Consider the following 57,671-nt stretch of genomic DNA (forward strand, 5'->3'; position numbering starts at 1 on the left):
ATGGAGGTCGGGCAACTTGGATTGACCCCAAGTTTTCAACAGATGAAACAGTAATTCCGCTCGAAGTTCAAAAGGAAGATGCTAGCAGTATGTTTAGGCATTATCAGGAAACTATAAAGTTGCGTAATACAGATTCTGTGCTTGCTTTGGGAGGCTTGGAATTGTTGGATGAAAACTACCCCAAGGCACTAATGGCCTATGAACGGGTACTGGATGGAGAGAGAAGAATCGTTTTCCATAATCTTGGTATGGAGAGACTGGAACTTACCTATACCACTGAAGGCGGCGAGGTAGTTTACAGCTATAATGGAGCAACTATGGATGGCAAACGCCTGGTTTTTCCTCCCCAATCTTCACTAGTAGTGAAGTAAACTAAAACCCGCTATAGATAAGGATTAGATGATTTCTGAAAACGATGGGATATCCCGAATCAGGAGTGAGTTGGACAGAAATTGATTTTGTTTGAGCAAGATTAGAGATGTGTTGCTAAATAGTTAGAAGAGCTTGAAGCATACGTGCGTTTAATCAGGAAGCTTTGACAATTGCAACCAAAATTCTTCGATTTTTAGAATAGCATCTAAAAACTCATCGATATCAATAGGCTTGGTAATAAAACTGTTGCTGTGGTTTTCGTAGGCTAGGTGGATATCTTTTCGGTTGGATGAGGTGGTAAGCATAATTACGGGGATTTTTTTTAGGATGGGATCCTCTTTGATTTGCCTCAATACTTCGTGACCATTGAATATGGGTATATTTATATCCAAGATGATTAAATCCGGCTTTTGGGCAGAAGAAAATTCAGCTCTTTGGAATAAAAAATTCAAAGCTTCCTGGCCGTTTTTAACCACACTTATGTCGGTTTTGATTTTGCTTTCCTCAAAGGCCTCAAGAGTCAAAATTATATCTCCTTCGTTATCTTCTACTAATAATATATGTGCTCGTTCCATAGCGGTATTTAATTGTTTGAAGGCTTTGTGTTATTTGGAATGGTAAAATAAAAGACGGATCCCACTCCGGGTTGTGATTTCATCGATATTTTCCCTCCCCAGGATTCTACGTGTTTTTTTGCTATTGCCAGTCCTATTCCGGTGCCACTGTATTGGCTTCTGTTATGCAGTCGCTGAAAGATAATGAAAATTTTCTCAAAGAAGCGGTTGTCAATCCCAATTCCATTATCTTCTATCGAAATGCACCAATGATTCCCCGTGTCCTCCACCTTTAATTCAATCTGGGGAGCTACATTGTCTTTCGAGTACTTGATTGCGTTGTCCAATATGCAGTGAAGGGTTTGTATAAGCGGGGCCTTAGGGGCGGTAATGATCGGAAGCCGACCAGTCCTGATAGTTGCTGCTTTTTCTTTAATTATTCTTCTCCGTAAGAGTGAATAATCCTCAAGCAATTGATTTAGGTTTACTTTTTCAATGTCAATTTCGGCTTTGCCTGCTCTGGAATATTCCAGTAGATCAAGAATAATCTGTTTCATCCGTTTGGCACCGTCTGTTGCATAATAAATATATTGTAGGCCTTTTTCGTCTAGCAGATTTCCATATTTCCTTTTGAGCTGCTCAAGGAAGCTCGATATCATCCGCAAAGGTTCCTGCAAATCATGTGAAGCGATAAAAGCAAATTGTTCTAATTGCTCATTCGTTATTTCCAATTCATGTGCGTAATTTTGCAGCGTTTGATTAAGCTCCTTTAGCTTATCCTCATGGTGCTTTCTTTCGGATATATCTGTCATAGCACCGACCATCCGGACCGCTTTTCCGGCCAAATCCCTGATAATAACCCCTCTGTCAACTACGTGGACAATTTCGCTGTTTTTTTTGATTATCCTGTATTCCATCTCCCAGCGAGTCTGCTTAGGATTTGATATAGCAACATTTATACTCTTTTTCAAATCGGCAAGAATTTCCGGATCAAAGTTGTCTGTCCAAAAATCTTTTTCCTTTATTTGTCGATTTACCTGATCTCCAAAAAACTTCTCTATTCCTTTTCCCCTAAAAAACGTTTTGTTTTTTATATCCCAATCCCAAATAGCATCATTGGTAGCTTCTGATACTTTTTCGAAGCGCTCGTTGGCAGCCAATATCTCTTGTTCGGAGCGTTTCCGTTCAGAAATATTCCTAAGGAAAATAGTTAGTCCTGTTTCAGACGGAAAGGCAGTTACTTCTAGGAATTTATCTCTATAAATATCTTCAAACGCCACCGTTTCCCCCGTTTCCAGTGCCTTGTAAAACAGCGTGAATGAGGGTAATTTTTTTGCGTATGGAATGACTTTCCAAAAATTCTGTCCTAGAATTTCTTCCCGGTTGATATATACAAGCTCCTCCGCTTTCTTATTCCAGTAGGTAACGGTAAAATCTCGATTCAAAGTGAAAAAAGCATCTCCGATACTTTCCAGAATCAGTGTTTTTTCTTCAGCTGCTTTTCTGAGCGTTTCCGCGGTCTTTCTCCGTTCTTCGATATTTCGAAAATAGGATGATACTCCTCCACCGAAAGGATAAGCATTGATTTCATACCATTTACCATCCCCTGGAAAAAAATATTCAAACGATTCAGGCTTTCCGGATGCAGCCACTCTTTTGTATATTTCCTCTAGTGGGGTACCAGTTGCCGCTGGAAACTCCTCCCAAATAGAATTGCCAAGAAGCTCAGATTCTTTTCGTTTAAGGAGATTCTCAGCTTCTTTGTTAAAAAAGGTAAAATTCCAATCCCTATCCATCGCATAAAATGCGTCTGAAATACTGCCCAGTATTTCACTAATTTGAATTTCCAACGTTTTAGAAGCATGTATATCCTGAAAACTTCCAAAAATCTTCACACATTTACCATTTATACTTTCCCCAGTCCCAATGCAACGAATCCAACGCTCTTTACCAGTGGAGGTAATTAATAGAAGGTCTTCGTCAAAGTCAATTCCCTCCGAAACCAATTTTTCTACAGCCTGTTGAATGTGCTTTTTACTTTTCACCGAATAAAATTCAAAACCTCCAGTTAAGGTCGGATTATAGTCCTCATCCACTTCTAGGATTTTTCTGGTCATTGGTGACCAATACATTTCATTGTTATCCTTACTAACTAAGTCTAATTCCCAACTGCCTATTTTGGCAAGTGAGGATGCCTGATCATTAAGCTTCCCTAATTTTTTTTCTTTTGTGATATTTTTTGCGGTTGCGTAGATGATTCCTTCCTCAATGCCGGTATTACAGGTCCAACCTAACCATAGAATTTTTCCTTTTTTGGTGATACAGCGGTTTTCAAATTGAGTAACCGAATCGTTGGAACTGAGCGTTGAAAGCATTTTGAGAGTCAAACTTAAGTCTTCAGGATGCACATGTTCATGAAAAGACTTTAAAAGGATTTCTTCCTCCATATACCCCAAAAGCTTGCATCCAGCGGGGTTAATTCTTAAAATCCGGCCAGAGGTGTCGGTCAAACACATGATATCAGGAAGCGCATCAAAGAGGTGGCTTAAATCGGACTCAATTTTTTTTCGGCTGAACTCTGACCCGATAAATCCTCCAAGTTTACTGAAAATGTTTTTAAATCGTGACAGCTTATCCATTGGTTTGGCGGATCCAATGACAAGAATTCCTACAACCTCTTCATTATATAAAAAAGGAAAACCCATGATGGATGTGACCCCCGCACTAGTAGCAGCCAATTTCCTTGGAAAGGTTTCCATGCTTTGAAGTTTATCCCAAAAAACGGTCTTTCCTTTTCTCCAAACTAATCCTGGGAGATCTTCATCCATTTCAAAGCTGTTGATACCGTGGCCGAAATGATAAAATAGGTCACCAATTTCGGTCTTTTTACAGCAGTCAATTAATCGGATTTGATTATTTGCCTTATTTGGGAGCCAAATCTCAACAAAATCAAAACTACCAAACTCAGCGAAAATGGAACACAACTTTCTAGTGGTAACTTTAAGGTTTTTTTCATCGTTAAAAATTAAACTAATTTGGCTGATTAGAATGTTTTCAAGTTCCTTGTTTTTTTGGCCGGTGACATCCCTTTCAACCGCGATATAATGGGTGGTTTTACCATCCTCTTGGGTTATAGGACTAATTGCTAGATTTACCCAATACTCTTCTCCATATTTGTTATAGTTCAGGAGAATTGATTCCCAAGCTTCCCGTCGCTGAAGTGCATTGCCCAATCTGTCAATTTCATCCCAATCTGAATCAGGACCCTGTAGCATCTTAGGGCTTTTTCCTATTGCCTCCTGAGCCGAATATCCGGTCATTTTCGTAAAAGCTTCATTTACATAGATGATCCTTTTGGTCGGGTCGTTACAAGTTCCCACATCCGTGATAATTACAGCATCAGTAGTATTCGTAACGACACTTTCTAATAGCTTTAGTTGTTGCTGTTCTTCCTTATGAACAGTTATGTCCTGGACAGTCCCCTCATAGGCAATGATATCGCCATTCGCATCATTTAGCTTTCGACCTAAATGATGCACCCATCGTGTCACATTTCCTGAAAGCATGATTCTGTGGGAGAAATCAAACACTTTTTCGTGGGAAAATGAATCTTCCTTAGCAAGTAAAAAGGCTTGCCTATCATCTGGGTGGATGGTTTGCAGGAAAGATTTAAAGTCGAGCTTTGAATTAGTTTTATTTAACCCCCATATATCATACACCTCGTCCGACAAAGAAAGGGTGAGTTCATCCCGTTCCAACCGCCAATAGCCAAGTTTCGCAATTGCGGAAGCTGTTTTGAGCCTTTTCTCCGAAATGCGGAGCTCTTGTACTTGTCTTTCTTTCTCCGTGACATCCTGGCAAACGACCATAACACAGGCCCTTCCCTGAAAATCCACCTTATGACCATTGATATCCATTCGAATCAATTCCCCATTCTTTTTTTGATGGGTAAACACTCCAAAGTAGATATTTCCTTCCCGTTGATCAATGTCTGCATGAGCTGCCAAAACCATGGGAATATCAGTTTTGGGCCGCAAATCGATAATAGTTAGGTTTAAAAACTCCGCTTTTGTATACCCGTAATGCTCCATAGCGGACTGATTGGCATCGAGGATTTCATAAGTATTCCTATCATACACCCAATTGGGTAATGGATTGAACTGGAATAGGGTATTGTAATCTGGCTTTTGTTTTTGCATGTTGAAAGAAACCCTTACTCATCTATGAGCTTGTTATCAAAAAGAATCTAAAAACTCAATTATCTTGTGTTATGTTGCCCTGATCTATTTAAATATTCGATAGGAATATATATGGTAAGAACGGGAGCAACCGGAAAGTTACTAATTTATGGGGTTAAAATCACAACTAGTAATTGCTTAAGTTGAATTAAAAGTATTGGTCCCAAAGAAAATACCAATATGTTTTTTATAGACTTTCGATGTAAAGACTACTTTCACATCACTTTCGTACGAAATAGCCGTTATATTTTTACCTTTGATCCAAACAGAGCAATGGAAATGGTCCGGAATAAGTATTTTGCTTTATTCGTATTGACATCCTTGGCATGTATGTCTTTTCATGGATTTCTGATGGGGCAGCGGATTTCTGGGTCGGCTACGCTACGTCTGCACGACGATTGGGAAGAACGCATCTATTCCATTTCCCAACTGGAGATTTTTGAGGACACGACAAATTGCCTTGTTTTAGAAGATATTATTCAACCGAGATTTCAGCAGCAGTTTAAGATTAGGCCAGGCTCCAGCAAAAAAAATTTCAATACGGATTACACGTATTGGGTTAAATTGTCAATACAAAAATTCCCCGATAGTCAACGAGATTGGTACATGGAATTCTATGATCAAAGTATCGATCATATTGAAGCCTATACACCTTTAAAATCAGGTAGTTACTTTCTGACAATAATGGGGGATGGGCTGCCATTTAAAAACCGTCTTTTTGCGCACAAAAATTTTCATGTAAAAATCGACAATAAGCAGGAAGGGATTTCCAATTATTATTTTAAGGTCAATTCTTCCCAAAAAGCTGATATCCGAATTGCTGTACGGTCTGTAAACCGATTTGTGCATTATGCTCTTAGCGAATATTTCCTTTATGGTGTTTTTTATGGAATGATACTTATCATTTCCTTATACAATCTGCTGGTTTTTCTGGCTGTGCGGGAAATGAAATTTCTCTACTACATTTTTTATCTATTAAGCGTGGGACTTTATGCCACGAGCGTTGACGGAATAGGCTTTCAATATCTTTGGCCCGACTATCCAACTATTAACGGTTGGGTCAATGGTGTCTTTAGTTTTTCAATTGTGTTCTGGGCAGTATTATTCACCTTTAGATTTTTAAACACTAAGCGAAAAGCACCCATTTTTCATAAATTATTAGGACTTTCCTTGGTAGTGAAGTTGTGTATGTTTCTTGCAGGCATCCTAATAGATGAGCATTATTATGACCTTTCTTATGTAGACACAGTGCCGTTCTTATTAATCTTCGGAACTGGGATCTATTTGCTTGCAAAGGGTAATAAAGCTGCCAGATTTTTTGTTTTGGCGTACGGAGCCCTTTTCTTAGGAGCCGTAATTAAGGTGTTGGTCAATACCGCTTGGGTAGAACACAGTACATTGGGATACTACAGTTTGCATCTCGCGTTTTTGGTGGAAATGGTTCTTTTGTCATTTGCACTGGGGGACCGCATTAAAATAATGAAGGATGTAAGAGATAAGGCATTGAAAAGATCCTTAGAGCAATACAAGGTAAATATCTCGCTCAAAGAGAAGGTAAATCAAGAATTGGAATCCAAAGTGATGGAAAGAACCTCTGAACTGGAGAAAAAAAACCGGATATTGGTTCAATACAACGAACAGTTGATTGAAAAAGACAGGGAAATTAAGCGCATCAATTCCTTGTTGGATAAGGACAACTGGAAGTTAAAAAGTGCTGTTAAGGATTCTTTGCGCGCCAGATTAGTCAATACAAACCTAACTTTTAACGAATTTAAAATTATTTTTCCTGATAAGTCTGCCTGTTCCAGGTATATCGAATCAATGAAGTGGGAGGATCAGTTCACATGTAGGCAATGCGGAAAGCATAAATGCAGTGATGGCCCTAAAATTTTCTCGAAAAGATGTACAAAATGTGGATATATTGAATCAGTAACTGCGGGTACTATTTTTCATGGCGTCAGATTTCCTTTGGAAAAGGCTTTTTATATAGCTTATTCAAGTGTTTCAGAGGGTAAACCCTACACCTTGGAAGAAATAGGAGATCTTCTTGACCTCAATAAAAACACAGTATGGGCTTTTCGCAAAAAAGTGACTGATCTGATTCAAAAAAAGGGGCTTATACATCCAAAATGGGAAGATATAATATTGGAAGAACAACTTGAGATAAAAAATTAATTGAACCTGCGCAAATGGGGTCCAGCTATTAATCCGCTATTTTGGGGTCAAATCATGTTGCATTCAAACAAATTTTCCACGACTTCAGTTTTTTGATATTAAAGCATAATTCGCAAAGGTAAAAAGGCTGTTCAATCATTTTTAAACAAATAAGTCTTGTTATCCAACTGGGAAATCAAGGTAATGGAAGTGCTCAGATTCCCGCTTCAATTTTTATTAAATACGGCTCAATTGATAGAAATCACTAAGCGAATTTCTACATTTATATCAGGATTGGAACTTGGAATTATTTCTTTATTCCAATGCTTTTTTACAATCAATAAACTAAACCAATATTTACTATGAATAATAGATACCAAAATGGTAAGGGAAAGGGATATTTTAAGGGCCTTTTCCAGTTCCAAAAGTTTACGCCGATTTTACTGACATTATGTTGCATCGTGTATAGCGGGTTTAGTCAGGAGGCCAGCGTTACCGGTAACGTTACTGATCCAACTGGAGAATCTGTTCCCGGAGTCAATATACTGGAGAAAGGAACAAGCAACGGTACGGTTACCGATATGGATGGAAATTTTCAAATTAACCTGACAAGTGCGGAAGCGACACTGGTTTTTTCATTTATAGGTTTTGAAACTCAAGAAATTCAGGTAAACGGAAGATCTACCATAGACGTGGTATTCGCTGAGGGCGCAACGAGCTTGGATGAAGTCGTTGTAGTGGGGTATGGAACGCTACGCGAAAGGGATCTTACCTCTGCTATTACTACTATAAGATCAGATGATATTATCAAAACTCCCAATGCACAAGCCATGCAAGCACTACAGGGTAGGGTTGCCGGCGTCCAAATTGTGAGTAACGGCGCTCCTGGTGCCGCACCCACTGTTCGGGTAAGGGGAGTGGGTTCCTTTGAGGGAGGAGCAGCGCCACTATATGTAGTGGATGGAATGTTTTTTGATAATATTGACTTTCTTAACCCCAATGATATAGAAACTATCTCGGTGCTGAAGGATGCATCTGCTTCAGCTATCTATGGAGTAAGGGCGGCAAATGGCGTAGTTGTTATTGAAACAAGATCAGGAAGTTACGACCAAGAGCCGGAAATAATCTACGATGGCTACTATGGGATTCAAAATCCACAGAATGTAATCAAAATGGCCAACTCTCAGCAGTTTGTTCAGTATATTAACGAAACGGGAAGTCCAGCCGACATGGCCTTTGTGCAAAATGCCATGCAGCGATTTGGACGTAGTCGCCTTGACCCAAGTATTCCTGATGTAAATACAGACTGGTATTCGGAGGTCATGAGTCCCTCTACCATTCAGAATCACTCCCTCACCTTCAATGGAGGAAATGAAAGAACCAGGTATTCTTTAGGTGGAAGTTATTTCGATCAGAAGGGGCTTATGAATGATACCCGCAACGATTATCAGCGGCTAAATTTCAGGGTAAAATTGGATTCCGATCTCAGGGACTGGATTACAGTAGGCACCAATCTCAATGTGAGTACGGCTGACCAGTTTGTAGGCGAGGATGGAGCCTGGTTCAGGTCTTACTTCGCAGTACCGATATTGCCTGTATTTGATGAACTTAATACCCAGGCGGATCCATTTCCACTATCCAATGCCCAACAAATCGGATACAGGGGAAATCAAAACCCGTTCTACGATCTACTTTATTCAGACAACAGAAACAAAATCACAAAAATCAATGGGAATTTGTATGCGGATATTGAAATCCTTCCAAGTAGGCTTTCATTCAGAACTGCTTATAATTATGGAATAGAAAGTTTCAATCAAAGAAATGTAAGGATGGCTTTTAGCGATGGAATAACCAACAGGTTGTCTTCGTTAAATCGAAGTTCATTAAACCGTTTCAATCAGATTTGGGACAATTTCATAACCTACCAAGATAATTACGGAGATCATAACCTAACGGTTGTCGTTGGCCAATCCTACAGAAGTGAAATGTTTGAGAGCTTTAATGCCAGCGGCGAAAACCTAAATCCGAATCCTCTTAGGGACAGGGAACAATTTTGGTATCTATCCAATGCCACAGACTTTGATTTAAATAGTATTGGTGATAACGGCAGCAGGCTTTTTTTCCAATCCTATTTCTCACGAGTTGCATATAATTATGATGACAGATACCTTTTATATGGTACGGTCAGAAGAGATGGCAATAATAAGTTCCAAAAAAAATGGGGTAATTTTTACACCGCAGGTGCTGGATGGGTGCTTTCCTCCGAGCCATTCTTCAATGTGGAAGGTATAGATTTTCTGAAATTCCGGGGTTCGTGGGGTCAATTGGGCAATGATGGTATTAATGCATCGGTAGGAGCTCCAGTACTGGAGGAAACGAGTGCAGCTATAAACAATGCGCTTGTTTTTGGAAGAAGGTTAAATCCCACCTTTGATCTTATTGAACAATGGGAGACTACAGTGGAAATGAATTTCGGTATTAATTCCCGATTCTTTCAGAGCAGACTATCTCTGGATGCGGATTACTTCATTCGTGATACTAGAAACCTCTCGGTAAATATTATTCCCCCAGTTTTCAGAGCGCTGGAGCGGAGAAGTGTAGGAGAGATCCGAAATGAAGGGTTGGAGTTAACATTAAATTGGGAAGATAGTTTCTCTAATGGATTCTCGTATTATGTAGGGGGAAATATTGCCACCTTAAACAACCAAGTATTAGGGTTGGGAGGCCCTGAATTACTGGAAGGCGGTACCGCGGAATTTAGGCAGCGATCTATTATTGGACAACCCTTTCAGGCATTTTATGGATATGAAACAGAAGGTGTTTTCCAAACCCAGGCACAGATTGAAAGCAGTGGATATACGCAGGAATTTATAGATGCCAATAGCCTTCAGCCGGGAGATTTGATTTTCAGGGATCAAAATGGAGACGGAGTGATCAATGATGCGGACCGGGTAGTGCTGGGATCATTCCTACCTAAACTTAACTTTGGAATGAACGCCGGGTTTTCATACCGCAACTTTAGTTTTTCCGCATTACTTCAAGGACAGTCTGGATATAGTATTCTAAATCGTAAAAGAGGCGAGATTATATTTACCAATGACACCAATATAGATGCGGATCTGGCTACCAACCTTTGGAGAGGTGAGGGCACTTCTAATAAATATCCCTCTGCAGCAGGACTTCGAAAAGGATGGAATCAAAACATGAGCAGTTATTTTGTGGAGGATGGATCTTATTGGAGGATTCAAAACGTCCGGATGAGTTATATGCTAGAGGAACGGTCTCTCTTCGGAATCACTATGCCGAATGCTACCGTCACTTTAACGGCGGACCGACCACTAACGATGTTTAACTATAACGGATTTACCCCGGAAGTAGCTAATGGAATAGACAGACAAGTCTATCCTATACCAGCTATTTATACGTTGGGACTTAATATCAAACTTTAAACCTAGACAGACCATGAAAAATAAATTATATAGAAGCTTTCTGTCTGTCCTTTTGGCAGCAGTACTGTCCATTTCCTGCGAAGACAAATTAGATGAGCCGCTGGAAAATGAATTTCTAGTAGAAGGAACCGATTACAGTATTTCAGGTAATATGATTTTGATGCTGTATGGAGCATATGCCGAATTGAGTGTCTTACAATGGGAAAGCTATCCTATTATTTCGGTCAGGGGAGATGATGTCAATCCGGCAGGGGATCAATTTCCGCTTACTGAAACGGATGTGTTTCGATATGACCGGAATTTTTGGATGTATAATTCCACTTGGTTAAACTTGTACACAGACTTATTGCACTGGCATGGAGCTATTGAGGAAATTCAAAAATATGAGGAGGCCGGCGCTAACGCCGCAAATGCTCAGCAGTACATAGCGGAGATTAAGGTAATGCAGGGATTTGAATTAATTCTTCTGTCCCGCCTTTGGGGGAGTATACTAATTCCGCTAGAGTCCCAGCCAAGCCACCTATTTAATGTGGAATTATCAAGTTTTGAGGAGGTGATGCAGCACGTTTCCGAATTGATGGATGAGGCTATTCCAGCGCTGCCAAGTGTTCATCCCAATCAACGGACGGATGTACGGGGAGGTATCACCCGATTCACGGCATTGGCCGTCAAAGCCATGGCCAATCTGGAGATCCAAAACTTCCCCGCAGTAGCAGAAGCCACCGGCCAAATAATCAGTAGTGGAGCGTTTTCTCTCGAATCAGATTATTACCAGTTGTTTAAAATTCCGGGGAAGTTAAATGACGAAAATTTGCTTGAGTTTCAATATTCTGATTTTGGTCAGGCGAGTGGTACGGTTACACGATATCTCTGGGATTTCTTCGGCCCGGCAAGTTGGACCCCAACCGTATCTGGCGCTGGAACAGGGTGGGGATTTTGGGAACCCACCTTAAAATATATCAAGTTTATGTTGGATCGTGACGAGGAAGTCCGACTACAAACTACTGTATTGTTTACTCCTGAGGGAATCGCTGAAATCCGCAGTGACCCTAACTATCAGAACCTCCCGGCATGGGTAACCAATGTATCGCCGGATGGAGATGTGTTCAACAGTCACCCCCGTTATAACTTCCTCAGTGGCAAATATTACCTTCCTTCTACTCAGCTTACACCCGGAAGATTTACCTATGGTGAAAACAATAATTTTTCTGTAATCAGGTATTCGGAAATTTTGCTCATGCACGCTGAGGCTATGGTCGGTGGTGCTTCAAGTGCGGTGATGACAGCCGAGCAAGCAGTGAATACGGTCAGATCTCGAGCTGGACTATCCCCACTGACAACGGTTACGCTGGATGATGTGTTGGACGAAAAATATGCAGAGTTTGGTACAGAATGGGGGATTCGATTCTATGATTTGATGCGCTATGAAAGATATGACGAGTTGGATTATGACGGTAGAAATTTCCAACCTAGTATGCATCGATTCCTTCCCTATCCACTGGAGCAGCAGGATATTCTACCCCAAATCAGTGACGCGCCAAACGCAGGGTAAATTATAACTTGAGTAAAAGAGATACAGCATGAAATCGAGCATGAGGAAAACCTCACACGGAGGGACGATTATAATTGCGGGATTCCATAGCCTGTCCCGACTAGTCGGGGTGGCCATTAAAAAAAAATTATAAACACATGAAAAATATACTAAACTTAGTAATTGGTTTCGGTTTTTTGGCAGTTGCCTGCACCGATGGCTATATAGATGATATACAACTGGTCGAACCAGGTCAGGATGCTGAGGCACCCGTGGTAACAATCAATTCGCCAATAGAAGGGACATTGATTCGAGTGGTAGAAGACGTAACTGCAGTTAACATTAACTTTGAAGTGACGGACGATATCGAGATTGAATCTATTGTTGTGGCATTGAATGGAGAAGAGATAGAGCGGTTCGATGACTTTATGGACTACCGTCGCGGATTAAAACAGTTTCAGTTTGACCAAGTTACAAATGGGGAACATATACTTACTGTCACAGCCACAGATGCTTCTGGAAAATCTACGAGTGAATCGGTCACGTTTGAAAAAATTGAACCCTACCGGCCTGAATATGAAAATGAGCTGTTTTACGTTTCCTTCGATGGAGACTATGTGGAATTGGTAGCTATTCAATCCCCTGAAGTCGTCGGAAGTCCCGGCTTTGCAGACGGAGTGTTAGGACGGGCCTACGCGGGTGCGAACAATGCATATCTTAAATATGAAGCTGAGGACTTGCAAAATGAGGAATTCAGTGCCCTATTTTGGTACAAAGTAAATGCGTCTCCAGACCGTGCAGGTCTGCTTGTAATGGGACCACCAGACCCTGACAATCCGAATGCGATGAATAATAGAACAAAAGGATTTAGGTTGTTTCGGGAGGCTGCGGGCTCCATGCAGCGAGTAAAGCTTAACGTTGGGAATGGAGATGGTGAAAATTGGTTTGACGGTGGAGCGGCAGCTGACTTGGATCCTTCGGAAAACGAATGGGCACATATTGCCTTTACTATATCAGGAACTAGGTGTGCTGTATACATAGACGGAGAAGTAGTAAGTGAAGGGGATTTTCCAGGTATCGACTGGGAGGGATGCGATGTGTTGAGTGTTGGTTCAGGTGCTCCTAGATTTGCTGAATGGGGCCATTTGTCTACATCAAGTCTGATCGACGAGCTTCGGATATTTGACAAATCGCTGACTCAAGAAGAGATTCGTAGTATCATGGACGCGGAGCTAAATTAAATTTTGTTCTCAGAGACAGCTTCTCTCCAACAAGGGAGTAGCTGTCTCTTTAATTTTTGGAAAAATGAAAAATGTTTTTTTGTTTTTTCTTGGAATAGTATTTTTTAACAGTTGTACACAAGATGAAGATGAATTAGGGACCTTCCGCTTAGAGAGGATTGTTATTGGAGAAATAGAGTTGGATCTTTCCGCAAGTGAAAACCTTGAAATTCCTGTTGATAGACCCATAACCCTTTATTTTTCTGATGCGCTGGATCCACAAAGTGTGGAACAGGGATTAGGGTTGCTGGTCGATAATCAACCAGTACCTTACACATTCTCTCTTTTTTCCGGCAACCAAAACTTAACGCTTTACCCAACAGGAGCCCTATTAAAACAGACCATGTACCTAATCCGGCTTACTGACCAACTCAAGGCAACTTATGGTGCTAGTAGTGGCAGTCAGGATATTTGGTTCCAAACAATTGCTGATGAACTTCGGCTAACATCTCTCGAGTTTGAGGATGCTAATGTGACTCGAACGAGTAGGATTGTGGACGTGCCATTGAATTTTACCCTCAAGCTAAATTTTTCCACACCTATAGATAGGGAGTCAATTCTTCATGCAGTCAATTTGGTCGGATTTGAAAGCCTTCCCTTGACTTATAAATTTGAAGGAGATGATAAAATTGTATTAGTAGAAAATTCACAACCGCTGGATGACTTTAAGAAATACACAATTATTATATCAAATGAACTAGTAGGGGCGCAAGATGAATCTTTTGCAGGTTATGAGGAGACTATCTTCACCCAGCTAAGTACAGACCCAAAATATCCGGTAATTTCCGATGAAGATTTGCTTACCAAAGTGCAGGAGCATACATTCCGCTATTTTTATGACTTTGCCCAACAGCCAAGCGGAATGATCCGAGAACGTAATACATCTGGCAGTCTCGTAACTACCGGAGGAAGTGGTTTTGGTGTCATGTCCCTTTTGGTTGGCATATCACGAGGGTTTATTAGCAGAGAACAAGGAGTGGAAAGGATTGATAAGATGGTTGATTTCTTGATACAGGCGGATAGGTTTCACGGTGTTTGGCCGCATTGGTTAAATGGTCAATCGGGAAGTGTAATTCCATTCAGTGCCAATGATGATGGCGCAGATCTAGTGGAGACTGCTTTGTTGATGCAGGGGTTGTTAACGGCAAGGGCTTTTTTGGATGAAAGAAATTCCCAGGAGGGAAAATTGCAGTTAAAGATTACCCAATTGTGGGAAGAAGTTGAATGGGACTGGTTTACCCGAAATGGAGAAGACAGGTTGTATTGGCATTGGTCTCCGAATTCGGAATGGGCGATGAATTTGCCAATCAGTGGTTATAATGAAGCCTTGATAACTTACCTCCTCGCAGCATCCTCACCAACTCATGCCATTGACAAGAGGGTTTATCACACAGGCTGGGCCGGGTATGGTGCCATGCTAAACGGCAAAGCCTTTTATGGGATTTCCCTTCCCCTCGGGGAGGATTTGGGAGGACCTTTATTTTTCTCCCATTATACCTTCCTTGGAGTCGACCCCAGAAAGCTGCAAGACCAATACGCCAATTATTGGGAACAAGGTATAAGCCAAACATTAATAAATAGGGCTTATTGCATAGACAACCCAAGGGGATTTGCAGGTTATAGTGAGGGAATCTGGGGCTTGACCGCCAGTGACAATCAGCACGGCTACAATGCCCATTCGCCGCGCAATGATCTAGGAGTTATCACGCCCACCGCTTCAATAGGATCCATGCCTTATGCACCAGATGAATCCTTGGCCGCACTCAAAACATTTTATTACCAATTAGGAGATAGGCTCTGGGGTGAATTCGGATTCTATGATGCATTCAATCCGACGGAGGATTGGTATGCTGACAGTTATTTGGCAATTGATCAGGGGCCTATTATCCTGATGATAGAAAATTACCGGACTGGATTGTTATGGGATTTAATGATGCAGGATTCTGATCTGAAAGTCGGTTTGGAAATGTTAGGCTTTTCCTATGAATAGTTCGGTAATGAAATAATGCGAACTTAGTTGCTATTAATTCGTTTTCTTTTTTAACCTTGCCTGATAAGAAACCCAAAATGGAAAAAAGTGCTGATGGATTAGTGAATGATAGAACTTTCATTCGTACAGTAAATTGTTTTTTAATTGTTGTGACAGGCGTGTTTATTTCCTGTTCGGATAAAGGGGAAAACAGTTTAACAGGGACGGGATATGACCGCCATGTTGAGTTACAATGGGAAAGGGGTACCGAGGAGGTAGATAGTTACCGTGTTTTAGTGGGAACAAATGGAAAGGATTTCTCCCTGCGGGCTACAGTATCAGACACTATTTATTTGGATTTTGTCAATGACTTGGGAACGGACTTGCAACTATACTACAAAGTAGAGGCTGTATCTGCTGGGAAAGTAAAAACGCATGGGGAAGTACAGGTAAGCACTAGGGAAATGTCCGAAGAGCAGTTGTTGGACATGGTGCAATTTTATACATTTAGGTACTTTTGGGATGGTGCGGAACCAAATTCAGGAATGGCGCGTGAGCGGATTCATTTAGATGGAAACTATCCCCAAGATGACGCAGATGTAGTGACCACCGGTGGAACGGGATTTGGGATGTTCGGAATTTTGGCAGGTATCGAACGACAATGGATCACCCCGGAACAGGGGTTGGAGAGGTTTGAAAGGATGGTAGATTTTTTGACCGATGCCGATCGGTACAACGGTATTTGGCCACATTGGCTGTATGGTAAAACCGGAAAGGTGAGAGCTTTCAGCGAGAATGACAATGGAGCGGATTTGGTGGAATCTGCATTTTTGATGCAGGGACTGTTGGCGGTCAGAGAATATTACAAGCAGGGCAGTGACCGGGAAAGAATCCTTGCTACTAAAATCAATCAACTTTGGGAGGAAATGGATTGGCATTGGCATACCAAAGATGGGGAAAATGTACTGTATTGGCATTGGTCACCTGATAAAGGATGGATTATCGAGCATCCTATCCAAGGATATGACGAAAGCTTTATCACTTACATTCTTGCGGCTTCATCGCCGACACATCCCATTTCGGCCGAAGTATATCATGAAGGCTGGGCGAGAGGAGGAGATATTAAAGACTCTGTAACCTCCTATGAATATGACTTGGACCTGAACCATAACGGGGCAGAAGAATATGGCGGGCCTCTTTTTTGGGCACATTATTCCTTTTTGGGGTTAAATCCAAATGGCCTCTCTGATCAGTATGGCGATTACTGGGAAAACAACCGTAATCATACCTTGATAAACCGAGAATGGTGCATCGAAAATGAGGGAGGATTCAAAGGTTACGGGGAGGGTCTTTGGGGACTAACAGCCAGTTATTCCATTGATGGCTACTCGGCCCATCACCCTGAAAATGACCTTGGCATTATTTCACCAACAGCGGCTCTTTCCTCTATTCCCTATACACCAAAGGAATCCATGGATGTGATAAAAAACCTTTACTACAACTATGGCGAGAAAGTATTTGGAAAATATGGCTTTTACGATGCACTTAGTCCTGAAGCCGATTGGTACCCCCAACGTTACCTTGCGATAGATCAGGGACCCATAGCTGGGATGATTGAAAACCACCGAACTGGACTGGGATGGAACCTATTCATGGCTGCACCGGAAATTCAAAAAGGTTTGGAGAGGCTGGGGATAACTTCTTTAGTTCTTGAAATAGAAGATGTCGAATTGACAAACCCAAGGTAAAAAAAGCCGGGATCATTGTTATATGATCCCGGCTTTTATAAATGAACGTTACTATTCTCTAGTCTATGTGAGGTCGCTTAGGACCTTTATAGGGTGCAGCACCTTTCTTGGATACTTGATACTCATTTATTTGAAGAAGTTCTTTCTCCTTAACTTCCGGAGCTTCTATAAATCCGTAATACCTACCCATCCAATAATCCCGGATAAAGCCCAAGGGTTCCATTACCCGCTTGCTATTGACACCTCCATCCAATACAATAGCCCTGCGACTGCCGCGGGTTACACTTTTCTCCCGAGGGGAAATGGCCTTAACCCCTCCTTCATAAGAAGTGTACCCCTCTTCCACAAACAAATCATCCCGATGTGAATTGACATAATTGTGTTCTATACAGTCAAGTGTCCATTCCCGGAGGTGTTGTACGGCCTGCTCCAATTCCGCATCGTTGCCGGTGTGAGCGGCATAGGTGAAGTTAAACCAAGGAATTTGCTCCATGCGCTTGATTTCATGTGTTCTTTCCAAACTACGTAAGTAAATAGATCTCATTTCCGGATCCTTTTCATACCTCAATAAGGCATTATAAGCCTCGTAAGCCAAATTATCATCCCATGGGGCAATTTCGGAAGGTGGGAAGGTTTTCTTCTGCCGAATGGTGTTATTGGCATAGCCCCAGTCTATTAGCTGCTGATATCCCTTTTTGAAACGTTCCTCTCCGGTAAGGGCATAGGTGGCATAGGAGAAGGCCAAGGCTTCTAGCCCGTTGACTCCTCTATCCTCCCATCCGTAGGGTCTTAGCAGATATTCCGGATTCCATCGACCCCATCGGGTTGGTTGACCGTCCATGTCTATCAGTACCCAGCCGTTATCGATGATGTATCCGGCTATTCTTCGCATGTGCTCCTTAGCCAACTCCTTTTCTGCTCCTTTAGCGGCTAAGTCATGGAAAATGGCTACCGAATAAAAATGGGCAATTATCTCATCACTTGAAGCATCTCCTTTCCAATACCAAAGACTGTCTGCTGTTGCGTTCCATTTGGCTGGTAGACCGCCAGAACCCCTTTGCCCCATGCTACCCACATCGCCTTCCCTAGACCAAATGGACCGGGCTATCAGACCGTCTATTGGGGTGACCCGTTCCAGCCATAGCATGGCATAAAAAGCTTCCACTGCTTCCGATCGGACTTTTTCATCTCCGGTAGCAGCGTACTTGTAACTCATCCCGGAAAGGTAGTTGCCTGTGTGGGATCCGTCATTGTCACTAATTTCTCTTATCCATTCGCCGTTGTAATGGTACAGCGTATGAATGAACCCCATGCGTTTATGCCCCCAGTTATCCAACCACTTTTCATAATGATCGGCTTTTTTTAGCAAGGTAAAAGGTTCGTAAGCGATAATACCGATACCTTTATCTGTGGCTATAAACACTTTGTCTGTACCCACTGCGATCCCATTGACTTGATTATCGGGTAGCCAGTGGCTGGCACCGAAATAATGCCAGTCATTTTCCAACATTCGGACAGCGCCCCTCGGTGTTCCAATCCATAAATCTCCATCAAATCCCCTAACCAATTGGTGGGTATTTTCAACTGGTAACCCGTCTGCCCCCTTTATTGTACTCAAAGATGCACCCCTCAATACGCCCAATCCCCTGTCTGTACTGATAAATAGCCGACTTCCATGGCTTAGCATTTCTTTTGTGTTTTTGGATGGAAGGTTGCCCCAATCTATCAGGTGTTCATTAACTACCCTTCCTGCCAACTGAATAAGCTTTCCAGGCTGCAGGATATGAAGTGTTCCGCTATAGCTTTCTATTGCAGTGATTGGTCCCAATCTGACCGGATCTGCCAATAATTGGGTTCCGTCCTCCATTACCATTGTAATGTCGCTAGAAAGATAGCCCCCTTTGGGCATGATATTTTTCAATTCTCCAACTTCGTAAACGAAAATGTCATCAATAGTGGCCGCATGTACTTTCCCCTGATGTATGCAGAGATCGACAAAATGGCGGTTGTCTATTTTTTCCCACTTATTATCCCCATATCGGAAGAGACCTTCCTTCCCCATTGCCCAAATGGCCTGGTCAAGCATTTTTAATTTATCGATGCTGGCGGAAACCTGCGCTACGGCTTTGAATGTTTCTCCTGTCAATTCTCGAATTTGACCGTTTATTAGCACAAACACCCGGTCTTCTAATAAAGCAATAGATTGAATAGGTTGTTCGGAATGAATGACAGTAGAACGCTCCTGCCAATAAACCTGATCCTTCACTGGCTTCCAGAGCTGATCAGCGGGTTTGGCGATTTCCTGCCCGAAGGCGTGATTGAGGCAAAAAATAAGAATGGTAAATACAATTGAATTAATTTTTTTCATTTCACTTTAGTTATTAATTCGCAATGAAGTTGACTTTTTTCATTACAATACCGAAATATGCCGGAAGAGGCTACCTGAAAGTTGAAAGGAATCTTATTATATATGAGTTTTAAAAATGCGGATAATATACTTGCAAAAATTCTTGTGTGTAGCGAAAAAATGATTATATTGCGTTAAATATATCTAGATATGGAAAATATAGTGAGTGATTTTCATATGGTTTATCAAGTGGATAGAGGTGTTCATGTAGCGAAGTTTGACCAGTTGTTGGAGCATTCTGGCATACAAAAGCAGGTATTAGCCAATTTGCTTGGATTGGATCCGCGTACTATTGACAATTACCGAAAGCAAGGCAGGAATTTTCCTTCTCTGGAGGGAGAGTTATTGCTTAAAATTACCCAGTTGTTTAAGATAGGAGAGGAGGTCTTTGGGGGAGTGGAAGCATTTCGGGATTGGCTAAATGCCTCTTCTGAAGCTTTTGACCAGAGGAAGCCAATTACCTTTCTTAATACCTCTACGGGTGTAGTTTTGGTTCAGCAAGCCTTATTGCGCATTGCTTATGGGTATGCTGTCTAGTCCATGGAGTTGTTTCGGATTACGTTGACGATTTATGCGGATAAACTTTTTGCTCCCGGATTTTCAGGCCGTTGGAATTTGGAAAGTGAGGAGGTAATTTATGCCTCGTCAAGTCGATCGTTGGCCTGTTTGGAAAATATGGTACACCGCAAAGGACATGGGGATAATTCAAAATATAGTACCATGGTGATTTATGCGCCAGACACCTCCTCAATTACGCAGGTCAATATATCCGATTTACCCGCTGACTGGAATCAAGGATCCGATTTCGGTGATTGTCAATCGGTTGGGTCTGAATGGTTCCACAAGAAGAAGTCACTGTTGCTTCGGGTTCCATCTGCTGTAGTTCCGGATGAGAATAATTATGTCATCCATACTAGGCATCCTGAATTTTCAGAAGTTAGTTTGATAAGAATGTTACCTTTTAGCTTCGATAAGCGTCTCGGATATGGAATCCCCTAAATACACAAACCTTTCAGGTTTTTTGATAGTCAGCTAGTTATTCAAATTAAATGAGTTAAACCTGGATGGTTTTTTTCATTCGTTACAGGAAAGTGCTGTAGAATTTAGGTACGAATTACTTAAAATTTATTCACTTCAATTATTGAAAGGTTGTTTTTCGATTTTTAAATTATCTTTGCGAGCGTCTTTTTTTAACAGAGTCGTATAACCCAATCCAAATAGCCACTAACCCCGTTACCCCACCTCTTTATGAAATCACTATTCTACCTGTTCCTGATTTGTATTTTCGTCTTTTCCTGTAAAACCAAATCGGAGGCTGACCTTCTTGTTGTAAATGCCATAGTTTACACTGTAAACGATAGTTTTGCAGTAACCGAGGCGTTTGCGGTGGTGGACGGAAAGTTTGCCAAAGCGGGAACTACTCAAGAGTTAAAGGACGAATATTCAGCTGCGGAAGTTTTTGACGCAGAAGGAAAAGCTATTTATCCCGGATTTATTGATGCCCATGCACATTTCTACCGCTATGGGTTGGGACTTCAGGTTGCGGAGCTTCTGGGAGCTGAATCCGAGGCCGAGATGATAGAGCGTGTCGTTGCCCACCGGGAGAGGACACCCGAGGCCGCTTGGATAATGGGAAGAGGATGGGATCAAAATCTTTGGGAACCGAGCGAATTTCCAACCAAAGAAAGGTTGGATTCGCTGTTTCCGGATACTCCGGTGTTGCTTACACGTATAGACGGTCATGCGGCATTGGCAAATCAAAAGGCATTGGAATTAGGCGGGATTACTGCTGTGACCCAACTAATCGGTGGGGAGGTAATTTTGAAAGATGGGCATCCAACAGGGGTATTGATAGACAATGCCATTGGCTTGGTGTCGAAGCATGTTCCCGAGCCAAGTTTGGAAGAATCCAGAGCCGCACTCCTTTCCGCACAGGAAAATTGTTTTGCTGTTGGATTAACAACTGTGGCTGATGCCGGAGTAGATAAAGTAGAAATTGACTTGATGCATGCCATGCATGAAGAAGGTTCTTTGCAGATGCGGGTTTACGCCATGGTCAATCCAACAGATGCCAATAGGGCCCACTATTTTAAAGAAGGAATTTATCAGGATGATTATTTGACTGTCAGAAGTTTTAAAATCTACGGCGATGGTGCTTTAGGCTCTAGGGGTGCCGCTCTTTTACAGCCATATTTTGACCACCCTACTTCCTCAGGATTTTTATTGGATACGCCGGAAGCCTTTGACGGATTTGCTGAGGAGATGCTGGAACATGGTTTTCAAATGAATACGCATTGCATCGGGGATTCCGCCAACCGGACGCTACTTGATATCTATGCCAAATACCTCAAGGGAAAAAACGACTTGCGTTGGCGGATTGAGCATGCCCAAGTAGTCAGTCCTTCGGATATGGCAAAATTTGCATCCTACAGCGTACTTCCTTCCATACAACCCACCCATGCAACTTCCGACATGTATTGGGCCGGGAAGCGACTTGGACCATTTCGTGTAAAAACAGCTTATGCCTATAAAGATCTTTTAGATCAAAATGGTATGCTTGCGCTAGGGAGTGATTTCCCGGTAGAAAGCATCAATCCTATCTATGGGTTTCATGCGGGAGTAGTCAGAAAGGATGGTAAAAACTGGCCGGAAGAAGGATTCCAGGTTGAAAACAGCATTTCAAGAGAACAAGCACTTCGGGGTATGACAATTTGGGCGGCTTATGCCAATTTCGAAGAACCTCTGAAAGGAAGTATAGAACCCGGCAAACTGGCAGATTTTGTTATATTGGACAAGGATTTGATGCTAATCCCCGAAAATGAGCTAAGGGAAGTGAAGGTGGTCGGTACCTATATAGGTGGTAAAAAGGTTTTTGGAAAATAAACCCATAGCAGATGAATTTAACCTACTTCGAGGATCAGATTTATACGAATGAATCGCTTAGCCGGTTCACGCTGGGTGAATACGAAAATTGTAAATTTATATCCTGCGATTTTTCCGATGCGGATATTTCATCCTGTGTATTTTTGTCCTGTGAGTTTGTAGGGTGTAATCTCAGTATGGTGAAAATTGCCAAGGCGTCCTTTCAGGAAGTGACTTTTTCCGACTGCAAAATGCTCGGGATGCGTTGGGATAGCTGTAATCCTTTCGGGCTTTCTTTGGGTTTCTCCAATTGTATGCTTTCTCATTCTTCTTTCTACAAACTAAAGATCAAAAATTCCCGCTTTGGCTCCTGCCAACTCCAAGAGGTGGATTTTACGGAGGCAGAATTAAATAATGCATCCTTTGACGGCTGCGATCTTAAAGGAGCTGTATTTTCTGGGACCAATCTTGAGCGGGCGGATTTTAGAACAGCTATTAATTTTTCTATTGATCCGGAAGGGAACCGTATCCGAAAGGCCAAGTTTTCGCTGTCTGGAATTGCGGGATTATTGGGCAAATATGGGTTGGAGATTGATTACAAGCACTGAAAGCTGTTCCTAATACTGCTTTTTAAAAAATTTGGGTCACTGATAATCATAATTGAATACGACCTTTTTAATTACACAAAAATTATTTCACAAATATATTTTGGTTCAAGAATTAGTTCAGTAATAATATAGGCACTCCAACAAATGATTGATACCTTTATGTCATAACTTTAACTAGATATGAATACTCCCAAACTAACAGCAGCCCAAGTAGCTGATTTCGACCGAGACGGATATGTACTTATAAAAGGATTTTGTTCCAAAGGTGAAATAGACAAAATGTACCGTTCCGCAGTTGAGGACGATGCCATGAGAAAAAATGCCATGGACCTCAACGACCTTTCAGGAAAGAAAACCAAACTCTCCTTATGGTTCAAGCCGGGCAATGATGTATTCGGGTACCTAACCCGAAGCGAAAAAATGATCCATTCTGTAGCCCAATTACTGGATAGCGATGCTCCCGTTTGTCATTTCCATTCCAAGTTGATGCAAAAGGAGCCCAAAGTCGGCGGAGCATGGGAATGGCATCAGGATTACGGGTATTGGTACAAAAACCAGTTTATGTTTCCCGATCAATTAATCAGTGTTATGGTAGCACTGACAGAAGCGAACAAGGAAAACGGCTGTTTACAAGTCATCAAGGGTTCGCACAAATTGGGAAGGCTTAACCATGGGTTTTCCGGTGAGCAAGTTGGTGCCGATATGGTAATGGTTGAAAACTCCCTTAAAACGATGGAGTTGGTTTATTGCGAAATCGAACCCGGCGATGCGTTGTTTTTTCACAGTAACCTGCTCCATCGGTCTGAGGCCAATCTTTCGGAATATCCAAGATGGTCCATAATCTCCTGCTTCTGCTCTCAGTCCAACTTAGCCTATAATGAAACGTCTACTTCCTGGAAAACTCCGGTCGATATCGTACCGGATGAGGCCATCTTGAACTGGGAGGCTGATTCCCTTTCTTCTGCTGACTTTTTGAAAAAGGAAAATGACCCTGCCCTCAAAGAGACCGGTTGGGAAAAGGACGTGAAATCTTCCTAGTAAACTAATTTATATTTCTTAGCGATCAAAACAAGAAATCGAGCCTGTCCTGACGGCAGTCAGGGCATGAGGAAAACCTCACACAGTGGGATGATTATAATCCATGCGAGATTCCATCTGACCGCTTAAAACAAATTATAAACACATGAAATCGAGCATGACGCAGGCGACGCACGGAGGGATGATTATAATTGCGAGATTCCATGTGGCCATTAAAAAACAATTATAAACACATGAAATTGTTGTACTTCTGCCCACTTTGGGGTTCGGAATCCATGCCTTTTGAGGATTTTCTACATCGGGTAAAAGATGCCGGATATAACGGCGTGGAAATGAGTTTTCCATTGGAAGAAAAGGAAAGGGACTCCAAAGCTCAATTGGTCGATTCCTTCGGTCTAAAACTTATTGCCCAACATTGGGAAACCGTGGATGCGGATCATGAAATTCACCGCCGAAACTATGAGATAAGGCTACGCAACTTGGCGGCCACAAAGCCACTATTTATCAATTCCCAAACAGGTAAGGACTATTATTCATTTGACCAAAATCGTAGTTTATTTGATTTGGCGAATGATATAGCTACGGAGACTGGGGTACCCGTTTTGCACGAAACCCACCGGGGCAAATGGAGTTTTGCGGCACATGTTACAAAGGAATACCTTGAGCGGCTTCCTGAATTGAAAATCACCTTGGATATTTCCCATTGGTGTGTGACGGCTGAAACCTTTCTTGAAGACCAAAAAGAAGCAGTTGATATAGCTATACGTTCGGCTGCGCATTTACATGCCAGGGTGGGCTATACGGAGGGTCCTCAGGTGCCGGATCCAAGCGTTCCTTTTTGGGAACAGGCATTGAACAAGCATTTGGTGTGGTGGGATCAGGTGATGGATTTAAATAGTAACAAAGAGTACTTTACCGTTACCCCGGAATTTGGGGCCCCACCCTACATGGTTCTCCATCCCAGAACGGGAGACCCTTTGGTAGATCAGTGGGAGGTAAATGTTTGGATGATGGGTTTATTTAAGAAAAGGTATTCCCGGCCAAAAAGAATATGACTTTCTATAAAGACGTAGTAAGGAATGTATCTGCTACACCAACTCAATGGACAATTTTGACAACCGTGCCTTTTAGCATTTTTCCAAAGTACCAAATGGAAAAACATTCCAATATTATTTTTCCGATTCGGATGTAATTTTTGATGGGGTTATTTTATAGTAGATTTATCCACAATCCCGATCTCCTCCTCACTCAACCCATACAATTCGTAAACTAACTGGTCGATTTGATCTTCCCATTCGAATATGTCTGCACTAGGGTTTTCCTTTTTTACAGAGATTATTTTATCAACTAGCAATTCTATGCTACCAGTTTCGTCTTTAAGAATCGGAAAATCCTTAAAAAAAATATAACTGGGTTCAAAGAAATCACCCCTCAGTTTGGGTAGGATCTGATGGAATAGGAAGTTGCACAATTTGCTATTCAATATTCCCAAAAGGCTTTTGTCAAACTTTGAAATAATAAAACATTTTTGATTCGTATATGTCACTGAATCATCAATTGTGAATTCCGGTCGTTTACATATATTCGGATATATTATCTTCTCCTTCTCAAACTCGGCATAATAATCACAAGCCCGTAGTTCCCACCAAAAATCACCCTGATCGGTTCGTCTTTTAGCTGCTAGTTCAAACGGTTTTAAATGCTTTGCAATGGCGGGATAAGTTTTACGAAGCCAATCCCAGGCAGGATCAGAATGGGATTCCCTGTTTTCCGGCTTGTATTCAAAGAGCTCACCGTCTTCATCCGTAACAATCAGTTCATCATTGACCACCTCTACATGATATTCCTTAAGCCGCTTTCCGGATCTGTCCTGAAGGATTTTGAGGTCGTTTTTGACGGCGATAATTTCATTCAGCGCAGAAACCAGAAAGTGTCCAGACCCAACTGCCAAGTCACATATTTTCACAGAGTTGATAAGTTCGTTTGCTTCTGTGCGGTCTTCAATTTTATCATACAACTGGTCCAGATTTTCAATTTCCCACCCCTTTTCTGCTTTAAACTTCTGGATCACAGCCCTGCGAATGGTATTCCGACACATATACATGGTAATAAACCCAGGGGTGAAATACGATCCATCCTTATATCCGTTAATCTTTTCGAAGATAAGTCCAAGCACCGAGGCATTGATCAGGGTTTTGTTGTCTTCTTGGATTTCCTCCGAACCCTCACTGGCAAAATCGTATGCGTCCAGAAATTTAAACAGGTAATCCAAGGTGGTGAGTGAACCTATCAATTTTTTTCCCTGCTCATTTTTCAAAACCGTGGAAGAAAGCACCGGAATGGTTTTTTCGTTCTTCAGGAAATTGACCATGATTGTTTTCTGCTCTATTTCGCTTGGATCAAACAGAGAGGAGTTAAGGTAGGGGACACTGGCAAAAGCTAGCTTTACATCGTCATTTCTTTCTTCTGGTCGTTTCGCCAATACCTGAAAGAACAGTGCATTTAACTCATCCCAATCATGAATGGTCTTTTTATTCAAAAATGCATAAGCCGTATCTCCCTTATGGTAGGTGATCAGCTGGGCTTCTAGGAGTTTCAGAAAGAGGATGCGGTTTACCCAAGTAATGCTTAGTTCTAGACCGACATTAAAAAGGCGGTCCTCGATTGTATTTCCATATTGGCTGGGTTTTTCCAGTTGCCCGATTTTATCCAAGGAATCCAACTGAATAATCGCATCTTCGAGTATACTTCCTAAGTTCCGGTCTTCCTTTTTGTTTCTGCCAATAATTTTCTTTCCACCTGCTTTGGTTTCAGTAAGTCCAATAATATGGAGCAGCTCACTGTAAAAACGTCTATCCAAGGTGTTGCTATCATTGGCAAAGGGCAGTTTGAGCAAATGCTCGGGGGAAAGGAGCTTGAAAAGGGCGATAAGCTGGTTGTCATCCCGCTTGTCTGAATTCCGCAAAGGCTTTTCATAGGATCGGATATCGAAATAGGTATATATGAGTTGGTCCTTCACCATCTCAATGGAAGGCTCCGCAATATTTTTATAAAAGAACGCTGTCTTTACTTCGGAAAGCCTTCCCGCTTCGAACTCATCAAATTGTCTGACCAAGCTCTTATTCTGCGCAAAAAAACGGTCGAAAACCTGGGCATCGAAGATAAACCATTCATGGATATTGGTTACTACCAGATGTTTTAATTCCAGATTCCCATGTGTAATCCGCTCTCTAAGGAAATAGAGCAACAATTCCTGACATGCCTTGGAATTAATATTTGAAACACGTAGCAACTCTGACCTGTTGGTAGGTTTTTTGGCTTCGAGGATAACACCTACTGGGGAATTTGCTTTGTCACCGTTATGGATAACCAAGTCGTTACGGCCTTTGGTATTGATATAATGGCTGGGTTCATAATAGGTGTTCTTCAAAAATTCGGAAACCAGATTCTTGTGAAACTCCTCTGATTCGGATGCATTGGTTTGGTCTATTAGCCTGATAAGGTTGGCCTTATATGATTCAATGGCAGCTCTTGTCGGCTTTACTTTTAAAAATGCTTTGTTGAGGGCTTGCTTGGGTTTCAGAAAGGTATCCGTCATCAGTAATATCAGGTATTAAAAAACGATATCAAGATGCACATTTTTTTGGAATATTTAATCATGATACAAGAAGAGATGCAAAACTGGGATTGGAGACAGAAATGAAGGGGTTGAAGGATGTGCTACAATCGATACGGGAGGTCGAAATGTTATGAATTACGAATTTGTGAATTCTTCATAGCCGCAACGGGGCGGATATCAGTAGCCAATTAGATAGTGAAATGCCTTGCGGTTAATGGGTTTTTAGGTTGATTATGAGTTATTATGATCCCCAGCCCGGTAAGGGTGTAATCTTTACGCATGGGGTGAAACGAAGCGGAGCCGAAGGTTAAGTACAAACATCTCGATCAAGTTTTGGCCGAGTGAGGGGTGACCATAGTCGAACCCCGGACATGTTTGGTTCTGCTTTTTCTCGGACGTCGGAAAACAAATAACTGTCCCCTTAAGTTGCAAATCCCGTAATAGCGTAGCGGTCAAGGGAGGAGGGCTGGGGCAGTTCCGGAGCGGGGACTTCAAATTCCGAGACAATCCCTCCCAACCGGAATTGCAAATTCCTTTTGATGAAAAGGTGAAGTTGAAAACTCTGCGGTAAAAAGAAAGAATGACCTTTTTTTCATAGAGGTTTAATTTGTATACTGACGGAAAAATTTAACGAGATGTTGTGGTTATGAAAATATTATAAGGAGGAAGCTTAATATTTCCCAAATCGCTTGGTCCAGTCTGTGAAAGGTTTTTTCAGGAAGGCCCCCATAAACTTACGTCGCTATTACATCCTACTTGCTGGTTAATTAATTAGACTCAGTTATATGCGAAAATTTTATAATGTTGTGAAAAACATTTATTAATTCCACCACCGCACCTCCATATGGAAGGACTTACCGAGTGGTTGACCCAGATAGCGTATGCGGATAGAAGCACAATACACCTAAACGAAGCTTCAGAAGGCTTCGAAAAAATAAAATCAGGAAAGCGGTAGGCTTTGAAAGGAGAAAGATGTGAAAACTTGTATGGGGGAAAAACGAAGATGAACTTGAAAAGAATGGAAGAAATTACCCAGGATGTCTTAACGGTTTCCCAAAATAGGGAATTAGAATAAAGTAGGTAATGGCAAATTTTAAAGTGGGTTTAGATTACATCCTCAAAAACACTTTAAAGATATTACATACCAAATGTATTTTCCAGTTTAGCTCGTTAAGAAATGACGCCCATTGTTAATTCGGAGTTCATCGACGATTCAATCAATTTAACCCATTAGTTTCCGAATGATCCAAACTATTAATGCGACAACTAGTACAGCACCTATTATCCCAAACCACATGCCGGCTTCAAATATGTCTCCGATTACACTGCAACCGCTAAATAGAAATAGAAATGACACAAATAATACGATTGTACTTATATTTAGATTTTTCATGGCAAAGTAGTTTTAATTTGTTGGATTTATAAATAAACAAACAACATGCCCTAACTGATTGTAAACAATGGTGTGTTCCTTCGATGATGCCATTGCCTTAATGGCCCTGATTACGCCACCTCCACACCGGAAGTGGGGTGGATTTAAAATTGGGTTATCGAAAAACGTCATAAATTGGAGCTGGGAACACCACCGGGTATTTTTTCCTGGTTTTGTAAAATATGTTGTAAATTGCTTAGCTTGTACACGGTATTTACCAAATCCTTTTGGAGGAAACTGGCTAAATACCTCAGCAGAATGCTAATATTAAACAATTAATTTCTTTAAAGCGTCAACAATAACCACATGAAAAATCTTGTCCCTTTTTTACTTTGCCTGTTTCTTATTTCTACCCTTGCCTATTCCCAACAAAGCCGGGTGTACGACAAGTTGAGCATGGAGAGCAACATTCTGAATATGACCCGTAACTATGCCGTATACCTACCTCCGGGATATGACGAGTCTGAGCGGTCCTATCCGGTGCTGTATTTGTTGCATGGAGCTGGAGATGATCAGACTGGGTGGATACAGTTTGGCGAAGTACAGCATATTGCGGACAGGGCCATTGAGGACGGTTCAGCCACCGCAATGATAATCATCATGCCCGATGCCAACACCGGACAGCGGGGTTATTTCAATGATGTCAACAACGAGTGGCGCTATGAAGATTTCTTTTTTGAGGAGTTTCTTCCATTTGTGGAGAAAAAATACCGGATTAAAACCGATAAACGCTACCGTGCCATTGCGGGTCTTTCCATGGGAGGGGGAGGGTCCTTTTTCTATGCCATGCACCGGCCGGATCTATTTTCCTCCGCATGCCCCCTGAGTGCTTCACTTCGAAATAATTCCTTTGATGCGTTCAAGGAGGGGCTGGAGAGTAATAAGGTCGACGTGAAATCCCCAAACACCCTTCAAGCCTATTATGACAGGCATCAGGCATTGCGCCAGATTGAACTTAATTCGCTCGAGGACATGAAATCTGTCCGCTGGTATTTTGATTGCGGGGATGATGATTTTCTATATGAAGGCAACAGTCTGGTACATATCGCCATGCGGCAAAAGGAGGTTCCCCACGAATTCCGAGTTAGAGACGGTGGCCACACTTGGGGATACTGGAGATCTTCCTTGCCTGAGGTATTGAGTTTTGTTTCAGAAAGCTTTCATCAGAGATGATAATTGCCTTTTAGGCTGTAGTAACTATTCCTACGGAAAAAAAAATCCGTATTCGATACTAAAATAACCATTATAAATTAAATGGGATGTAATTATGAAAAGAGTTGTATTCCTAGTTGCTCTATTGATGAGTGCAAGTAGACCGGAAGCCTATTGCCAGACAACAAACCCAAATTATGACGCTGAATTAGCAGAGGAGCTTGGGGCGGACGATTATGGGATGAAGCCTTATTTGTTGGTCTTGTTGAAGACCGGAGAAAACAAAAGTACCGATCAGGAATTTATCTCCCGTAGCTTTTCGGGTCATATGGCAAATATTAATCGGCTGGTAGAAGAAGGAAAGTTGGTTATAGCTGGTCCTCTAGGAAAGAATGAACAGGCTTACCGGGGCATATTTATCCTGACAGAAACAGATCATACCCGGGCTCGCATACTTTTGGATAGGGATCCTGCAATTAAGGAGGGGCTTTTGGTTGCTGAACTGTATGACTGGTATGGGTCGGCAGCCTTGGGAGCCTATTTGAAAGAATCGGACAAAATTTGGAAAATAAAACCCTAGTCAAATAAAAAATCACATTATTCAGGGGTGATAGGTATAAGCTAATTGGGGATCCTTCTGCTATTGCGGCCCTTTTTACCCGTAGAAATGCTGCTTAATGCCAATCGGACTCAGGTAATACCTTCACAGAGGTTAGCTAAGTGGGCTTGCGATATAGCGTATATAGGGCAACCCGACACGGCAATTAGACTTTTAAAATATCATGGCAAAAAGAAAATATAAGAGAAAACTGAAAGCCGGACTGGCGCCGGGCACCCTGGTATTTACCGGCGAGAAAAAAATGGAGCAGGTAGATTTTTCCGTTATGCAGTCGGGGGAGGATTTTTATTATGAGAAGAAGCCTAATTCAGTAATGGAGGTTATCCAGTTTATTTCGGAAACCCCCAACCCAACTGAGCAAGGGACAAGGTGGGTTAACATTGATGGGCTGCATGACGAAGGAAAGGTCGCTGAACTCTGTCATCATCTGGAGCTTCATAAACTTACGATGGAGGATATCCTGAGTGTAGGGCAGCGGCCTAAACTGGAGGAGCACGAAAACTACGTACACATTGTGCTAAGGATGTGCATGATTCATCCGAGTGACGGTTCCATAGTTGAGGAACAGTTGAGTTTTGTGTTGCTGGGGAGCCTGTTGGTGACTTTTCAGGAGAAAACAGGGGACGTTTTTGAGAATGTCCGTACTCGAATAAGGGAAGGTAAGGGGTTGATCCGAAAGCGGGGAGCTGGGTATTTGCTATATGCGTTGATGGATGCAGTTGTCGATCATTATTTTGTGGTATTGGAGGTGCTTGGGGAAAGATTAGAAGAGATGGAACTTGAGCTGTTGGATAATCCCGGCAAGGATTCCCTTGGCCGTCTGCATATGTTAAGGCGCGAAATCATCAGTCTTCGTCGATCGGTGTACCCATTGAGAGAAGTTATCAGCCAGTTTTCCAAAATTGAAGAGCCTATCATTGAAAAAAACACACAGGTATTTATCCGGGATCTTTACGATCATACGATCCAAGTCATTGAAACGATTGAGGTTTTCCGTGATATGGCTACCGGTTTGTTGGACTTGTATATGAACAGTGTCTCCAATAAAATGAATGAGATCATGAAAGTCCTGACCATTATCGCCACCATTTTCATTCCGCTTACATTTGTGGCAGGGGTTTATGGGATGAACTTCAACTATATGCCGGAGCTCACTTGGCGGTATGGATATGTTGGCGTGATGGGATTTATGTTGGTGGCGGGGTTGTTGATGCTGGGTTATTTTAAGAGGAAGAGGTGGTTGTGAGCTTTAAATAAAAAATGGTGGAAATATAGCCTACGGCTGGAATATTATAGAAATATGTTTGAAATACGGACTACGAACGAAATATGCACTAATATTAGATATTGATAAGTTTTGGATTATGAGTTATCATAGCCCATAACCTATATCAAATTATCCAATAACCCAGTAACTCAATAACCCAGTAACCAATAACCCAGTAACTCAATAACCCACTAACCAATAACCCACTAACCCAGTAACTCAATAACCCAACAACCAATAAACCACTATGCTATTGATTTTTAGCGATTTCTGCCACTAGGGGTTCGTAGAACGTGCTGCTGACGGGGATGGATTTGCCGTTTAGGGTTACCTGGTGTCGCTCTATTTTTTGGATATGGGAAAGGTTTGCCACAAATGAGCGGTGTGTTTTGACAAAGGTGTTTGGAAGAAGCTTCTCCGTTTCGGAAAGTGTCATTCTACTTATTATCTCCTCGTTCGCCATGTGAAAGCTTACATAATTTCCCTTTGCCTCGCAGTACAACAAATCTTCAAAATTGACCTTTACCTGATCATACCCGGTTTTTATAAACAGGGAACTGTTAGAATCCCGATTTCTCAAGTTATGCCATTCTTGTGCTTTTTGGCAGGCCTGAAGAAACCTCCCCAACGCAAAAGGCTTAAGCAAATAGTCCATGGCTTCCAATTCAAACCCCTTTACGGCATGCTCGGAATAGGCGGTTGTGAAAATAACCATGGTTTTCTCCGGAATCAGCGTAGCCAGTTCTATCCCCGAAATATCCGGCATCTTAATATCGAGGAAAATCAGATCAACTGAGTTGGATTTTAAATACTCCAACGCTTTGATGGCATTGGTAAACACGCCATTTAAATCCAAAAACGGAACTTTGGAGGCATGGGATTTTACGACCTCCAAGGCCATGGGTTCATCATCAATTGCAATTGCGGTCAGCATGATGTTAAGCGGTAAAAAGGTATTATGTTAGAGTTGAATGCTTAAATGTACAAAATACTCGGTATCATTTTCTCTTATTGTGAGCTCATGTTTCCCTGAATAAAGTAACTTCAACCGCTGCCTTACGTTTTCCAGTCCAATTCCAGATGACTTGTATTCAGGGTCGTTCGAAGTAGTCCGGTGGATGCTGTTTGTGACATCCAGATGCACAGACCCGGCCAGGCATCTTAAATGAATATTGACCCAGGATTTTTTTTGCATGCTTATGCCATGTTTGAATGCGTTTTCTATAAATGGAATCAATAACATAGGAGCAATCTCTCCCGTGCAGGTGGAGTCCGGCTTAATAAAAGTCAATGCAATATTTTCCTGGCCTTTGATGCGCAATTCCTGAAGGTCCACGTAATTGATCAGGTAATCTTTTTCGCGTTCTACTGGGATTTTTTCCATAGTATTCTCATGCAGCATAAAGCGCATCATATCTCCCAGCTTTTGAATGCCTGAAGCGGTTTTATCCGCATTTTCCTGAAGGGCAGCACCGTATAGGGTATTTAGTATGTTAAATAAAAAATGGGGATTAATTTGTGAACGTAGAAAGGAAAGATTCGCTGAACTTTGGTCAACACGGACAGTAAGTGAGTTAAGTTCACTCAAATAGGCATCATATTTAATGAAAAATAAATTGGAAAAAGGAATGATGATGATGATGGTGACCAATGCGAAGCCGATACCAACTGTTAGGATTACAATATGAACACCGTATGCAACCACAGCAATTCCTGTGGCGAACAATATTCCTACAGGTAGCGACCAAAAATAGAGGCGAGCGGCCTGGTGATTTCCCAAACGCTTGTTTTGGAAAATCAAGTAAAAACTGTATATAATAATAAAGACAACTCCGGGAAGTGCGATCGCATAGGAGAATAATATGGCAGGAGATATCAAAAATCGAATTTGAAAGAGGAAAACCAAAACGAAAAGATAAATCATGCCCAGCCTTACTCCATTATAGAAAGCATAATCCTTCAGATTAGGAGGGAGTAAAAGCTGATCCATCATATAGACCACGATAAGGTAACCCAAATAGGTTGCGATAGATCCAAAATATATGGGTAAAAATACGTAGCCCTGAATGTTTGCCCCATCAGCAAAGGCTGCAATTAAGCCAAAAGACACACCAAAAATTAAAATGGATAGTAATATGGGCTTGACCATTTTTTTCTTTTCCGTGTATTGGGGAATCAATCCATAGTGCAAGAAATAGAAGGAAAGAAACAGGATCAGGGGAATAAAAAGCTTGGCAAAATAAAGAGATAAATCGCGATTGGGAAAGGAGTTTCCTGTGCTGAGTACATTTGAAAGAAGGATGGTAAGGAATACAAATAGCAGGACCCATCGTTCTATTTGTTCAAAGGATAGCTTTTTACTTTTCATTGGTTTTGATTATGGAGTATACGGTGATGTTGGAAGATGGGAAATGTACATGTTGCACTATCGGGAGTATTGTTAGGGGGTTCACTTGTGCGGCACATCCCAGCAATTGCGTCAATCTTTAAATACTGAGTTACTTCCTCTATTTTTTGGTAATCTTTTATCCAAGAGATCAATCCAAGGACGATGATCAATTTGATATAAGGTAATCTCAGATCCACAAGTTGTCTGGATGTGTTTTTCATACAGCAACTTTACGCTGAAAGCTATACTTTCCCAACAAAGTGGGACGAATGCCCTTGTTTATGGGGTAGAAAGTATCCGTTGTTGATTTTAGGTCAATAGGGTGTGAATGGGAAAATTTCATGAATTCCCTTTAGCCAAGAGAGCGTGTTTCCTAGAATGGTTCGGTGGGCACTTCATATTGGATGGGAGAGATTGTGTTTTCTTCGACAAATTCACCAATTTTCCGCATAATAGTTGTGAAAAAAATGGATTTACATCCAAATATTAAATAGTATTACAGAGTAAAGGTATATTGATACCTAAAATAAACCCAAACCTTTCAGATATGTTCGTTTTTCTTACGGTCCTCATTGCGCTTGCGCTGATTCTGACAGCTATCATTAAATTTAACATACATCCATTTATTGCCCTTTTTGTTGGCGCAATTATATATGGGTTGATTGCCGGGATGTCCACTGACCTTATCGTCAAATCAATTTCCGATGGTTTTGGAGGCGTTTTGGGTCGAATTGGCTTGTTGATATTGTTTGGCGTGATCATCGGGACATTTTTGGAAAAAACCGGCGGAGCATTTGTCATTGCGCAAAAAGTTTTGGCGTGGATTGGGAAGAAATTTGTCATGCTGGGCATGATGATCACGGGGTATATCCTATCGATCCCTGTGTTTGGCGACAGTGCCTTTATTATGCTTAATCCAATCAATAAGTCCCTGTCACATAAGGGGAAGTTGCCGTTTTTAGCAACGACCGTGGCATTGACCTTAGGGATTACGGCAACCCATTCACTAGTTCCCCCTACTCCAGGACCCATTGCCGCAGCCGGCATTCTGGGAGCAGACCTTGGGATGATTATTTTTTGGGGCTTGATTATCAGTGCGGTTGGGTTAATCCCCTGTTATTTCTATTGTAAGTATTTTCTTTCAAAGATACCTTTAGAACCGGAATTTGCTGAAATTGAGGCGGTGGGAAAAGTCAAGAAGTATCCTTCGCTCGGAAAATCATTTATGCCTGTCATCATCCCCTTGGTCCTGATTGTCTTGGCTTCCATTGCTGCTTATCCCACACAACCCTTTGGTTCGGGTAATTTTTTTACGGTATTTATTCTATTCGTAGGAAACCCCATCATTGCCTTGTTGATAGGTGTGTTCTTGTCTTTTTCCCTGCCGGAAAAATTTGATGTTAAATTACTGTCTTCCACCGGCTGGTTTGGGGAGGCACTGCTTATTGCCGCACCGGTTATATTAATTACCGGTGCCGGGGGAGTTTTTGGAAAAATGCTTGAAAATTCCGGAATAGCGGATCATGTAAGTGCAACGCTTTTGGCAGGGAATTATAGTTTGCTATTACCGTTTTTAATGGGTTTTGCGTTGAAAACTGCACAAGGATCATCCACAGTGGCCTTGGTGACTACGGCATCCATCATGGTGCCGCTGATGGCTACCTTAGGACTTGACACGGAAACGCTTAAGGTGTTGACAGTGCTATCCATAGGAGCGGGAGCCATTGCGGTTTCCCATGCCAATGACAGTTTCTTTTGGGCCATGACACAGTTGACAAACATGGAAATCAAAAAGGGGTACCTTTCCCACAGTATAGGAACTGTAATTCTATCTTTTACGGCCATGGGATTGATTTTATTGATTGCGGCATTTTCCTGAACTCGGATATCGGTAGGAATGATTACCTTTGCGACATGGAAAACATACCCCCTTGTCCTGCCTGCCAATCTCTTTATGCGTATGCGATGGATAAAAAACTGATCTGTCCAGAATGTGCGCATGAATGGGAGGCAACTGCGGAAGAAGAATCTCAGGAAAGCGGTTTGGTTATTCTGGACGCCTATGGTACGCCGTTGGCCAATGGGGATTCTGTTGTGGTAATCAAAAACCTACCTGTAAAGGGCTCGCCGAAGCCTATCAAGGGAGGAACAAAAGTAAAGAACATCCGCCTTGTTGAGGGAGATCACAATATCGACTGTAAAATAGACGGATTTGGTTCCATGGCCCTTAAGTCGGAATTTGTCAAAAAAGCGTAGACGGATGTGCCTAGTTGATGGAAATAGACCAAGGGCTAACATTGACTTAAACTTCCATTTTTTAATGACATCTTTCTCGAATAGATAAACTTAGTTTATTTTATCAACGAATAAATGTTGATTTAATAAATAAAAAAATACGCCTTAACTGCCATAGCTTCTACAGCTTTAAATACGGCACCCTCTTAGTTGAAGACTTGGTTGCGGAGGCAAAGAAGTACAAGCTGGATGCCCTTACGCTGACTCACATTAATTGTACTTCGGCTGTCTTTCCCTTTATCCAAGAAGCACAGAAAAACGCGATACACCCCGTAATTGGCATTGATTTCCGCAATGGTACACGACGTCAATATATCGGTCTGGCCAGAAATCAGGATGGAATTCACGAAGGTTTGGCATCAGATTGAGAGTTTTGGCTATTCCTATGCCAAAGGACATTCGGCTTCTACAGCATTGAGGCAAGCACCTGCGAGCGTATGGGATATTGGAATGCGGATGAGTAAAGCAAATCAGCCATTTTCCTATGCAATATAGCTCAGGACCTCCGCTACGCTCCGATTTCAGGCATCCTAATATCAGAAAATATCCAATCAGCCCTATTTCGGCCGTAGGCCATATTTCTACTGTATTTCCACTATATTTCCACCAATTCTAGTCTGTCCGATGGGCAAGTTTCTAGCCTCGACGCGTTATCTCTAAATCGATTTCGCACCCACAAACCTGACCACCGATCCCGTTCCATTGTGATACCTTCCCTCATTAAGCTCAATTACCCTTTCTTCCAACACTTGAACATCATAGTTTTTGAAATCAGCATGCACCTCCTCCGGTGAAAAAAGGGTTTCCAAATCTGCGGGTCCACCTACTTTTTCGTTTAGCTTTCTATATTCCAGGTGATTTTTCCCAAACCCTTCAAGTATTACCAGTCCGCCCGGCCTCAAAAGTGTATGTAAATACCTATGGTACTCCGACCGGACAGCAGGCGGAAAGTGGGCATAAATAAGTCCTAAAACATCAAATTGTTCTTCCCCAAATAGCAATTCAGGCAAGTTTCCCACGCGGTAGTCAATCACAACATCCTTTTCAAAAGCAAGTTCAAGTGCTTTGGCTTTTCCAATCTCGCTGATGTCGAAGGCAGAGACAGTCCAGCCTTGTGTTGCGGCGTAGACCGCATTACGGCCTTCCCCCTCCGCTCCCATAAGCAATCGGCCCACAGGAAGTTTTGCAAGTTGCTCTTTAAAAAAAAGGTTGGGTTCTTTGCCATAGGCATAGGTTTCTTCACTATATCGGGCATTCCACATGCCTGCCGTTTTATCCGTCATATTTAGGCTAATTAGTTTTTCTAATCAACTTCGGCGGTATGCGGATTAGTTCCCCCGACTTGAATAGCCTGTAACCCCACCGATGCCAAAACCAAATAACCCATTAACCAAATAACCCATTAACCTTAATAACCCAACAACTATAAACTATCCACCAGACCTCCGCACCAATTTCCACCCTAATTCGGCCGTAGGCCATATTTCAACCCTATTTCAACTAATCGTATCCGCAAATATCAATCATTCAGGAATATCTAATATATCGGCCGTAGGCCATACCTCCATGCCGGCAGGTATCAAGCATATTTCTATTATATTTCATTTATTATCAATGTAACATTTATCACTTCTTATTCCATCAGTTAGCCCCATTTTTGTATGGAATTTGGTTACTTGTAAGATAATTTGAAATGAATTACATGAATATAAAAAACTACCTACCGATTCTCCAATGGTTGCCGAAATATGAACGCGGTCAGCTAAAAGGGGACCTATCAGCTGGACTGACTGTTGGGATCATGTTGATTCCCCAGGGCATGGCTTATGCCATGTTAGCGGGGCTTGAGCCTATCCATGGACTTTATGCGGTTACCATTCCTTTGGTACTGTACGCTATTTTTGGGACATCTAGGCAGCTTGCGGTCGGGCCAGTGGCCATGGTGTCCCTACTGACTGCTGCCGGTATCGCCAGTCTTTCCCCGCAGTCCACCGAGCAGTATCTTCTGTATGCGTTGACACTGGCATTTCTTGTGGGGCTTATCCAGTTTGGGATGGGAGTCCTTCGGCTTGGCTTTGTGGTGAATTTCCTCTCCCATCCCGTGATCAACGGCTTTACATCGGCCGCTGCTATCATTATCGGCCTAAGCCAAATCAAGCACCTCTTCAGGATTGATCTGCCAAATAGCGAGCATATCCAGGAGATGGCGGTAGCATTGTATCATAATTTGGGCAATATGCATGGAGTTACGGTTGGCATCGGTGTATTGGGTATTATAATCATCAAATACAGCAAGAAAATTCACACAGCTATCCCTGCATCTTTGGTTGCGGTAGTCGTCGGCATTTTATTGGTTTGGGGATTTGACTTGGCCAATCACGGGGTGAAAATTGTTGGTGACGTGCCAAGCGGGCTTCCCGGCTTTTCGTTGCCATCTTTTGACCTGCAGGGATGGAAAATTCTGCTACCGATAGCACTGACCATTTCCATGGTCGGATTTGCGGAGAGCTATGCGGTAGCTAAAACGATACAGGCTAAACACAAAAATTACAAGCTGGAAGCCAACCAAGAATTAATTGCTCTGGGTATGGCCAATTTCGGAGCTGCTTTTTTCAAAGGATTTCCCGTGACAGGCGGCTTTTCCCGCACGGCGGTAAACAACCAAGCTGGAGCCAATACCGGACTCGCGTCCTTGGTTAGTGCTTTTTTGATTGTAATGACGTTGCTGTTTTTCACCGGTTTATTTTATTATTTACCCAGTGCCATCCTGGCTGCCGTTGTACTGGTGGCCGTTTCGGGATTGATAGATCTGAAGGAACCGGTTGTTTTATGGAAGAAGGACAAAGCCGATTTCGCCATGTTGATGGCCACTTTTGTCATTACCCTAACTCTAGGTATAGAGACTGGGATTATTTCAGGTATGGTGTTGTCGTTGGTCATGGTGGTATATAGAGCCTCCATGCCGCATATGGCACAGCTTGGTAGGGTGCCGGGAACTAATGTGTTCAGGAATATACGGAGATTTAAAAACCTGGAAGAAAAACCGGATGTCCTAATGGTGCGTATAGACGGTCCAATTTATTTTGCAAATGTCAAATACATTAAGGACACTATGGATAAGTGGGTAAAGAAGAGGGGTGAACAACTTCGAACTATTGTATTTAATTTCGAAAGTATTCCAAGTATAGACAGTACAGGGGCCCACGAGCTTCAGGAATGGATTTTAGCTTGGAGGGCAGAGAAGATTGATGTTTGTATTACCGCGACCAAAGGGCCTGTGAGGGATGTGCTTTCCCGTTGGAATCTTATCGAATGCGTGGGTGCTGACCATATGTTTATGGATGACCAGACTGCGTTGGAGTATATTGAGAAACGGCTAGAATTGGGAGTTCAGGAAAAATTCAGCCCTTATGCCACGCAGGCTAATCTGAAAAAGATTGGTAAAATTCCCGGCAATTAACTACTTTTGCCAGAACAAAATCCAGTCCATTGGAACAGATCACGCTTTCATTAAACGGTTCTGAAGCAAGGATAAACCTCTTTGGGGCGGAACTAACTAGCTTCAAATACAAAAATAACGAATATATCTGGCAGGCGAACCCTGCTGTTTGGGGGCGTCATGCCCCCATTCTTTTTCCCATTGTTGGCAAACTCCGTGATAACAATTATTTCTTTCAAGGTAAAAAATACTCCATGGGGCAGCATGGCTTTGCAAGGGATAGGGAATTTGCCATTTTAGACCAAAGCGACACCTCAGTAAGTTTGCTACTGAGATCCGATAGGTTAAGCAAGGCGGTATACCCCTTTGATTTTGAATTAGAAGTTACCTACACCATGCAGCCCAACGGGATACAGGTTGGTTACAAGGTGCGCAATACACAGCCCGAAAATCCCATTTGGTTCAGCATAGGCGCACATCCGGGTTTTAATTTCCCCTTAAACGCAAGCGAACGCTTTGAGGATTATGAGATTGATTTTTATGATGCAGCGCTTCAATCCATTGATTTATATCCCTTGATGGAGGGATACGTGAGTAAGGAAAAACAATCTCTTCCTATCAGCAACGGAAAACTGGGTCTTAGGGGGGAGTTATTTGACAATGATGCCCTTATTATGGATGTCGATACTCCAGCCAAAGTCAGTATCCGCAGCAAAAAATCAGGCAAAGGAGTAGCTATGAGCTATTCGGATTTTAGGTGGCTTGGCATTTGGACGAAGGCAGTGGGAGCGGGATTTATTTGTATAGAACCCTGGAACGGAATAGCTGATACCGTCGACCATGATCAGCAGTTGGTGACAAAGTGGGGTATTAATTTACTGGAAGCAGGAGAAAGTTATGCAGTGAGCTACGAGATTATGATCTACTAGGTTGATAGAATTCCTGTAGTTATTGAACCAAGCTGCTCATGAATCCTGTTGACCAACTAAATAGCCCGGTAAAAAGAAGATAGGAGATGCATAATACCAATAACGAACTTTTAAGAAAAAAAATAGCCACCAGGTTGGAGGTTTCTATACTGGTGAGAACCTTTTATTCCAAAGTGAGGGTACATGCTGACTTGGGGCCGATCTTCAACGGAATCATCACAGACTGGGAGGTTCACTTGGAGCGGTTGACCGATTTTTGGGAAATGGTCCTTCTGAATTCAGGTCCTGGTGCGGGAAAGTTCAGTCCCGTACCCGTGCATAAGGCTGTTGACAAACAGGTCAACGAAAGTATTGAACAGCGCCATTTTGGAAATTGGCTGGAGCTTTGGTTCAGCACTATCGATGAACTTTTTGAGGGAGAAAATGCAGATTACGCTAAAGAACACGCCCGCAATATGGCACATATTCTTTTTTTCCGCATTGTGGAGGGTAGGGGCAAGTCAACCTAGGTTAGTAATTACGAATTACGAATTAAAAATTACGAAACCAATATAAACAACCAATAACTCAGAGACGGGAGGCGGAAGATTTGGAGACGAAGAGAGGGGGAGCCTTAGGGACTTAGAGACGAAGAAAACCCCAAAAGGTCAAACCTATAAGGCCACCAACTCATCAACCTATCAACCAATATCTCAATAACCTAATAACTATTAACTCAATAACCAAACTACCCATCAACTAACAATCCGATTCTTACCAATCCACTTTTATCTTAAGGATTTTGTCGTCATGAATTCGAAGTTCGGCTCTGCCGTCGGTATTACTAGTGGTGACATAAAGGTGGCCATCTGGACCGATCGTTACATCGCGCATCCGTCCGTAAATGCCACGGGAAGGGGCATAAGAAAACCAGCGTTGTACCTTTTTGACTTCATAGTCCTTTTCCCGGTCCAATACCAACCGGATTAAAGCCTGGCCACCCAGAGAGGCTACGTATAGGTCACCCTTATAAAACGTCATCCCAGCAGGAGGGACAGCGGCTAGATTCCAACTTACCAAAGGGTCCTGATAATCGGCGATTTGTGGGGCTCCGACTACGATGGGCCAACCATGGTTTCCTCCCTTTTTGACTAGATTTACTTCATCCCGGTAGCGTACATTACCTTCCACTGCTGCGCCGGAAGGGCCATGTTCGGAATTGAAAAGGGCACCGGTCTCAGGATCCCAAGCAAAACCCTGAACCACTCTATGCCCATAGGAATAAACGGGGGAATTTGGAAAAGGATTGTCGGAGGGAATATCTCCTTCGGGAGTAATCCGAAGGATCTTAGATGCCATGGAGTTTAGGTCCTGGGCGATATACGGCTGGGACATGTCTCCTGTACCTATATAAAGCATCTTGTCCGGACCAAAGGCAATTCTTCCACCCAGATGGATGGCATAGGCGGGGATATTGTCCAGAATTACACGATCTATTTCTGCTGTCTGTCCTTTATGTTTGAGGCGCAACACTCTGCTTAGTAGTTCATTATCTTGGTTTCTATACGCATGCATGATATAGATCAATTGGTTTGATTCGAAATCCGGATGTAAATCCATTCCCATTAAGCCGGCATCTACCTCATGTACCGCATCCGGTACTTCAAAGTAGGGGACCTGATTTTTGGTGTCGTTGGGGATGCGGACAATAGTTCCGGTTCGTTGGGCGACCAAGGCGTCTCCGTTTGGCAGAAAGCGTAAACTCCATGGAATGGTCAGACTGTCCACCCATACTTCTACGGTAACCCCTTCCACCACAGGTAAATATTCCTCGGCCACCTTTTGAGGAACTTCGCCGACTATGGGTTGTGCTTGGCGGATTTCCTCTTGGGCATTTGACAAGGAACTTTGGAATAGAAATGCAATAGAAATGAATAGAACCTTTTTCATAAGTTAACAACTAAAATTTTTAAATAAGGGTTTGAGTCAAGCTACAATTTTTTCCCCGATATCAAATTGAATTGATTCATCAGTAGGCAGTAAGTACCTGTTGTACCGAATCTTCATTTATTCCGGTAGGTTATTGATGGATCTTATCCTATTTCTGATAGACTAATACCAATACAGAATCATTTTACTTTTCTTTTTTATAGGTATTTGAAGAAAATAAAGTATCGCCTCCTATTTTTTTTCTGTAGGCTCAGCAAAATCGATTTCCAGTTGATCGGGAAGCAGCTTGAATCCTTTCCGATGGATGGGAGTGGGGCCAAGTCTTCGAATGCCTTCACGGTGGAGTCGGGTCGGATACCCTACATTTCTTTCCCACCCATAGCCGGGGTAAGTTTGCGCTAATTTAACCATAAGTTCATCGCGGTAGACTTTGGCTAGAATCGAGGCCGCGGCTATGCTGGCAATTTTTGCGTCCCCTTTGACGACGCAGGTAAATGGTGTATTTAGGTTAGTTTTAAAACGGTTTCCATCTACCAGCAGGTGCTCAGGGGGTACCCGGAGGGATGAGATAGCCCGATTCATTGCGAGAAAGGATGCGTTCAGGATGTTTATGCGGTCAATTTCAGCTACGCTTGCTTCTCCTATTGCCCAACTCACCGAAGCGTCTTTGATTTCTTTAACTAGATTTTGTCTCGTTATTTTAGTTACTTTCTTCGAATCATTAATCCATTCGTTGGCATAGGAAGGAGGTAAAATAACCGCCGCAGCTACAACCGGTCCGCACAGGCATCCCCTTCCTACTTCATCACATCCTGCTTCTATCCTGTCAGCTTCTAAATAAGGTATTAACATTGGAGGCATGGGTTGTTTCTTTGGAGACTTTATGGATCATTTCGGCCACCAATCCTGTCCAACCGGTTTGGTGTGAAGCTCCCAACCCACGTCCATTATCTCCGTGAAAATATTCGTAAAATAGAATTAGATCCTGAAAATGCGGATCATGTTGCAATTTATCGCAGTTTTCGTAAATGGGCCGTTTCCCAGATTTATCTTTCAAAAACAGCCGGATACAGCGGAGTGACAGCTCCTTGGCGATTAGGTCCAAAGTTAGAAAATTACCGGATCCTGTCGGGTATTCGATAGAGAAATTGCCCCCATAATAGAAGTCGAATTTTTTAAGCGATTCTATAATCAGATAGTTAATCGGAAACCATATGGGACCTCTCCAGTTGGAATTTCCTCCAAACATGGTGGTTTCAGATTCTCCCGGAGCATATTTTACAGAAAATACGTTCCCATTTAATTTGATTGAATAGGGATTGTTTTCGTGGTCTTTTGACATGGACCGTATGCCGTAAGGGGATAAAAATTCCGATTCATCCAGCATTATTTTAAGCACACTTTTCATTCGGTGTCCGCGGAGAAGGGAAAACAAGCGTCTTTTATCATAGCCAGGATGTATCCAATTAGACACCAAGGCAGCTAATTTTGGTTTCTCTTTGAAGAAAAACTCCAGCCTTTTCTTGAACTCCGGTAGGTTTTCGAACAGTTCTTCCCGGATGGGTTCTACCGCAAATAACGGAATAATTCCCACGATGGATTTAACTTTCATAACCTTGGGATTTTTTCCGGAGAGGTGAAGGACATCATAGAAAAACTGGTCCTCTTCATTCCAAAGACTAATATTTCCCCCCGAAATATTGTTCATGGCTCCAGCAATATAGAGAAAGTGCTCCATAAATTTGGTTGCCGTATATTGATAGACTTTGTTAAATTCACACAGGTCGAGAGATATTCGTAGCATGTTTAGGCAAAACATGGCCATCCAGGAGGTGGCATCGGCCTGCTCAAGCTTACCGAATAGCTTATCTGCATGGCTCCTGTCGAATACGCTGATGTTGTCAAGACCCAAAAACCCTCCTTCGAAGATATTTTTCCCCTCGTCGTCTTTTTGGTTTACCCACCAGGTAAAATTAAGTATAAGTTTGTGAAAAGCCCTTTCAAGATATTCTTGGTCACCCTGTCCGCCGTGACGTTTTTTGTCAATTTGATATACCCGCTGAACCGCATAAGCATGTACGGGTGGGTTTACGTCATTGAAGTTCCACTCATAAGCCGGTATTTGTCCATTAGGATGCATGTACCAGTCATTCAGCAAGAGCAGGAGTTGATCTTTCGCAAATCCGGAATCCAATCGTGCAAGAGGGATGCAGTGAAATGCCAAGTCCCATGCAGCATACCAAGGATACTCCCATTTATCAGGCATGGATATGATGTCGTAATTTTGTAGGTGCCGCCAATTACTGTTCCTGCCACTTTTTCTCTCTTGAGGTGGTTGATACCTTCCTGGATCCCCTTCCAGCCAGCGCTCCACGTTATAATAATAAAACTGCTTGGTCCACATCATCCCGGCATATGCCTGACGTTGGATCAATTTCAGTTCCTCATTTTTGACACCGCTCTGTATTTCAGCATAAAACTCATCCGTATCGTGTTTTCGGTTGTTGAGGATTTCTTCTGCTCCTGCAAGTGGGTTTTCTGTTTCAAAATGCTGCATGCGAAACACGACTTCCACGCTGCCTCCGGCAGGAACTTGAAGTTTATAGACTGCGGCGGCTTTGGTACCAGTTAGGTTGGGATTTAGGTGTTTTTCATCTCCATGAACCACATAATCGTTAATGGCATCTTTTAGGTATTTCTTTTGATTTCCTATATGGTAAAGACGTTCACGGTTGGTTTCATTGTCACAGAAAACGATTTTTGGTTGCTCGTTAAACGAAAAAATATAGTTTCCAGATTTGGGAGAATAAGCTTTTAGCCGGTTATCGCTAATCATGGAAAGGTTAGGCATAAATGGCTCATCTCCGGTGAACCAAGTTTTTCTAAACCAAATTGTAGGCATCACACACAGTTCGGCATCTTCGTGACCCCGATTGTGAATAGTTGCCTTACCAACAATGTCCTCATCATTCTCTTTGGCATATTCAATGAAAATATCGAAGTAGGCATCCTCATCGAAAACCCCGGTGTCGATGAGTTCATATTCCCGGTCCTTCTTTCCCCGGACAAGATTTTCATCGTATAGATTTTGGTAGGGAAACTCATTCTGGGGATACTTGTACAGCATTTTCATATAGCTGTGGGTAGGCGAAGAATCCAAGTAATAGTACAGTTCCTTTACATCTTCCCCATGGTTGCCCTGATTTCCTGTCATACCGAAGTACCTTTCTTTAATCAGGGGATCTTTTCCATTCCAAAAGGCCCAAGCAATACACAGTTTCTGCTTGTGGTCTGAAATACCACCTATTCCTTCCTCTCCCCATCGGTAGGCCTTGCTTCGCGCATCTTCGTGCGTCACATTTTCCCATGCTGCGCCGTCTGGACTATAATCTTCTCTGACCGTTCCCCATTGCCTGTCTCCAAGATAAGGTCCCCATTTTTTCCAATGGCGTACCCTTTCTCTATCTTCCTTAAGCCTTATATTTTCTATGGTCATTAGCGTGATTTCCGTCTGTAATAAACACCGAATTTACGGGTTTTATCGAAGACTCCGATACTTAACACGCCAACTTTCAGAAATAATGTGGGGAAAGAATGTTATTGTGCTTAATTAAATAACTGTAATTGTGTATAAACAGCAAATTTTTGGATCAGAGACACTTAAACTCAATGACATGTTGAAGTAATGGGGGTGATCGAAAGCGCAGTTAATTGACTTTGATTTTCTTTATCAATTTGATTTTCCAATGAATCCAACCAGGAATCAAAAAGCGTTTCCTGCTTTTGCATCCAGTCGTGAAAAGTAGATTCAAAAGCCGATTTTTTATGGTTCTCTATCAAAAATGTTTTGAATTCAGTAAAATCGAAGAAGTCCGATGCCATTCCTGCGCCGGAAATTACCGCATCCACCGCATTGCATGCTTGTTCGTACTGCCCAGCCACGGGGACCAACATGACAGGTTTGCCAAAGTACATTGCTTCGCATACGGATTCAAATCCGGCAGTACACGCTAACGCTTTGCATGCTGCCATTTTTTCCAGAAATAACGATTCGTTTAGCGGGTAAAAGCATAAATTTGGCAAAGGACGGTAGGGTTCTGTTTGGCCTTTCTGATCCCAAAACGCTTCAATTTTTGTTTCAGGATTGGATTTAGCCCATGCTTTCACATCATCCGCATACCCGGGATTTACTAGGTAGGTAAGAAAAAAATCCCCGTTTGTTGGAAGCATGCTTTTTATTTTTGTGCGGAGTAAAGGAGGCCAAATCCGAAACGAAGCTTGGGTCTTGTCCTCCGCATATGGCCTGAAGGAAAGAGCAATTTGATCCTTTGCACCCCATGCAGTTAATTTGGTTGCAAGTTTGAATAGCAGCTTTGAAAGGGGTGCGCCTGTTGCAAAAGGAAAATCGGGATGGGCTATCAGGTATTGGTGGCCGATGGTCATGAAATGAGCTTCTGGACGAAAGAGACCGTTATATAGCCCCGCTAGAAGATCATAAAAATTGACAATTACATCGGGTTGGCGTTCGTCTACAAGTGCTTTAAGCTTAAATAAACTGTTATAAAAAGTGGAAGTTTGTTGAAGATTTTGACTGAAAGTGGCCCAAAGTTTAATAGACTTTTGCTTGCTGTCAGTCACAAAATTGGGACTGTGTATACGATGTATAGGGCAGTGAATCTGCTGGTGAATAAACCCGGGGATTTCTCGGCGATTACTCGTTCCAATTACTACGTCACAGACGTCATGGCCCCGGACAATTAGCAACTGGTACATGGCCATGGCCTGTGTCATATGTCCACGGCCTTCGCCCTGAATAACGAATAGAAAGCGCATAGGCGTAAATTTAAGAGGCTAAAATGATTTATATGACTGTTCGGTGTGCTTTGGTGCAAGGTGAACTAATGAAAAATCTTTTTTGGCAGCGTTGATTTCGTTGTAATAGATCAACTGCCAGTTACCAGCGTGATCTTCAGCCAGTGCACTGAGTGTTTCTACCCAATCTCCAGAATTGTAATAGGCAATTCCGTCTATCGTTTTGATTTCTGCCTTGTGGATATGTCCGCAGATGATACCATCACAGCCTTTGGCTTTTGCCATTCTGGATAGTTCTTTTTCATATTCATCCACATAGGCGACTGCGGATTTTACTTTTGACTTCAGGTATTGGGAAAGGGAGTAATAAGGGAGGCCCCGCTTGCGGCGATAGAAGTTGACCTGACTGTTTAGCCACAATAGAAAAGTATATCCAATATCACCCAAATAGGCTATCCATCGGAGATTGGTGGTTATGCTATCAAAAACATCCCCATGCGCAATGAAATACTTTTTTCCCATACTTTCATATACCATATCCTTCTGAATAGAAAGGTTGCCGATTTCCAAGGGCAGGATTTGATCCAAAAAATCATCATGGTTGCCCCGTAGGTAAAAAATCTTGGTACGGTCCCCATCCATCATCTTAAGCATACGGTTGAATACACGCGTATGCTTCCTTTTCCACGACCCTGATTTTTTTAGCTGCCAACCATCGATAATGTCCCCATTTAGAATGAGGTTATCGCAGCTGTACTGCTTTAGAAACCGGACTACTTCCTTGGACTTGGATCCTTTACTTCCCAAGTGGACGTCAGAGATGACTATGGTTTTATAATGTGTTTCCAAAGCAGAATTGTTTTGGTTGCAATTTATAACGCCACTATAAACTGATAATGAACGGATTGTTATTGAAAAGAAACCATTGATTTCTGAATATCTGCTAAAATGAAGATAATGTTATGCCATGGTTACAAATCCGTATCAAGCATTGAAAATGAGTTTAAATGTTGTGCCTTCTTCAATTTTTGACTTCACTTGAATGTTTCCTTTATGTCTTCTGAGTATTTGTTTGGAAAGGCTTAGCCCGATCCCGGACCCTTTCTTTTTGGTTGTAAAAAATGGAATAAATATTTTGCTTAGGGCCTCTTCCTCTATTCCCTTTCCCGAATCAGTGACCTCGATTATAATTTTTCCGTTTTCATCTATGTAAGCTTTCAATAGGATTTTTTTAACTTCACTGTCTTCTACCGCATGGATGGCATTTTGGGTTAGATTGATCATAACCTGCTCAATCAGTGCGCAGTCAGCGAACAACAGTAAATCTGCCGGAGCGATGCTACAGAGCATTTTAATGTTTTGACTTTCCAATTGGGTTTTCAATAAAAGTTCCACCCGTTCAAAGAGATCCGCAATTTGTATAGCGGTGAATTTCGGAGTCGGAATATGGGCCAAACTTCTGAAATCACTGACAAAGTTGATTAGTCCCTCGCTTCGTTTCTCGATGGTACTGATACCCATTAGGTAATCATCCAAGTCTTCCCTTAGGACGGGTTCATCGCCCATATGTTTGGAGGCAATGTCTTCTCGAATGGTAGCAGCCAGGGAAGATATGGGAGCAATTGAATTCATGATTTCATGTGTCAATACCCTTACCAAGTTTTGCCAAGCCTCCATTTCCTTTTCCTCCAGTTCACTCTGTATATTTTGAAGAGAAACAAGCTTGAATTTGACATCCCGCAAGACCAGCTCGATTACATAAACGGAAAGCTGCATGATGCCATCTGGATGGACAATCTTGATCAATTCACTGCCTCCGGTACGGAGATGATGAATGGCATAGTGGAGCTCCTTGTTAACCTTGGAAATTTCCTCTATGTGGTTCAGCTGCTGAATATTCAGCATGCGTTTGGCAGCTGTATTAAGAATCTGTATGCTGCCGTCCTCCTCAAAAGTAATCAGCCCTATACTCAGGTGCTGGAAGACGGTCCGGAAATAGTGGTAGTTGGCTTCCTTTTCCAATTGGTCCTCACGGAGTTTTGCCAAGATAGCGTTGAACTCAATGTGCAGGTCATCGATCTCGGTGCCGTCAAACTTCACCGGATACACTGTTGAGTAATTGCTTAGTTTAATGTTGTTTAAAAACTGACGTACTTTCTTGAACGAGCTTTCCGCATATCGGAGTAGGAATACTATCTGGGCAACTACGAGAATGATTAGGAGTGAGATGACAAAAACCCCCGACTCATTCACGATACTGTAAGCCAATATGAAGATGGTAGCTGCAAAGACTAAAATCCTCCCAAGTAGTCCAATTTTATAGTCCATACTTCTCCAATCTCCTGTACAGAGAGGCACGGGTCAAGCCCAAGTCCTTTGCCGCTTTGGATATATTGCCTCCATTTTTATCAATCGCTTTTTGAACCATATTCTTTTCTACCTCATCCAGGTTATAGGTGTGGGAGGCTGCGATTTTCTCGTGGGAGGGTTTGGCAGAAAGAAAGAAAAAATCCCTGCTGTCCAATTCATCCCCCTCGGACATGATGATTGCCCGTTCTATTGCATGTTGAAGTTCACGGATATTTCCCGGCCAAAAATAATGCTGCAGGAGCTGCATGGCGCTGGATTTAAATCCGTTAAAGTTTTTTCTGTATTTGTTGGCGTATGACTTTAGAAAATGATTGGCTAAAAGCGGTATATCATCCAACCGTTCCCTTAGCGGTGGTAGAAATATTTCTACTGTGTTGATTCGGTAAAGCAAATCCTGTCGAAAGCCATTCTCCATGATCATTTCGTGAAGCGGCATGTTGGTAGCACATATCAACCGTATGTCTACAGGAATGGACTTGTTGGTTCCTATGCGGGTTACCTCCCGACGTTGCAGAACAGTAAGCAGTTTGGATTGTAAGGGCATATTGAGGTTGCCAATCTCATCCAAAAAGAGTGTTCCGTTGTCTGCCACTTCAAAGCGGCCTGCCCGATCTTCTTTGGCATCGGTAAAGGATCCTTTTTTGTGCCCAAAGAGTTCGCTCTCAAACAGGCTTTCCGTAATCGCACCCATATCCACGGTTACGAAAATTTCATCATTACGATGTGAACGGTCATGGATTGCGCGCGCGATGAGTTCTTTCCCAGTTCCATTTTCCCCCAAGATTAACACATTCGCATCGGTCTTCGCCACCTTATCGATGATTGAAAAGACGTTTTTCATGGAAGCACTGTTGCCAATGATATCGTTGAAAGGTTTTTTCAGTTCTGATTGCAACTGTTTTTGCTTTTTAGAAAGCTTTTCTACTTCGTTATAACTTTCTTTGAGTTTTACGGCAGCAGACAAGGTGGCTAACAATTTTTCATTTTGCCAAGGCTTCAATATGAAATCTGTCGCCCCTTCCTTCAAAGCTTGTACGGCCATTTCTACATCTCCAAAAGCAGTAATCAAAATCACTACTGCCTTGGGCTCGATTTCTTTAATTTGCTTTAACCAATGAAACCCTTCCTTTCCTGAAGTGGTATCTTCGGTAAAGTTCATGTCAAGCAGAATGACATCATAGCTGTAATTATTAATCAAAAATGGAATTTTTCGCGGATCCTTTTCTATAGTTACTTCCTTAGCGTGTTTTTTAAGTAACATCTTTGCCGCAAACAATAAATCCTCATTGTCATCCACTATCAGAATACTGCCCAGTTTATTCTCTTCCATTTTGTTTCTTTTACTTATCTAATGCTTAAATAGTGCCATACACCAGTAACACCGCAATTTATCAAATTTTGAGTAGTCATCAAATAGATGTTGTACGTTTTTGAACGAAAATCGTTCGTATCTGAACGCAGTCTGCTTCTCTTTCTCCCTATTTTTTATACCTACAAAAAAGACTTAACTTAGTGGTTTAATCAAATAATTCAATTATGTCAATTGCAAGTAAAGGAAAAACAGTAAAAGTACACTATACAGGAAAATTGAAGGACGGAACTGTCTTTGATTCTTCAGCTGACAGGGAGCCTCTACAGTTTACTCTAGGAGACGGCAACATGATCAAAGGATTTGATTTGGCTGTTGACGGTATGTCAGTAGGCGATGACAAGGTGGTCACCATACCCTCTGTCGAAGCCTACGGCGAAAAGCGGGAAGACATGATGCTCGATGTACCGTTAGAACAAGTCCCGGCGGAGATAAAACCTGAAGTAGGCATGGACCTCTCTATACAGAATCAAATGGGTCAACCTACCCCCGTGAAAGTAGTGCATGTAGACGATAAGAAAATCACGTTAGATGCAAATCATCCTTTGGCCGGTCAGGATCTCATTTTTAACATCAAGCTTGTGGAGTTGGTGTAAGCCATTGTGAATATTTATAATTATTTAAAAAGTCGGTTTACCGACTTTTTTTTTGCCTCCCAACGCATATACATTCTTTTATTTAGTTATTGCTTGTTGGTTGCCCTTGCGGATTGGCATAAACACTTTTAGTCTTGTTGTATTTGGCGTTACCTACTTCCACCACAAAGAGCTGACTATTGATGGAGGAAAAATCATAACTCTTATGCGTGCCATCCTCAGGACTGATTTTATCCTCCAAGATCAGGTTTCCCAAAATGTCAAATATTTTGACATTTGTCATTTGAATGGATTTTTCATCTAGGATTAATATAAATTTCTTAGTACCAGTAGACCTCAGGTTGAACTTTACTTCCGGAGCATGAAGATCTATAGGGAAAGAAATTTCAGTTTCTATCCTTCGCGGGATATTTTGGGCATGCAATTCACTGCTAAAACCCAGGATCTGGATGAAGCCAAGCACAATAAAAATAAAAGTTACTATCTGTTTTGGTAAAGGTTTTCCCATCGCCGCGCAAATTGCAAAAATTCCGTTGTTTTTATAAATAATTAATTATAAAATAACATTTTTTAACCAACGCTGTTAAAAAAAAGATCAATGAGATCAAAACTTGAAAATACTATCAAAGATATTTTCAAAGTAAAAATTCTCATTTTCAGATATTTCTATAACTCAGCCGGCCTAACAAATATATCTATGCCCGTATCAGCATATAAAAGAAGGTGCTGTTTAGTAATGGCAACTTTTTGATAAATGGTATCGTGTAAGGGATACGATGTTGTTTTTTCAGAGGAATAATTTGTTTTTTTTAATCGATTTTCCGAAATATAATAGAAATGATCTTCATAAATAAAAACGGGAACATCCGGGATTGAAGCCAATTGCTGGATGAAATTTGCTTGGTTGTCAAAAATGTAAACCCCAGCTTTTTCAAGTTGAAGGAATAAGAGGTTTTTTCTCTCTGTCAAGTTGATAACCTTCAGGTCACGATTAGGTAAAACAAGCGACAGGGGTTGTTCCTGTAGCACCTGGTTTCGTCTGAAATCCCATTTCACCAAAGAAAGACGTGTTTCATTGAGCATCCAAATGACATTGCCGTTACCTAAGGTGGCATAGCGCACCACTCCTACATCACTATCTCTAAACAGGTAACTGGCTATTGGATTAAGGAAGCGATCCAATAGCTCGTATTGCTGCAAATCAGCGGAAAACAAAAATATAGTAGTGGTCCAGAAAGCCTCTAGTTTATCGAGTCGTGCACGGAACACCGGGGAGTAAATATTCGAAGAATCCCCTTGTGTTGTATATTGGCGGATATTGCCTTGTTGATCGGCGGTAAACACTTGGCTGCGGCCATCAACGGAAAGAAGATCAAGTCCTCGGGCAGGTATATGGCTGATTTTTTGCCAATGCGCTTCTTGGCAGATAGCTATATGGGCATAGAGGGAAAAAAGGAGAGATAGCTTTAATACCTGTTTTATCATCCCTGAAAAGTTTTCAGGTAGAAGGCTTCGCCGTCAAACTCGCCATATTGGTTTTGGGTAACCCATTCGCCCAAATTAAAGTATGTCGAATTTTTGCTTATTTCAAGGGTAAGTGGGAGGTGCCGGTGGCCAAATACATAATAATCAAAATGCATCTTATTTTCCACCTCTTGGCAATAAAGATATAACCATTCATTTTCTTTGCCCTTGAACTCATGTTCCATCTTAGCCAAGTTGGTCAGTCGGCTGTTTCTGGACCACATTTGGGCTAGTTTTATTCCAATGTCTGGATGCACCCATTTAAATAGCCATTGGCAGGCAGGGTTGGTGAATATTTTTTTCAAAACTTTGTACTTTCGATCCCCGGGGCCTAGGCCATCTCCGTGGCCGATGAGAAACTTTTTGTGATTGATCTCCATATCAATGGGGTTATGGAAAACAGGTATGCCGAGTTCCTCTGTGAAGTAGTCTCGCATCCATAGATCGTGGTTGCCTGTAAAAAAGAAAATGGGAATTCCCTGTTCTCGCAGGGAGGTTATTTTTGCCGTAAACCTCAAAAATCCTTTCGGTATTACTTTATCGTACTCAAACCAAAAATCAAAAATGTCCCCAACCAAAAATATTGCTGCCGCTGTGTCCGACACGCTGTGTAACCAACGAACTATTTTTTGCTCCCGTTTCCTGCTGGATTGGGCATCCGGTGTACCAAGGTGGAAATCAGATGCGAAAAATATTTTTTGGTGAGGTTTGAGCGTGATGTTCATGCGATAGGGGCAACGTATTTCCAAATTTAGTAATCTTTTTAAACTTCCATAAGGAATGAGTGCTATAGTACGCGGAATAAAAAAAAGAGGAAAGTGATTTCACCTTCCTCTTACAATTTGTTTTTGACTAACAGGTTCTCTTTAAGATCCTTTGTTTTCCACTATATCTTCCTTTACTGAATCGGATGAACTTTCATCATCTCCACTGTTCATGGCAAGCTTCTCGGCCAACGCTTTGTCTTTTTCCAATTTTTCCTTATCGTCTACCGTTCTGGTAAATTTCTCATAGGTGGTTTCCCTTTCAAAAGGTCTCTTTCCTATAATTGATTCCAAATCTGATTGGAAAAGGATTTCTTTTTCCAGAAGTGCCTTTGCGATTTTTTCCAGTTCGACTTTATGTTTGCTCAGCAATTCCTTTGTTCTGTCATAGGCAAAGGCAATCAGTTTCCGGACTTCCTCATCGATGGTCTGAGCAGTAGCTTCTGAATAGGGTTTGTCAAATTTATATTCCCCACCTTTACTGTCATAAAAGGATACGTTGCCAATTTTGTCATTCATACCATATACTGATACGATGGAGTATGCCATTTTTGTGATTCGCTCTAAGTCGCTCAAAGCACCTGTTGAGATCTTCTTAAATATGATCTCTTCCGATGCCCGACCACCAAGTGCCATACACATCTCATCGATCAGTTGTTCTGTTTGGTACAAAAACTGTTCTTTTGGAAGATATTGGGCGTACCCAAGAGCTGCTATCCCCCGAGGAACTATACTTACCTTAACCAAGGGATCTGCATGCTCCAGAAACCATCCGGCGACCGCATGTCCAGCCTCGTGATACGCGACAATTTGTTTTTCTTCGGGAGAAATAATTTTGTTTTTCTTTTCAAGGCCACCAATTACCCTGTCAATGGCATCTTGGAAGTCTTGCATATCCACCGACGTTTTGTTTCTTCGGGCAGCGATAAGGGCTGCTTCGTTACAAACATTAGCAATTTCAGCACCCGCAAATCCAGGTGTTTGGGCAGCTAGTTTTTTTGGTTCCACATCCTCTGATGATTTGATCGGCCCCAGATGGACTCTGAAAATAGCCTCTCTGCCCACAATGTCTGGTTTGTCTATACTAATCTGCCTGTCAAATCTGCCTGCTCTAAGAAGTGCACTGTCCAATACATCAGGTCGGTTGGTAGCGGCAAGTACGATGACACCTGAATCCGTCCCAAACCCATCCATTTCTACTAAGAGTGAATTAAGTGTATTTTCACGTTCATCGTTTGAGCCAGGCATCTGGCCTTTTCCCCTAGATCTACCAATGGCGTCTATTTCATCAATGAAGATGATACAGGGTGCCTTTTCTTTTGCCTGCTTAAACAAATCCCTTACCCGGGCAGCTCCAACGCCAACAAACATTTCCACAAAGTCAGACCCTGAGAGTGTAAAGAACGGTACACCTGCTTCTCCAGCGACAGCCTTGGCCAATAAGGTCTTCCCGGTACCGGGAGGGCCAATTAACAAGGCTCCCTTTGGTATTTTCCCGCCAAGTTTGGTGAATTTGGATGGAGTTTTAAGAAACTCCACGATTTCTTCGACTTCCTCTTTGGCTTCATCAAGGCCTGCCACATTGTCAAAGGTAATTTTCACCTTATTTTCTGCGTCGAACAACTGTGCTTTGGATTTTCCAACATTAAATATCTGACCTCCCGGTCCGCTCGGACCAGACATCCGTCTCATCATCATCCAGAAAAGGAAAAAAATCAGAATCAGAAATCCGAAAGAGGAAATCCAATTACCCCAGCTTTCTTCCTTTTTAGCGGAGTACCCAATGCGTTGATCTTCCGGTAATTTACTTTCCAGTTCGTTATAGAAATCTAGAAAATTGGCTACATCAGCTACGTTGATCTTGTAATGAGGACCTTGGGCGTTGTAAAAACGTTGTTGTGATTCCAATTCATCCTTATAACGCTGGTTATTCAGCGCTTCTTCGTTTAAAGTTACCTCTACATAATTTTGGTTATAGACGACAACAACTTTTTTTACATCATTCCCGAGAACCATGTCCTCAAACCGCTTCATGTTGATGTCCACCACCGCGGTGTTCTGGTTAAACCACGTAACACCAATCAGAACAATTACCGCAGTGACGATAAGCCAGAGCTGGAAATTAGGTTTTTGAGGGGGTTTCGGGATAAACTTTTTTGCTTTATTTTTATCACTCATCTTGCTTTTGTTATTGCTATAAACTTTTTGTAGAACGAAATTAAAAAATGAAAGTTCAAATCCTTTTAGTTTATTGGTGTAACTTTTGCGTCACCCCAAAGTTCCTCCAACCGGTAGAATGTTCTTTTTTCCTTTAGAAATATGTGGACTACCACATTGACATAGTCCATCAATATCCATTGCCTGTTATTTTTGCCTTCACTTCGCCAAGGTCTTTCCTTGTTTGATTTAATTACCTCGTCTTCAATGGATTGTGATATGGCTTCCAGTTGTGTATCAGAAGAACCTGAACAAATGACAAAAAAGTCCGTCATTGTTTGATTTATATCCCGTAGATCCATCAGGACAATGTCAGAAGCTTTTTTTTCTTCCATTCCTTTGATAATTACTTTACTCAGCTCTTCTGCTGTCATAGATAATTTGTATTTTTGAATTGTCGATTGCCAACCAGTATTTATTATAAACTTAAATATCTCTATTCTGGTCTTAAAATACTAATAATACATGCATAAAATCCTTGCCAATACGCTCTTTTTGGGTAAAGATATTATTTACCTGACAGAGTGTCACTCTACCAATGATGAGGCAATACGGCTCTTCAAATTGGGCCAAGTCATTGAGGGAAGCATTGTTTATACGGAAAAACAGACAAAAGGTAAAGGACAACGTGGTAACCGTTGGTATAGTGAGCCCGGGAAAAATTTGACCTTTTCACTGGTTTTGACACCTTTATTTTTGGATGCCACAGAGCAATTTTACCTTAATATGGCGATTTCCG

General features: G+C 42.0%; 46 protein-coding genes and 1 pseudogene (2 of these 47 only partly in view). 25 read left to right on the top strand and 22 right to left on the bottom strand.

Going from position 1 to position 57,671, the window contains the following annotated elements; translation table 11 throughout:
• Window positions 1-371: the 3' portion of an alpha-amylase family glycosyl hydrolase gene (locus FQ608_RS06135; RefSeq protein ID WP_158856937.1), read on the top strand. It extends 1,222 nt beyond the left edge of the window; 371 of the gene's 1,593 nt are visible here — the last part of the coding sequence; the start codon falls outside the window, past its left edge; it ends in the stop codon at window positions 369-371.
• Window positions 372-521: 150 nt separating this feature from the next.
• Here FQ608_RS06135 and FQ608_RS06140 read toward each other — a convergent pair whose 3' ends face one another.
• Complete coding sequence (locus FQ608_RS06140) at window positions 522-947, bottom strand: response regulator (protein WP_158856938.1); 426 nt, start codon at window positions 945-947, stop codon at window positions 522-524.
• A gap of 8 nt (window positions 948-955) precedes the next feature.
• Entirely contained in the window at window positions 956-5,125 is a 4,170-nt protein-coding gene (locus FQ608_RS06145; protein ID WP_158856939.1) for a PAS domain S-box protein, read from the bottom strand.
• A gap of 318 nt (window positions 5,126-5,443) precedes the next feature.
• On the opposite strand from FQ608_RS06145, the gene FQ608_RS06150 reads away from it, so the two are divergent.
• The 6 genes from FQ608_RS06150 (at window position 5,444) to FQ608_RS06175 (ending at window position 17,295) form a co-directional block, all read left to right on the top strand.
• On the top strand, window positions 5,444-7,339 hold the full coding sequence (locus FQ608_RS06150) for a 7TMR-DISM family protein (RefSeq protein ID WP_158856940.1): 1,896 nt from the start codon (window positions 5,444-5,446) through the stop codon (window positions 7,337-7,339).
• Window positions 7,340-7,680: 341 nt separating this feature from the next.
• A complete protein-coding gene (locus tag FQ608_RS06155; protein ID WP_158856941.1) occupies window positions 7,681-10,767 on the top strand; it encodes a SusC/RagA family TonB-linked outer membrane protein in 3,087 nt (1,028 codons plus the stop codon).
• Between the two features lie 13 nt (window positions 10,768-10,780).
• Window positions 10,781-12,319 carry a RagB/SusD family nutrient uptake outer membrane protein gene (locus FQ608_RS06160; protein WP_158856942.1) on the top strand — a complete coding sequence of 513 codons (1,539 nt, stop codon included), beginning with the start codon at window positions 10,781-10,783 and terminating at the stop codon, window positions 12,317-12,319.
• Window positions 12,320-12,456: 137 nt separating this feature from the next.
• Window positions 12,457-13,539 (top strand): LamG-like jellyroll fold domain-containing protein, encoded by a 1,083-nt coding sequence (locus tag FQ608_RS06165; protein WP_158856943.1) that lies wholly within the window; start codon window positions 12,457-12,459, stop codon window positions 13,537-13,539.
• A 64-nt stretch (window positions 13,540-13,603) separates the two neighbouring features.
• Window positions 13,604-15,568 (top strand): glucoamylase family protein, encoded by a 1,965-nt coding sequence (locus FQ608_RS06170; protein ID WP_158856944.1) that lies wholly within the window; start codon window positions 13,604-13,606, stop codon window positions 15,566-15,568.
• Between the two features lie 77 nt (window positions 15,569-15,645).
• Entirely contained in the window at window positions 15,646-17,295 is a 1,650-nt protein-coding gene (locus tag FQ608_RS06175; protein WP_158856945.1) for a glucoamylase family protein, read from the top strand.
• 58 nt (window positions 17,296-17,353) lie between these two features.
• Here FQ608_RS06175 and FQ608_RS06180 read toward each other — a convergent pair whose 3' ends face one another.
• Window positions 17,354-19,663, bottom strand: coding sequence for a hypothetical protein (locus tag FQ608_RS06180; RefSeq protein ID WP_234364089.1), 2,310 nt, complete (start codon window positions 19,661-19,663; stop codon window positions 17,354-17,356).
• A 189-nt stretch (window positions 19,664-19,852) separates the two neighbouring features.
• Between FQ608_RS06180 and parS the strand changes: the two genes are divergently transcribed.
• The 6 genes from parS (at window position 19,853) to FQ608_RS06210 (ending at window position 25,265) form a co-directional block, all read left to right on the top strand.
• Window positions 19,853-20,239 (top strand): type II RES/Xre toxin-antitoxin system antitoxin, encoded by a 387-nt coding sequence (gene parS / locus FQ608_RS06185; protein ID WP_158856946.1) that lies wholly within the window; start codon window positions 19,853-19,855, stop codon window positions 20,237-20,239.
• Between the two features lie 3 nt (window positions 20,240-20,242).
• Complete coding sequence (locus FQ608_RS06190; RefSeq protein WP_158856947.1) at window positions 20,243-20,701, top strand: RES family NAD+ phosphorylase; 459 nt, start codon at window positions 20,243-20,245, stop codon at window positions 20,699-20,701.
• A 249-nt stretch (window positions 20,702-20,950) separates the two neighbouring features.
• Window positions 20,951-22,585: an amidohydrolase gene (locus tag FQ608_RS06195; RefSeq protein WP_158856948.1), complete on the top strand. Its 1,635-nt coding sequence runs from the start codon at window positions 20,951-20,953 to the stop codon at window positions 22,583-22,585.
• Between the two features lie 11 nt (window positions 22,586-22,596).
• On the top strand, window positions 22,597-23,172 hold the full coding sequence (locus tag FQ608_RS06200) for a pentapeptide repeat-containing protein (protein WP_158856949.1): 576 nt from the start codon (window positions 22,597-22,599) through the stop codon (window positions 23,170-23,172).
• A gap of 180 nt (window positions 23,173-23,352) precedes the next feature.
• Complete coding sequence (locus FQ608_RS06205) at window positions 23,353-24,210, top strand: phytanoyl-CoA dioxygenase family protein (protein ID WP_158856950.1); 858 nt, start codon at window positions 23,353-23,355, stop codon at window positions 24,208-24,210.
• A 233-nt stretch (window positions 24,211-24,443) separates the two neighbouring features.
• Window positions 24,444-25,265 (top strand): sugar phosphate isomerase/epimerase family protein, encoded by an 822-nt coding sequence (locus FQ608_RS06210; protein WP_158856951.1) that lies wholly within the window; start codon window positions 24,444-24,446, stop codon window positions 25,263-25,265.
• A gap of 149 nt (window positions 25,266-25,414) precedes the next feature.
• Here the strand turns inward: FQ608_RS06210 and FQ608_RS28205 are convergent, their stop codons facing one another.
• The 3 genes and pseudogenes from FQ608_RS28205 to FQ608_RS27200 all read right to left on the bottom strand — a co-directional run bounded on the left by FQ608_RS28205 (window position 25,415) and on the right by FQ608_RS27200 (window position 29,222).
• Complete coding sequence (locus tag FQ608_RS28205; protein ID WP_449405373.1) at window positions 25,415-25,921, bottom strand: TaqI-like C-terminal specificity domain-containing protein; 507 nt, start codon at window positions 25,919-25,921, stop codon at window positions 25,415-25,417.
• A 45-nt stretch (window positions 25,922-25,966) separates the two neighbouring features.
• Window positions 25,967-27,808, bottom strand: a pseudogene (locus FQ608_RS06215) (DUF7149 domain-containing protein); the annotation flags it as partial.
• 1,243 nt (window positions 27,809-29,051) lie between these two features.
• The gene (locus FQ608_RS27200) at window positions 29,052-29,222 is read right to left on the bottom strand and encodes a hypothetical protein (RefSeq protein ID WP_199856321.1); all 171 of its coding nucleotides are present in this window, start codon (window positions 29,220-29,222) and stop codon (window positions 29,052-29,054) included.
• 345 nt (window positions 29,223-29,567) lie between these two features.
• On the opposite strand from FQ608_RS27200, the gene FQ608_RS06220 reads away from it, so the two are divergent.
• The 3 genes from FQ608_RS06220 to corA all read left to right on the top strand — a co-directional run bounded on the left by FQ608_RS06220 (window position 29,568) and on the right by corA (window position 32,278).
• Complete coding sequence (locus FQ608_RS06220; RefSeq protein ID WP_158856953.1) at window positions 29,568-30,434, top strand: alpha/beta hydrolase; 867 nt, start codon at window positions 29,568-29,570, stop codon at window positions 30,432-30,434.
• Between the two features lie 94 nt (window positions 30,435-30,528).
• Window positions 30,529-30,993, top strand: coding sequence for a YciI family protein (locus FQ608_RS06225; protein WP_199856322.1), 465 nt, complete (start codon window positions 30,529-30,531; stop codon window positions 30,991-30,993).
• A gap of 202 nt (window positions 30,994-31,195) precedes the next feature.
• Complete coding sequence (gene corA / locus FQ608_RS06230) at window positions 31,196-32,278, top strand: magnesium/cobalt transporter CorA (RefSeq protein WP_158856954.1); 1,083 nt, start codon at window positions 31,196-31,198, stop codon at window positions 32,276-32,278.
• 271 nt (window positions 32,279-32,549) lie between these two features.
• Here the strand turns inward: corA and FQ608_RS06235 are convergent, their stop codons facing one another.
• The 3 genes from FQ608_RS06235 to FQ608_RS06245 are packed head-to-tail and all read right to left on the bottom strand — an operon-like array spanning window position 32,550 to window position 34,909.
• Window positions 32,550-33,233 carry a LytR/AlgR family response regulator transcription factor gene (locus FQ608_RS06235; protein ID WP_158856955.1) on the bottom strand — a complete coding sequence of 228 codons (684 nt, stop codon included), beginning with the start codon at window positions 33,231-33,233 and terminating at the stop codon, window positions 32,550-32,552.
• 27 nt (window positions 33,234-33,260) lie between these two features.
• Window positions 33,261-34,667 (bottom strand): sensor histidine kinase, encoded by a 1,407-nt coding sequence (locus tag FQ608_RS06240; RefSeq protein WP_158856956.1) that lies wholly within the window; start codon window positions 34,665-34,667, stop codon window positions 33,261-33,263.
• Window positions 34,664-34,909, bottom strand: a complete 246-nt coding sequence (locus FQ608_RS06245) for a hypothetical protein (protein ID WP_158856957.1) — start codon at window positions 34,907-34,909, stop codon at window positions 34,664-34,666. Before FQ608_RS06245 ends, FQ608_RS06240 begins: the two co-directional genes overlap by 4 nt.
• A gap of 326 nt (window positions 34,910-35,235) precedes the next feature.
• Between FQ608_RS06245 and FQ608_RS06250 the strand changes: the two genes are divergently transcribed.
• The 4 genes from FQ608_RS06250 to FQ608_RS06265 all read left to right on the top strand — a co-directional run bounded on the left by FQ608_RS06250 (window position 35,236) and on the right by FQ608_RS06265 (window position 37,478).
• The gene (locus FQ608_RS06250) at window positions 35,236-36,567 is read left to right on the top strand and encodes a GntP family permease (RefSeq protein ID WP_158856958.1); all 1,332 of its coding nucleotides are present in this window, start codon (window positions 35,236-35,238) and stop codon (window positions 36,565-36,567) included.
• 35 nt (window positions 36,568-36,602) lie between these two features.
• Window positions 36,603-36,944 carry a zinc ribbon domain-containing protein YjdM gene (locus FQ608_RS06255; protein WP_158856959.1) on the top strand — a complete coding sequence of 114 codons (342 nt, stop codon included), beginning with the start codon at window positions 36,603-36,605 and terminating at the stop codon, window positions 36,942-36,944.
• Window positions 36,945-37,141: 197 nt separating this feature from the next.
• Entirely contained in the window at window positions 37,142-37,351 is a 210-nt protein-coding gene (locus FQ608_RS06260) for a hypothetical protein (RefSeq protein ID WP_234364090.1), read from the top strand.
• On the top strand, window positions 37,320-37,478 hold the full coding sequence (locus FQ608_RS06265; RefSeq protein ID WP_158856960.1) for a hypothetical protein: 159 nt from the start codon (window positions 37,320-37,322) through the stop codon (window positions 37,476-37,478). Before FQ608_RS06260 ends, FQ608_RS06265 begins: the two co-directional genes overlap by 32 nt.
• Window positions 37,479-37,639: 161 nt before the next feature.
• Here the strand turns inward: FQ608_RS06265 and FQ608_RS06270 are convergent, their stop codons facing one another.
• Complete coding sequence (locus FQ608_RS06270; protein ID WP_158856961.1) at window positions 37,640-38,266, bottom strand: class I SAM-dependent methyltransferase; 627 nt, start codon at window positions 38,264-38,266, stop codon at window positions 37,640-37,642.
• Between the two features lie 419 nt (window positions 38,267-38,685).
• Here FQ608_RS06270 and FQ608_RS06275 point away from each other — a divergent pair, with 419 nt between their 5' ends.
• The 3 genes from FQ608_RS06275 to FQ608_RS06285 all read left to right on the top strand — a co-directional run bounded on the left by FQ608_RS06275 (window position 38,686) and on the right by FQ608_RS06285 (window position 41,860).
• Window positions 38,686-40,443, top strand: a complete 1,758-nt coding sequence (locus FQ608_RS06275; protein WP_158856962.1) for a SulP family inorganic anion transporter — start codon at window positions 38,686-38,688, stop codon at window positions 40,441-40,443.
• Between the two features lie 29 nt (window positions 40,444-40,472).
• The gene (locus FQ608_RS06280; protein ID WP_158856963.1) at window positions 40,473-41,351 is read left to right on the top strand and encodes an aldose 1-epimerase family protein; all 879 of its coding nucleotides are present in this window, start codon (window positions 40,473-40,475) and stop codon (window positions 41,349-41,351) included.
• An 86-nt stretch (window positions 41,352-41,437) separates the two neighbouring features.
• Window positions 41,438-41,860 carry a group III truncated hemoglobin gene (locus FQ608_RS06285; protein WP_158856964.1) on the top strand — a complete coding sequence of 141 codons (423 nt, stop codon included), beginning with the start codon at window positions 41,438-41,440 and terminating at the stop codon, window positions 41,858-41,860.
• A gap of 244 nt (window positions 41,861-42,104) precedes the next feature.
• Here the strand turns inward: FQ608_RS06285 and FQ608_RS06290 are convergent, their stop codons facing one another.
• The 7 genes from FQ608_RS06290 to FQ608_RS06320 all read right to left on the bottom strand — a co-directional run bounded on the left by FQ608_RS06290 (window position 42,105) and on the right by FQ608_RS06320 (window position 51,792).
• Window positions 42,105-43,280 carry a PQQ-dependent sugar dehydrogenase gene (locus FQ608_RS06290; RefSeq protein WP_158856965.1) on the bottom strand — a complete coding sequence of 392 codons (1,176 nt, stop codon included), beginning with the start codon at window positions 43,278-43,280 and terminating at the stop codon, window positions 42,105-42,107.
• Between the two features lie 231 nt (window positions 43,281-43,511).
• Complete coding sequence (locus FQ608_RS06295; protein ID WP_158856966.1) at window positions 43,512-44,132, bottom strand: ribonuclease HII; 621 nt, start codon at window positions 44,130-44,132, stop codon at window positions 43,512-43,514.
• On the bottom strand, window positions 44,107-46,776 hold the full coding sequence (locus tag FQ608_RS06300) for an MGH1-like glycoside hydrolase domain-containing protein (protein WP_158856967.1): 2,670 nt from the start codon (window positions 46,774-46,776) through the stop codon (window positions 44,107-44,109). Before FQ608_RS06300 ends, FQ608_RS06295 begins: the two co-directional genes overlap by 26 nt.
• A 170-nt stretch (window positions 46,777-46,946) precedes the next feature.
• A complete protein-coding gene (locus tag FQ608_RS06305; protein ID WP_158856968.1) occupies window positions 46,947-48,113 on the bottom strand; it encodes a glycosyltransferase family protein in 1,167 nt (388 codons plus the stop codon).
• 18 nt (window positions 48,114-48,131) lie between these two features.
• Window positions 48,132-48,941 (bottom strand): UDP-2,3-diacylglucosamine diphosphatase, encoded by an 810-nt coding sequence (locus tag FQ608_RS06310; RefSeq protein WP_158856969.1) that lies wholly within the window; start codon window positions 48,939-48,941, stop codon window positions 48,132-48,134.
• A gap of 135 nt (window positions 48,942-49,076) precedes the next feature.
• Complete coding sequence (locus FQ608_RS06315; protein ID WP_158856970.1) at window positions 49,077-50,420, bottom strand: sensor histidine kinase; 1,344 nt, start codon at window positions 50,418-50,420, stop codon at window positions 49,077-49,079.
• Entirely contained in the window at window positions 50,410-51,792 is a 1,383-nt protein-coding gene (locus FQ608_RS06320) for a sigma-54-dependent transcriptional regulator (protein ID WP_158856971.1), read from the bottom strand. The genes FQ608_RS06315 and FQ608_RS06320 overlap by 11 nt, the downstream gene beginning before the upstream one ends.
• 206 nt (window positions 51,793-51,998) lie before the next feature.
• On the opposite strand from FQ608_RS06320, the gene FQ608_RS06325 reads away from it, so the two are divergent.
• Window positions 51,999-52,427 (top strand): FKBP-type peptidyl-prolyl cis-trans isomerase, encoded by a 429-nt coding sequence (locus FQ608_RS06325; RefSeq protein ID WP_158856972.1) that lies wholly within the window; start codon window positions 51,999-52,001, stop codon window positions 52,425-52,427.
• An 82-nt stretch (window positions 52,428-52,509) separates the two neighbouring features.
• Here the strand turns inward: FQ608_RS06325 and FQ608_RS06330 are convergent, their stop codons facing one another.
• The 5 genes from FQ608_RS06330 to rsfS form a co-directional block, all read right to left on the bottom strand.
• A complete protein-coding gene (locus tag FQ608_RS06330) occupies window positions 52,510-52,935 on the bottom strand; it encodes a hypothetical protein (protein ID WP_234364091.1) in 426 nt (141 codons plus the stop codon).
• Between the two features lie 158 nt (window positions 52,936-53,093).
• Window positions 53,094-53,912 carry a hypothetical protein gene (locus FQ608_RS06335; RefSeq protein ID WP_158856973.1) on the bottom strand — a complete coding sequence of 273 codons (819 nt, stop codon included), beginning with the start codon at window positions 53,910-53,912 and terminating at the stop codon, window positions 53,094-53,096.
• A complete protein-coding gene (locus FQ608_RS06340) occupies window positions 53,909-54,676 on the bottom strand; it encodes a UDP-2,3-diacylglucosamine diphosphatase (RefSeq protein WP_158856974.1) in 768 nt (255 codons plus the stop codon). The genes FQ608_RS06335 and FQ608_RS06340 overlap by 4 nt, the downstream gene beginning before the upstream one ends.
• 141 nt (window positions 54,677-54,817) lie before the next feature.
• A complete protein-coding gene (gene ftsH / locus FQ608_RS06345) occupies window positions 54,818-56,893 on the bottom strand; it encodes an ATP-dependent zinc metalloprotease FtsH (protein WP_158856975.1) in 2,076 nt (691 codons plus the stop codon).
• 65 nt (window positions 56,894-56,958) lie between these two features.
• Complete coding sequence (gene rsfS, locus FQ608_RS06350; RefSeq protein ID WP_158856976.1) at window positions 56,959-57,306, bottom strand: ribosome silencing factor; 348 nt, start codon at window positions 57,304-57,306, stop codon at window positions 56,959-56,961.
• Window positions 57,307-57,397: 91 nt separating this feature from the next.
• Between rsfS and FQ608_RS06355 the strand changes: the two genes are divergently transcribed.
• Window positions 57,398-57,671 carry the 5' end (the start) of a biotin--[acetyl-CoA-carboxylase] ligase gene (locus tag FQ608_RS06355; protein ID WP_158856977.1) on the top strand. 482 nt of this gene lie beyond the right edge of the window, so only the first 274 of its 756 coding nucleotides appear in the window; the start codon lies at window positions 57,398-57,400; its stop codon lies beyond the right edge, outside the window.

This window comes from Lunatibacter salilacus (assembly GCF_009797935.1).
GTDB classification, from domain to species: Bacteria; Bacteroidota; Bacteroidia; order Cytophagales; family Cyclobacteriaceae; genus Lunatibacter; species Lunatibacter salilacus.

Excerpts from the sequence above, each read along its gene's own strand:
- corA (WP_158856954.1), top strand. The coding sequence starts at position 31,196 with ATGGCAAAAAGAAAATATAAGAGAAAACTGAAAGCCGGACTGGCGCCG.
- FQ608_RS06150 (WP_158856940.1), top strand. The coding sequence starts at position 5,444 with ATGGTCCGGAATAAGTATTTTGCTTTATTCGTATTGACATCCTTGGCA.
- FQ608_RS06210 (WP_158856951.1), top strand. The coding sequence starts at position 24,444 with ATGAAATTGTTGTACTTCTGCCCACTTTGGGGTTCGGAATCCATGCCT.
- FQ608_RS06245 (WP_158856957.1), bottom strand. The coding sequence starts at position 34,909 with ATGAAAAACACATCCAGACAACTTGTGGATCTGAGATTACCTTATATC.
- FQ608_RS06180 (WP_234364089.1), bottom strand. The coding sequence starts at position 19,663 with ATGAAAAAAATTAATTCAATTGTATTTACCATTCTTATTTTTTGCCTC.
- FQ608_RS06320 (WP_158856971.1), bottom strand. The coding sequence starts at position 51,792 with ATGGAAGAGAATAAACTGGGCAGTATTCTGATAGTGGATGACAATGAG.
- FQ608_RS06290 (WP_158856965.1), bottom strand. The coding sequence starts at position 43,280 with ATGAAAAAGGTTCTATTCATTTCTATTGCATTTCTATTCCAAAGTTCC.
- FQ608_RS06200 (WP_158856949.1), top strand. The coding sequence starts at position 22,597 with ATGAATTTAACCTACTTCGAGGATCAGATTTATACGAATGAATCGCTT.
- FQ608_RS06275 (WP_158856962.1), top strand. The coding sequence starts at position 38,686 with ATGAATATAAAAAACTACCTACCGATTCTCCAATGGTTGCCGAAATAT.
- FQ608_RS06165 (WP_158856943.1), top strand. The coding sequence starts at position 12,457 with ATGAAAAATATACTAAACTTAGTAATTGGTTTCGGTTTTTTGGCAGTT.
- FQ608_RS06235 (WP_158856955.1), bottom strand. The coding sequence starts at position 33,233 with ATGCTGACCGCAATTGCAATTGATGATGAACCCATGGCCTTGGAGGTC.
- FQ608_RS06250 (WP_158856958.1), top strand. The coding sequence starts at position 35,236 with ATGTTCGTTTTTCTTACGGTCCTCATTGCGCTTGCGCTGATTCTGACA.
- FQ608_RS06175 (WP_158856945.1), top strand. The coding sequence starts at position 15,646 with ATGGAAAAAAGTGCTGATGGATTAGTGAATGATAGAACTTTCATTCGT.
- FQ608_RS06160 (WP_158856942.1), top strand. The coding sequence starts at position 10,781 with ATGAAAAATAAATTATATAGAAGCTTTCTGTCTGTCCTTTTGGCAGCA.
- FQ608_RS06325 (WP_158856972.1), top strand. The coding sequence starts at position 51,999 with ATGTCAATTGCAAGTAAAGGAAAAACAGTAAAAGTACACTATACAGGA.
- FQ608_RS06195 (WP_158856948.1), top strand. The coding sequence starts at position 20,951 with ATGAAATCACTATTCTACCTGTTCCTGATTTGTATTTTCGTCTTTTCC.
- ftsH (WP_158856975.1), bottom strand. The coding sequence starts at position 56,893 with ATGAGTGATAAAAATAAAGCAAAAAAGTTTATCCCGAAACCCCCTCAA.
- FQ608_RS06220 (WP_158856953.1), top strand. The coding sequence starts at position 29,568 with ATGAAAAATCTTGTCCCTTTTTTACTTTGCCTGTTTCTTATTTCTACC.
- FQ608_RS06265 (WP_158856960.1), top strand. The coding sequence starts at position 37,320 with ATGGAATTCACGAAGGTTTGGCATCAGATTGAGAGTTTTGGCTATTCC.
- FQ608_RS06285 (WP_158856964.1), top strand. The coding sequence starts at position 41,438 with ATGCATAATACCAATAACGAACTTTTAAGAAAAAAAATAGCCACCAGG.
- FQ608_RS06205 (WP_158856950.1), top strand. The coding sequence starts at position 23,353 with ATGAATACTCCCAAACTAACAGCAGCCCAAGTAGCTGATTTCGACCGA.
- FQ608_RS06140 (WP_158856938.1), bottom strand. The coding sequence starts at position 947 with ATGGAACGAGCACATATATTATTAGTAGAAGATAACGAAGGAGATATA.
- FQ608_RS06190 (WP_158856947.1), top strand. The coding sequence starts at position 20,243 with ATGGAGTTGTTTCGGATTACGTTGACGATTTATGCGGATAAACTTTTT.
- FQ608_RS27200 (WP_199856321.1), bottom strand. The coding sequence starts at position 29,222 with ATGAAAAATCTAAATATAAGTACAATCGTATTATTTGTGTCATTTCTA.
- FQ608_RS06155 (WP_158856941.1), top strand. The coding sequence starts at position 7,681 with ATGAATAATAGATACCAAAATGGTAAGGGAAAGGGATATTTTAAGGGC.
- FQ608_RS06295 (WP_158856966.1), bottom strand. The coding sequence starts at position 44,132 with ATGTTAATACCTTATTTAGAAGCTGACAGGATAGAAGCAGGATGTGAT.
- FQ608_RS06170 (WP_158856944.1), top strand. The coding sequence starts at position 13,604 with ATGAAAAATGTTTTTTTGTTTTTTCTTGGAATAGTATTTTTTAACAGT.
- FQ608_RS06225 (WP_199856322.1), top strand. The coding sequence starts at position 30,529 with ATGAAAAGAGTTGTATTCCTAGTTGCTCTATTGATGAGTGCAAGTAGA.
- FQ608_RS06340 (WP_158856974.1), bottom strand. The coding sequence starts at position 54,676 with ATGAACATCACGCTCAAACCTCACCAAAAAATATTTTTCGCATCTGAT.
- FQ608_RS06335 (WP_158856973.1), bottom strand. The coding sequence starts at position 53,912 with ATGATAAAACAGGTATTAAAGCTATCTCTCCTTTTTTCCCTCTATGCC.
- FQ608_RS06240 (WP_158856956.1), bottom strand. The coding sequence starts at position 34,667 with ATGAAAAGTAAAAAGCTATCCTTTGAACAAATAGAACGATGGGTCCTG.
- FQ608_RS06300 (WP_158856967.1), bottom strand. The coding sequence starts at position 46,776 with ATGACCATAGAAAATATAAGGCTTAAGGAAGATAGAGAAAGGGTACGC.
- parS (WP_158856946.1), top strand. The coding sequence starts at position 19,853 with ATGGAAAATATAGTGAGTGATTTTCATATGGTTTATCAAGTGGATAGA.
- FQ608_RS06305 (WP_158856968.1), bottom strand. The coding sequence starts at position 48,113 with ATGCGCTTTCTATTCGTTATTCAGGGCGAAGGCCGTGGACATATGACA.
- rsfS (WP_158856976.1), bottom strand. The coding sequence starts at position 57,306 with ATGACAGCAGAAGAGCTGAGTAAAGTAATTATCAAAGGAATGGAAGAA.
- FQ608_RS06315 (WP_158856970.1), bottom strand. The coding sequence starts at position 50,420 with ATGGACTATAAAATTGGACTACTTGGGAGGATTTTAGTCTTTGCAGCT.
- FQ608_RS06145 (WP_158856939.1), bottom strand. The coding sequence starts at position 5,125 with ATGCAAAAACAAAAGCCAGATTACAATACCCTATTCCAGTTCAATCCA.
- FQ608_RS06330 (WP_234364091.1), bottom strand. The coding sequence starts at position 52,935 with ATGGGAAAACCTTTACCAAAACAGATAGTAACTTTTATTTTTATTGTG.
- FQ608_RS06255 (WP_158856959.1), top strand. The coding sequence starts at position 36,603 with ATGGAAAACATACCCCCTTGTCCTGCCTGCCAATCTCTTTATGCGTAT.
- FQ608_RS06270 (WP_158856961.1), bottom strand. The coding sequence starts at position 38,266 with ATGACGGATAAAACGGCAGGCATGTGGAATGCCCGATATAGTGAAGAA.